We start from the raw sequence: 57671 nt of genomic DNA, 5'->3' as shown, positions 1-57671 counted from the left end.
TTCATTCTCAACCGCTCGGTCGGTGTCAGAAAGACGGATAGCTTCTGGTTAATTGCGATCGTCGAGACGCCGGATTGGATCGAGAGAAGTCCCTCTACCATCATGAGGCGAAGTTCCAGTTCCCGTTTGGAGAGACGTTTAAGCTTGTTGGAAATCGGATGCCACAACACGTAACCGGTAAAAATACCCAGCAATGTGGCGACGAAAGCCGCAGCGATGGCATGCGCCAGCTTCGCCATGTCACTCATATCCGCAAGCGCGGCGATTAGACCGATTACGGCCCCAAGGACCCCGAGCGTCGGCGCATACATACCGGCCTGGGAGAAAATCAGTGCGCCGGCACGATGGCGCTCTTCGGTGGCGGATATGTCCTCCAGCAGAACGTCCCGCACAAGATCCTGGTCGTTGCCATCTATAATCATTCGCATCCCGTTACGAAGAAACGGATCTTGAATTTCATCCACATGCGTTTCCAGCGCAAGAAGACCTTCGCGGCGCGTAATGGAAGCCCATTCCATGAATAAAGCGATTAGCTCCTCGCGCGGAAGCAGTTTTTGCGTTACGAAGATCATCTTGATCAGCTGCGGGAATTTCTTGAGCTCGGCCATCGGAAATCCGATAAACAGAGAGGCCGCCGTTCCGACAATGATGATGATAAACGCCGCCGGGTTGGCAAGATTGCTGATTGGCGCTCCCTTGAGCGCCATTCCCAGCAATACGGCCACGAGTCCGAGTGCAATTCCAATAATAGTTGATTTCTCCATGACACACCTCGTCCAATATAATAATAAGCAAAAGATGCACGAACCGTAACGCGAGGGGTTCCATGCTCACCACGAACAATTTACCTCCGTGGAACTATAGGGAAAGTCATCGCAACAAATATTCCTATAGTTTGAGAAAAGTAATTGGCTAAACCGGTATAGCCGGGAGCGGGTATTGCCAACAATGAACAGAAAGGCCGGTTAGACAAAATAATCAGTTTTAGCCAGTTGGTTTCTATATTATTATCGTCAAATTTGACTCGTAGATTAGAGCAAATTGGATGTTTTAGGGGTGCACGATTATTTTTAATCGGAATTCGTGTAGAATAATAATAAAGAGGCAACCGAAACCAGAAAGGTGGAATAATTGATGGGCGTTAAGCACGCTAGAGAATATACGGATATATTGAAAGAGCTGACCGAGGCTATTGGTTCTATTGAGGACGGCTATACTTTTTTTGAGATGGAAACAGCGGATTGGGCCGGACTTGACGAGGTTCAGCGCAGAGAAGTGATGGAGGCGCTTGCGGATGACGTTTTTTATGGTCTCGGGGAAGAACCGATGATCCAGGTCGGCGGCGGTGCAGTAACCTATCGTCCGAAGCATCATTGCATTGAAGTATCGGTTGACGGCAAGGAAAGCCGGATAATCAGGCTTATTTAAATATTACAAGGAGGGCGGGACGCATGGCCAAGGTGGAAAAGCTGAGTGCCCCCGATGCGGATAAGGCGATCGCCGGAATCGAAGGCTGGATTCGCGAGGATGAGAAATGGATGCAGGGCAGCTACCGGTTTGCTGCTTTCATGGATGCAGTCGCATTCGTCGGGGAGGTTGCCGCCATTGCAGAGGAGATGAACCATCATCCCTTCATCGCGATCGATTACAAGAAGGTGACACTGCGGCTAACCTCGTGGAACGCAGGCGGTTTGACCGAGCTGGATATGCAATCGGCGCAGCGTTATAACGAAGCTTATCATAGGTTTCGCGTGAAATAATGAAAAGCATGCCCTCTTTACAACGTTTCGGCACTATTTTACAATAGACGATATCGAAATTTGTCAGAAAAATTAACGCCGAACTAACATGAGGTGCATGGATGACGGAAGTATGCGGCTTATCTTGGTCAAATGAGGAGGAATCGATCGGAGCGCTAATCCCTTACTATCAGCCGGTGCTTGCGCTGGATACCCGGCGTATCATGGGTTATGAGGCGCTTGGTCGTATTCGGACAAGCCAGGGCGTGCGCAGCCTTGGACCGTTTTTTGAGGATAAGACCGTTTCAAAACTTGAGCAGTTACGAGTGGACCGGCTGCTTCGGGAGCAAGCGTTGGCCAAATTCGCCAAGGAAGGACCGGATTTCGGCCAGCCCCTTCTTTTTCTGAATTTAAAGCCCTCCTGGATTTTCCAGACTTACGAGGAGACGGGAGAGCTGCCGACGCTGCGCTTAATGGAGAAGTATGGTATCGACCCGCGGCGAATTGTCATTGAAATTACAGAGGAATCGTTTCTTCAGTCGATGGAACAGCTTCGTACAGTAGTGGATGTGTACCGCAAGCAGGGGTGCTTGATTGCGATTGACGATGTGGGAAGCGGGTTCAGCAATATGGACCGGATAGCCCATATTCAGCCGCAAATATTGAAAATCGACATACATATGCTGCAAAAAAGCGAGATGCACAGCGGTTATTACGGGGTGCTCCGGTCGTTCTCGACATTAGCGGATCAAATCGGCGCGTCCCTTCTTGTCGAAGGGGTCGAGACAGAGCAGGATTTGCAGAGAGCGATTGAAATCGGCGCCAGATATGTGCAGGGTTACTTGTTTGCGCCGGCCGAAGCGGAATTACGCCCTTCCTTCTGCTTCGCGGGAATTCTTGAAGCGGAACTTGAACGGCGGCGCAAGAGCATGATTGAATCCGAAAGATTTTGGTGCGCGAAGGCCGAGTGGCTGCGTGATATGGTAGAAAAGGCATGGCAGGGAGCTTGCGGCGGAGGTCTCCCGGAAATGACAGAGGATGCGTTTATCGAGGAGCTGCTGCCGGCACTTGAAGCCTCGTGCATTCGTGTCTACTTATGCCGGGAAGACGGGATACAGATGTCCTCCAACTACCACCGTGAAGGCGGCGGCGTCTGGTGCCGGGAATCGGAGTATCGCGGACTTAACTGGAGCTGGCGGCCGTATTTTATTCCGAATCTGGTCGAGCTCGAAGGAGGGCCCCGCGCGACGGTATCGCGAACCTACACCGATCTTGACTCCTTTGACCGCATTCGAACGGTTTCGGTACCGGTTGGTGGACAGTGCTTACTATTTGTCGATTTGATCGAACCGGACGGGGAGAGATGACGAGAGGCGTAAAAAAGCCCGACTGGCGCATGATTGCGGCCAAGGCGGGCTTTTTTATTGACTATTATTCTTCTGCGGTAACCTTGGGAAAGAACGATAATGCATAGAGCGCTGACAACCCCACGATAATGAACACAATCTTAGCGCCGACCGAATCCGAGCCGTCAAAAATTTCCGAAACCACATCATACTCGAAAAGACCGATCAGAAGCCAGTTCAAACCGCCGATGATGAGGATAATTAAGCTGACGATGTTCAAAATCTTCACTGGACCCGCCTCCTTAAGAGTTTTCGGAGTAAAACTTGCTTCGTAAGCATTACTGAGTTTTACGAAGTAAAACTTGCGCACCCACTAATACGGTTATGCGGTCCGGTGACAGTTTAGTACCGAATTGTGAAAGCGCTATTAAGACGCGTCCATGGGCTTAGGTGCATAAGTCATGCAGTGAACGTCAACGGGGCCGTTCGCCGTACGCCTGGTATAGGTATCGGTTATGACAAAGCCTGCCTTCTCATATGTGCGAATCGCACGCAGGTTCCAGACGTGAACCTCAAGATCGATCACGTCTTGAGGGGCGCGGCGGATCGCTTCCAGAACAATCGTTTGGACGAATCGCAGACCGAACCCTTGTCCGCACAAGTCGGGGCGCATCCCCAGACCGATCCGGGTAACGCCAAGCAGCGGGAAAAATTGGGCGAAACCGATGAAACTACCGTCTGAATCAACGACGGCCGCATACTGCCGGTTGCGGATTTCCGAATCGCCAAATTCGAGGCCAAGCTGCAGCATTACTTCCCAGGAGGACCAATTATAGAAGTCAAAGGGCGGTTCATAACGCCAGCTGCAAAGCTCTTCGGCCAACTTTGCCGATAGAGGCGTAATAAAATAGCGATTTGTATGAGGACTGCGCGGGACGTTCATGAAGGTTTAGGCCTCCTATATGGATTAGGGAAAGTAAGAGGGAAGATGGCCTTAATTATAGCAAATCCTTCAGAGCAACTGTTAATGAAATAGCATCTATTGTTTGGGGGGGTGTCTCTACCGGGTAAAAGAGAGTAAAGACGTTATTATATGCTTCAAAGTGGTTTCTTCATAAATCCGGGGAGGGATGACAATGCAGTTTGCCCATATACTCGTTGCCTACGACGGATCTTTATCCTCAGTGAAAGCGTTGGAAACCGCCGTCCGTTTAGTTGAAGACAAACAGGCCGAGAGGTTGACTGTCGTGCATGTTTACAGCATACCGTACATGGCCGTCGCCGATTCAATTGTAACCGTTCCTAATTCGATCCAAATGGATTGGCTCGAACGGGTGAAGATACTGCTTGCGGATGCGGGCAAACAAATCGCCCATTTACCTTATGCGCATACAGCGGTTTTGGAAGGCAGCCCGGCAGAAGCCATTCTGCAGTATACCGAAGAGAACGGCTGCGATTTAATCGTAATAGGAAGCCGCGGGCTGAGTTCGCTGCGCGAATTTATGATGGGAAGCGTCAGCCATAATGTGGCGCAGCATTCGAAGGTACCGGTAATGATTATAAAATAAGCGGCATACCCCTGACAGGCCTGCCATGATAAAATGGTAAAAGCATGAATGATGAGTCTGAAAGGGGACCGTATATGATGAACGTGATCGTTTCACCGGAATGGTTGGCAGAGCGGGTAAAAAGCCCTGCCGAGTCGCTTCGTATCGTCGATTGCCGGTTTTTGCTGCAGGATTCCGCAGCGGGAGAGAACGCATATAAGACGGCGCACATTGACGGCGCCGTCTATATGGATTTGGAGCGCGACTTGTCTGCGCCAAAGCGTGAAGACCGCTCCGGCGGGCGCCATCCGCTGCCGGAGCCGGCGGCGCTTGCCGCCGCTCTTGGGCGTGCCGGAATAACAAACGGCACGCATGTGGTCGCCTACGACGACCAAGGCGGCGCGATGGCCGCGCGCCTTGTCTGGCTGCTCCGCTGGCTCGGCCATGAAGGCGGCGCCTCAATCCTGAGCGGCGGATTCGCCGCATGGCAAGCGGCCGGCTACCCGGTCAGCGAGGCGAGGCCGGTAATCGCGCCGGCCGACTATGTGCCGCACGTACGGCCGGAACTAGTCGCAAGCGCCGGCGACGTGCGCGAACGGCTTGGCCGCGAAGGCGTCGTGCTGGTCGACTCGCGCGAAACGCCTCGCTACCTCGGCGATTCGGAGCCGATTGATCCGGTTGCCGGGCATATCCCCGGCGCGGTCAACCGCTTCTGGAAGGACGGCCTCGCGTCGGATGGGACCTGGCTGCCTGCGGAAGCGCAGCAGGAGCGCTTCAATGATTTATCCCGGGACGATGAAATCATCGTCTATTGCGGCTCCGGAGTGACAGCGTGCCCCAACGTGTTCGCACTGGAGGCGGCCGGCTTTCGTAATGTGAAGCTGTATGCCGGAAGCTGGAGCGACTGGATTTCGCGCGCGGAGAATCCGATCGCGACGGGGGAAGAGTAAGCTAAGAGGCCGCGTCCGACGCGGGTCTAAGGACTGTGACAGGTTGCCGGTTGGTTCCTGTCACAGTCCTTTTGCGTCTTCAGCGCAAACGGCTTACCAACACGAACTCGCTGACAATCTCAAAAACATGAAACATATTGACCTTATATTTCACCACTGTTATATTACATATATGAAATATTAATTGCGGGGGTCTCTCCATGAATCAACTTTCCAATGTTGAATTTATGCTGTTGCAAGTTATCACGGAATGCAATCAAGCGTCGGGTTACGATATCAATAAGTTAATCGATCAGCGTGGCTACCGGGAATGGGCGAATATCGGCACGACTTCGATTTACGCAGGACTGAAGAAATTGAACGATAAAGGATTGATCGAATCCGAGGATTCCGGCGAGAAATTCGGCAAGGGACCTATGCCGATCCGATTTACTATGACGGAAGTCGGTATGACAACGCTGAGAAATGAAATCATCGCCGGCCTGTCCTCTTCGCGAGAGCGGGATAACCGATTCGATCTCGGGCTTGCCGCTATACCTTTACTCGAGAAGGGCGAAGCCATTGGAGCTTTGCGAAAACGGTTAGATTTTCTTGGGGACGTTTTGATAAATATAAGGCAGAACTACGAATCGCAAGGCGGCGTTCGATTGCCGCTGTACATAAGGGCACTTTTCCTTCATCCGATGAGTCTTATCGAGAGTGAGCAAGCGTTCGTCGCCAATCTAATCAACGAATTGTTGGAGGAGATGAAGGAAGATGTCAATAATGATTGAAGGTTTCGTTCCTTTTCAAGGAGAACATTGCGAGTCGACAGCAATGGGCAACTTGCTTCAATTTGCTGGAGTCCGGCTATCGGAGCCGATGTTATTCGGACTCGGGCAAGGATTGGGATTCATTTATTGGGATTCTAAGGGGATGGACTTTCCTTTTATAGGGGGGAGGGTGAAGCCGGATGAGTTGGCTGTTTGCATAGCATCCCGGCTCAACTTAACCATCAGGACGCAAGAAACCTCGTCCGTTGAAAAAGCATGGCAGAACGTGCGGAGCTTCCTAGGACGCGGAGTTCCGGTTGGGCTTAAGTTAGACTCCTATTATTTGGATTACTTCACGAACAAAGTGCATTTTGCCGCCCACTATGCGGTGATATATGGCATGGATGACGAATACGCCTACATGGCGGATACAAGACAACAGGGTGGACTAGTGTCGACGCGTTTGACCCATTTGGCCATGGCTAGAAACGCAAGGGGGCCTATGAGCTCCAGGAATCGCTCCTTTACGATCGAGCCGATCGTCACCCTTCCACCTCTTGTGCCCGCAATACGATCATCCTTAACCAAGAATGCACATGACTACTTGAATCCGCCAATTCGAAATATAGGGAACAAAGGCATTATAAAAATGAGCAGTGAAATCCTGAAGTGGCCTTCTCGCAGTAAGAACTTTGAGCAAGATCTATGCTTGACTGCGTTATTAATGGAAAGGGCGGGAACCGGTGGCGCTTTGTTTCGAAATCTATATCGGGATTTTCTAAAAGAATGCGTGGATCTGTTTGGAGACTCGAAAGTAGTACAGGCATACTGGTTGTTTATGGAAATCGCTCCATTGTGGGTAAGCGTATCTTCTTTGATCGACCATGTAGGTAGAACGGGGAACCATCAGGTACTGAACCAGGTTTCCGAGCTTTTGCTCGAGATTGCGGATAAGGAACGTGCAGCCATGGAGTTATTATTGACAGTTTGACTTTTTAGTTGGATTTCACAACTCTAGCGCAATTCGTTTTGAGTCAACATTTGGGGTAGACGCAAACAACTGCCAACAGGCTGCAAACAACAGCATTGGAGCCTGCTTGCTGTCACTCACATCCTTCCGGGTGCTACCTTGCTTCACTTTTCCTTTTGTTAGCATTCCGTTCGGCTTGGGACTATTCAAGAGTAGGGGTTCGTGGGGGAGTAAGAAGCTGGAGCGACTGGATTTCGAATCGCGAGAATCCCATCGCGACAGGGCAGGAGTAAGCGCCGAGAGGCGGCACAAGACGCGGGTTTCGAGGGCTGTGACAGTTTACCATCGGGTACACTGCTGCAGCCTTCTTTGGTGTTAAGGCAATTGAACTTAAATCTTATTTTGTAAAATAGTTAAAAGGTCCTATTTGCAAACGTATTAAAAACTTATAGATTTGACAGTATACGACAATTTAAAATATCGTACGACAAAGGCAAACCCACTGAAAAGTGGCGACGCAAAGCTATAGGGGCTAAGGTGGACGATTCTTCCATGATGCCAGCCAGTTTACCGAATACGACGGGAACCTCCGTCTATTAATGAGTATGCAAGTAGATGTGGGGTTTTTTGTTGTCTAAATTTTCGTATACGACAAGTTTATTCCTGAGGGAGGTGAATGACGAACAAACACTCGTTAGCGATGAGAAAACTCCCGCTGATGCGGGCACAGCGGACAAAAGCGGGGAAAGAGAAGGGGATTATTAAATAAAATCGAGTTACATCTGGACTTTAATTGGAGGAATTACATTGAAGAAAATTATTGTCACCGGAGCACTCGGGCAAATCGGATCGGAATTGATTATGAAAATGAGGGATATTTACGGATACGATCGTGTAATTGCTACAGATATTCGAAGAACCGAATGTGATGTTGTTCAAACAGGGCCGTTTGAGATAGTGGATGTTACAGATTCAAAAGCTCTGTTCGATGTGACCAAAAAGCATCAGGCGGATTCCATTATTCATCTTGCGGCATTGCTGTCAGCTACGGCCGAGTCAAACCCGCTTCATGCGTGGCATTTAAACATGGACGGCCTTATCAATGCATTGGAAGTGGCGAAAGAGCTCGGCTGCCAGTTCTTTACCCCGAGTTCAATCGGTGCATTTGGGCCAACGACGCCAAAAGACAATACGGCGCAGGATACGATACAACGCCCGACAACGATGTACGGCGTAAATAAAGTCGCCGGTGAATTACTTTGTGATTATTACTATTACAAATATGGAGTTGATACGCGGGGGCTTCGTTTTCCCGGACTTATTTCTTATGTTGCTCCTCCTGGCGGGGGAACGACGGACTATGCCGTTGAGATTTATTACGAAGCGATTAAGCATGCGCGTTATACTTCCTATATTGCGCCAAAAACATATATGGATATGATGTATATGGCTGATGCATTAAATGCCATCATTACTTTAATGGAAGCCGATGCTGCAAAACTGAAACACCGAAATTCGTTCAATGTAAGCGCTATGAGTTTCGAACCGGAGGAAATTGCTTCGGAGATTCGAAAGCATATACCGATGTTTAAACTGAGCTATGATGTCGACCCGGTCAGGCAAAGGATTGCAGAGAGCTGGCCAAATTCGATCGATGCAACCGCAGCCAGACAAGAGTGGGGCTTTAAGGCAGAATACGACTTGAGGAAAATGACGGAAGAGATGCTTTTGATGGTAAGTGCGAAGTTCAATTTGATTGCTTAGATTAACCTTTGTATAAGTTAGGGAAGGGTGAAACACATGCAAAAGCACATATATGGGCCAATGATCAGCAAACACATAGATATCAAGCCTTTTGAGATTGTTGAGGGTGTCCATTTTCATGAACTGTTAACGAAGGAAATGGGTCCTAAAACAATTATTGCAGGATTAGCCACTTTCAAGCCGGGCTTGGGATTAGCCTGCCATATTCATAATGTAGAAGAATCCGTAACCATATTAAAAGGAAGCGCCTATTGCGATGTCGAAGGGGAGCGGACCCTTTTACAACCTTACGATACTTCTTTTATTCCGGCAGGTATTGCACACCGGCTCGAAAATGCAAGTACTTCGGATGAGTTGGTTATTATATGGGTTTATTCTCAAATTGATGAAACATTCAAGCCGGTAGATATTGAACGAATCTATGTAGATGCCGACCGCTGCATGCTTCCAAAAAAAGCAGTAAACAAGAGCGCAGCCGGCCATGAACTCAAAGAGTATGTTAAAACCGTATAGATTTGTTCTCAATCCAAAAATCACTGACTGATATTGTCAAGAAAGGGGGATATAATGAGAAAAACTGCTTATTGAGGAGTGTCAAATATGGACTTGAATTATTACGATACGTTTATTATGGTGGCGGCCGATTGTCCCGCAGAGAACGGCATCGTGCCTCCGGATAAGAAGAGCGGAAGAACGAAGCCCGGAATCGAGTTTGAGCTGATCGCCAATCATCCCTACAAATACACCTCAGAGGACCTTCTGTATGAAGTGCATATCCGTCACAAAAACATTCCCGAAGAGGAGCTGGCGGCGAAGGGGACCCAAATCAGGGACGAATTTTTCCAGAAACCGATGCCTTGCCTAAGAGCATCCATGCTTCCTAAGAAATACGGATGGGGGATTCATTTCAATGCTGAAGGGAAAATGGCGCTCGTTCCCGTTGGTTCCCCGGATTATCGGCGCTTCGTCGAACAGGGCAAGGAGGACGTGAAGCTGCTCGCGGCAATGAGAAACAGCAAGAAGTAGTCGACAAACGAATATTAACAAATGTTTGGTTTCGGCAAACCGATCCTCCTCTCCTTTCGTTAGCTGTAGTAAGTAGACAGCCCGTTTCTACTTCGATTATGACAGGAGGGGGTGAAAGATAATGAATTGGTTGAGGGAGAATAAGTACGCCGCGATACTGCTCACGATTGTTCGGCTTTATGTAGGCTGGCAGTGGCTCACCGCCGGCTGGGGCAAGATTACTGCAGCGAAACCATTCGACGCAAGCGGCTTTGTGAAAGGTGCGATTGCGAAGCCGATTATGGAGAGTGGGTCAAATGAGCTGGTTTATTCAAACTATGTATCGTTTTTGAAAAATTTTGCACTGCCGAATATCAAAATTTTCAACTTGATTGTGCCGTGGGGCGAATTTCTGGTTGGGCTGGGATTGATTATTGGCTGTTTGACGACAGCAGCGGCTTTGTTCGGTATCATGATGAATTTCAGTTACCTGTTTGCCGGCTCGATCAGCATAAACCCGTGGATGGCGCTTCTAGGCTTTATTATCCTCGCGGCAGGCGTAAACGCAGGCAAGCTCGGTGTCGATTACGTATTGGCTCCCAAATTGCGAAGCTTGTTCAGTCAGCGCTTGCAGAAGACGAGAGGAAGGATGAAAGAGTCCGCACGATGAGAGTTTGAGAACATAAACGAAGCGGCAAGGAGTTATAGCGAAGAGCGAGTAATGGGACATAGGCCGGACAGGGGCAAAGGGCTGAAGCAGGTTGTAAATCCGACCTGCTGCAGCCCTTTGTGCGCTTTTCTTTGGCGATGCTGCAGAATGATGCTATCAGTGATTGTCCTGAAGAGCTGCAGGGCGGTCAGTTTATTCCCACACTTTCCGGAGAGGCAGTCCTTTCTGTGTTCGGACAAGGTCGTCGACCTGTTGAATAAAGTCAGTTTTTGCGCGGGTGTAGCCATCGGGGTCCGAATGATACTGTTCGGCCAGCAAGCGTTTAAGCTCACCGTATTGTTTAACTAAGCCGGGATCGGCCCGCAGGTAATCGCGAAATAGAATTTCCTTTCGTTCATAAAGTCCATCGATGGGGAGGATATGCGAAGGCGGCGGCATGCGGGGCCATGATTTCAAGAAGCCGGGCTTTCTCGTGCTCGAACTCCAAAGCCCACTCGGGTCGGTAAGAAACAACTTTGATTTTCTGTCCGGACATCCTGTTCCTCCTCCTTTATTGCTTTTCGTGCAAATGGGAAATACGTGAGCAGTGCATACAACAATTGTTCAGCCGCTTCTTCCCGCTGTGCCGCCCCATTGTAATATAAGACCATAATAATATCCAGCCTCTAATCCTTGATGCAATAAGCCCCGGCGAAGCACCTGCTTAGTCCTCTCTTTGTGCCATTTACGATACTTCTGTAGGCTCTGGAAACTTCTTATTGATTTTTGAAGGACACAATGATACTGTAATATTGTAATTTAAATTACAAATTGGAGAGCTCAGCTTAATGGCAACTAAAAAGCAAAGCGTCGTTATCTCAATCAGGCTGGACGAGCTTTCATTGAAGGCTGTAGACCTGCTTGTTGAGGCAGGACTTGAATCGAACCGCTCAAGAGCAGTATCGCATTTTGTGAACCTTGGCATTCAATCATCGGAAAAATTACTGAGAGAAGCTGAGCTTCTGGCTGATAACGTGCAGCGGCTCAGGAATGAAATGATAGAAGCTGTAAAGGTAAACAACATTGAGAAGGTCACAGAGCTCCTGGGTAAAGACGCGGCTCTCGTGAACGCGAGCAACAATAAAGGCGAAACGGCAGTGCTTATGGCTGCCTATTACCGTGCAAACGATATCAGGGAAATGCTTATCAACAATGGGGCGCAGCTGAACATCTTTGAGGCGTCGGCAGTCGGCCATACAGAACGTGTAAAGGAGCTGCTGGAACAGTCGCCCGATCTGATAACAGGTTACAGTTCAGACGGCTTTACTCCGCTCGGGTTAGCTGCACATTTCGGGAACGAAGAGACGGCGGTCTTCCTTCTGGATCAAGGCGCGGACGTAAATGGGAGAAGCAAAGACGGTAACTTGAACAATATGGCGATACATGCGGCTATTGCCGGTAACTATGAGCATATCGTCAGGGTGCTTATTCAATATGGAGCGGATGTAAACGCCAAGTGTGAGGGGAAATGGCGGCAGGGCTTCAATACCCTGCATGTTGCCGGATACTTTGGCCGGGAGTCCATGATTAAGGTTCTGCTGCAGCATCATGCCGATAAAACGGCTATTACTTATAACGGCGAGACCCCATACGATCTGGCCATCTCCAAAGGACATCAAGAGTCAGCTGCTCTCTTGCTATAAATCTAATTCATCTACAAAGGAGAATGCCCAGTGGAAAGCAAACAATCAATCCTGCCGGAGTTAGTCAAGGAATTTGTCGGTAATGCGCACGGCGATCTGGACCGTGTTAAAACGCTGCTAAAGGAGGAGCCTGGACTCATCAATGCGGCGTGGGATTGGGGCGGCGGAGATTGGGAAACGGCTCTTGGAGCCGCGGCGCATATGGGGCGGAAAGACATCGCACAATTCCTTCTGGACCATGGAGCCCGCATTGATTTATTTGCGGCTGCGATGCTGGGGAAAACCGATATTGTCCGGGCGATGCTTGCCGATAACCCTGGACTTAAATACATACCGGGTCCCCATGGCATCCCGCTGCTTAATCACGCGGAAGCTGGCGGGGTTGATGCGGCCCAGGTTGTGGAGCTTTTAAAAGAATAGCAGGCGGTAGGGAGCTGGTCTTTAGGGGCGGCTCTATTTTTTTGCTTGTACCCGGTGACATAAAAGCAGCACTTATAAAATATAAATTTATTACTTGAAGTAATTATGTAAGGTCGCAATAAAGTATAAAGCAGGCCCTGACCGCCACTAACGGCAATCAGGGCCTGTTTTTATAAGCAGCTCGGCGCAGCCCGCTTACAGGGAAACATCGCCGGTGCTTTGGAACAGCTCGATAATTTCGCCGTCCGGACCCTTGAAGAAGGCGATACGCACGGGAATGCCGCCGAGCACCGCGTCCTTGGGCTCAACAGTTACTTCCATACCGGCAGCTCTGGCAAGCTCCACGGCGCCATCAACATCATCGGAACGCAGCGCCAGATGCAGAAAAGCGCCTTCAGGCTTAGCGCCTTCCGTCCCGCCGGCGAACACCTCGAGGTAGTTGCCGTCGCCTGTGTCCAGCATAATCGCCCGGCTGCTGCCTTCGCCCCAGCGCACTTTCTCCTGAAAACCGAGAACTTCGGAGTAAAAACGTACCGTCGCGTCGAAATCATACACTCGGATGGCGACATGATGAAAACCGCCGCCGCCTATTTTTGCATTACTGCCCATTAGGCCACCCGCTTTCCGGAAAGTTTGTCCTACACAAGTATATACCGTTGCAACGGAATTATGGAAGGCTATTCAGAACACGGGCCGCAGCCGAGGTCTAGTGATGTTTTACGTTCAGGATGGTTTATTTCCGGCGCCTATCGTATACTAAGCAGAAAAAAGGAGCAGATTTCCATGTCCCAAGAGTGGATTCAGCATTCAGTCATTTTCTGTTTGAAGCATGCGAAAGGGTCCGAAGAGGAACGACGGTTTCTTGAAGACGGCCGTTCGATTCTTGCATCCATACCCGTGGTGAAAAACTTCCGAGTATACCGGCAGGTCAGCCCGAAGAACGAGTATGATTACGGCTTCTCCATGGAATTTGCCAATAAGGAGGAGTACGATACGTACAACGCCCATCCGCTGCACGTCGCTTTCGTGAAGGAGCGGTGGGAAACCGAGGTGGAGCGGTTTCTGGAGATCGATTACCGGCTCTGATATGCGTAAAAACCGGTTTGGAAGGCTCTGCTGTCGCACTGACGGCGGAGCCTTCATTGTTATAGGGAAGACAGATTATACATTGAATTACATCGATTGACAGGGTAGCGCGAATTTGATATCTTATAGTCAATCTATTGACTAATATTGCAGAGGAGAGGGTGCATGGATACACGCGTAGCCATTATTCTTAACATATACCGTGCTTCCAATCTGCTGGAGCGGGTGGGCCGGGACCTTGTAAGTGAGGTCGGGTTATCGAGCGTGCAGCAATGGTTCATCCTGGGCGAGCTGTACAGAAAAGGAGAACGGTCGCTGAAGGATTTCACGTATAATCTGCTGGTTACGAAGCAGAACATCACCGGAATGATCAAGCGGTTGAAGGAAGGCGGCTACGTGACGACCCGGGAGGATGCCGATGACCGGCGAATCACCCGGGTGAAGCTGACGGATTTGGGGACGCAAACGGTCGAGCGCCTGATCGAAGCGGGAAATGCAAGCAACGAATCCACCTTCAAGCCTTTCACCGGCGAAGAGCTGGGCCGGTTTGCGGACATGCTGGAGCGATTGGTCGGTAATTTGCACCCTTGTAAAGAAGAAGGCCCATATTGGGCAAAATAGTAAAAAAGAGATAGAATTGCATGATGGAGAGAAGGGTTTTGCGAAATGGATAGAACGCGAACAAATACGAAATGGACGGTTGCCGGCCTGCTGCTCGGCTTATTTATGGCAGCGCTGGATCAAACGATCGTCTCTACCGCCATGCCGACGATTGTCGGCCAATTCGGCCACTTTGAACGGCTGGTCTGGGTGTTCTCAGCCTACATGATTGCCAGTGTCGTGGCCACGCCGATTTTCGGCAAGCTTTCCGATATGTACGGCCGCAAACGGTTTTTCATTCTGGGGCTTGGGGTGTTTCTGCTCGGTTCCATCTTGTGCGGCGCGGCTCAGAACATGACGGAGCTTATATTGTTCCGTGCGCTTCAAGGTATTGGCGGCGGGGCAATTATGCCGCTTTGCTTTGCCGTCATATTCGATATCTTTCCGCCGGAGCAGCGGGGCAAGATGAACGGCTTGTTCGGCGCTGTGTTCGGCCTCTCCAGCGTGTTCGGACCGCTCGCCGGAGCGTATTTCACCGATAATATCGATTGGCGCTGGGTATTTTATATCAATGTACCGATCGGCATCGTCGCATTTCTGCTGATAGCAGCCGGTTATAAGGAAACGGCGAACAAAGTGAAACAGGTTATAGACTGGGCGGGAGCCGCCTTACTTGCCGCAACTATCCTAAGTCTGATGTTTGCCCTTGAGCTTGGAGGCAGAACGTATGCTTGGGGTTCCTTGCAAATTATCGGCTTGTTCGCGGCCTGCGTTATTTTCCTAATTCTGTTCCTGACTGTGGAAAGGTATGCAAAGAACCCGATTATTGCCCTGCAATTGTTCAGAAATAAAGTGTTTACCGCAAGCCAGGTCTCCAGCTTCCTGTACGGCGCAATTATGATCTCCGGGGCGACATATATCCCGATTTTCGTGCAGGGCGTCTACGGCGGAACTGCAAGCTCCGCCGGTCAGACGCTTACGCCGATGATGCTCGGCGTGGTTGCCAGCTCCGTAATCGGCGGCCGGTTTGTCGGCAAATTTCTATTTCGCAATATAATGCTGGTGTCAATCGTAGTTCTGGTTGTCTCGCTCTTCCTGCTTGGTACGATCAATGCGGATACATCTCGCTGGATTGTAACCGTCTATATGATCTTCGTCGGTCTCGGAATCGGCGTATCGTTCGTTGTGTTCAACATTGCCACGCTGCATGGCGTAAGCCCGCAGTACAAAGGTGCGGCCACTTCGATGGTCGTGTTCTTCCGGACGATCGGCTCCGCCCTCGGCGTTACTGTGTTCGGCGTTATTCAGACGAACCGGCTGACGCGAGATATTTCACAGGTCATCCAGGATCCCGAGACAGCCAAAAAATTCGGCGATCCGCAGGCCTTGCTGCAGCCGGCTGTACGCAAAATGTTCCCGCCGGAGGTGCTTACGAAAATGATCGGCGGACTCGCCGAGTCCATCGCTTTTGTTTTCCAGTGGAGCGTGGTTCTCCCTATAATCGCTATGCTCTTCGTACTCCTGATGGGCCGCGCGAATGTGGAAAGAAGCTCCGCCGAGCCGGTTCGCAGCTTCGAATAAGACAGCTCAGCCTTTATATTGGCCTCGCCGCAGCGTTTACCGTGCGGACGAGGCCATTTTTTATTACCGCGATTATGTTCCTTGATTATTTCAAGTGGCTGGACCACAGGACGAGCGAGCGGTTGTCACGCTCGGCCCCCATCATTCGAAGCAGATCGTAGGCGCCGGATGCCGTTATCTCTTTGCCGTTCCAGAGATCGATCTTGATCTTGCTTAACCTCTGCCGGGTGAGAACGACACCGAATACCTTTCTGAGCAGATCAGCTTCGGCGGAACGGGACGCATGACTACCGGACGGCTCCGTTTCTTGCCCGAACGAATCGCCGCTCCCACTCCGGGAACCGGCAAGTTCGACCACCCTGCGTCCGTTATTCTCGAGCCAATAGCGCCATTCTCCCTGATGAATAATGAGATAGTTGCCGCTTTTGCGCGAGAAGCTTGCGCCCGGGTGGGCCGGCCAGTCGGCCGCGAGGCCGAATGGATTGGCCGGGTCCACGGCGGAGAGCACGGTGATTGCGTCATCGTTCTGCCCGGGAAATGGCTTGCGGACGGCCGCGATAAGCTCGCGCTTGGCGAATTGAAGCGTCGGCACGCCCTCGACGAGGAGGCCGCGCGTGACCACGCCCCAATGCTCAAGCTGGCGGAGCACCGGGAGCAGCTCGTCCCAGCCGAACGGGGACAGTTGTGCGACAAGATCCCTTGACACGATGCCGCAGCTGTCCAGCAGATGCTGCGTCCAATGCAGCACGGGCTCCGCTCCGTCAGAGGCCGGTCTTACCGGACTGTCGGCCGCATGTGATCGTGTGGGCCCGCTGCTGGGATTTGGGCTGTGGAGCGCCCGCCCGCTTTCATGTGCCCCGGTTTCTGCGAGCGAGCCGGTCCAGTACCAGCGCCCGAGACCGGACCCCGTCTTGGCGAGCTGCTTGCCCTTGGTAAGAAGCTGCAGACGAAGCGGAGCGAACTGATCATTGGAGACGCGGCCTTCCCAGACGAGCTCGAGCAGCTCGCCGAGCAGCTCGGAGGGCACTTTGCCGTAATCGCGGCTCAGCTTGGTAAGAAAGCTTGCGCCGCCCTCGCGCAGCAGCCGGAGCAGCTCGGGATGCTTGGAGTCCGGCTCCGCCGTTTGCGCGATATACGGTGCGTACAGCGGCTTCGATTCAGCAAGGAAGAAAGCGATTCTGCCCTCTTTCTCGGCTGCAACCTTACGCCCGAGCCAGATGACCTCACCTGAGGCGCACAGCAGGTCCAGGTCCTCTTTGCGGTAGCCAGTCAGACGTGTCTGGAAGATGATCGTTTCCCAGTGCGATGCGGGCAGGAAAAAGCCCTGCAGTCGGCCGATTATGACGCGAAGCCCGTCGATACCGGTTAGCTGTGTGCCTGAGAGTGCGTGCTGGAGCAGCGACATATGAGCACACCAGCGGATAGGATCCACCGGTTCGGCCTCCTTGCGGGCTTGCTCCAGAGTCAGCCTTATAAGCCTCTTGGCTACACTGCGGCTCGTCCATATCCGCTCATTTTCGCTGTCGGCGAAGGGGGCGCGCTCGATCAGATCCTGGGACAGCAGGACCTGGGCAATATGCTCGGCCCGGGCTGACGTGAGCTCCGGGTAGCGTTCGCGCAGCTCCTCCGCGGTGAACGAGAGGCGATGCTCGGCGAATCGCCCCGCCACAAAGGTGATGGCGCTCTCCGTAAGCGGAAACTCGTCGTACACTGCAAGCTCATCGGCACAGATCCAGCGGGCGGCTTGTCCGCTTTGACCTGGCATTAACACTGCGCGGCCGGACCGTCTTAGCGTTTCCAGCCACTCGCCTGCCTCTCCGCGGCCGGCAATCGCTGTAATTTCCTCTAAGCTGAGGTCGCCCCTGCGTTTAAGCAGCGCATACAGCTCATCGGAGCTTGAAGGAATGAGATTCCCTGCTTCCAGCCGCCGGGCTTCATTTTCCGCGATGACAGGATCAACGGACTGCCGCACGGCTTCCTCGCCGAACAGCTCGCTTGCAAGCGATTTGCTCACGCTCATGAGCTGCAGCCGGGTCGTATCGCTTAGGCCGTCTCCCTCGTATATTTGCATATTGATGTAGTCGGATAGGAACTGTACCGCAAACGGGGAGGGGGCGCTCGTTTCTTTGACGACGATATCGATCCTGCCCGCCGATATATCCTCAAGCAGCCGCTTCAAACCGCCGCTGTCCAAATATAGATGCAAGCACTCCCGCATCGCCTCCTGCAAATATGGAAAATGCTCCGCATACGGCAGCGACTGCTTAAGCAGCTCCTCGCTGCGGAGCCGCTTCTGCCACATCGGCGTTCTCGTGAAGCTGCGCGAGAGCAGAAGTGAAGTTTCGGCAATGCGCCGAAAAGCGATGGCAAGCAGCGGAGAGCCGGAGATCGCCTCCGACAAAAGGGACTCAATGCTGTCGGGTGTAATGTGCCACAGCGTCTGCAGCCACGATGCGTCCCACTCCGGAAGCACCAGCTCGATGCCGTTATCCTTGGCGTTGCCGTACATTTTATAAGGGAGCAGCCTCTCGAATTGATGCTCGATTGCAAGCAGCCACGTCCGGTTAATACGGCGGCCGAACGGGTTATGAATAATCACGCGCGTCTGGTTCATCAAATCGCGGTAATGCTCGATGACGATGCGCCGGCCCGTCGGCAGCCCGAGCGCACGGTGCTGGGACCGGACGAGCTGGGTCAACTCGGAAGCGGAGGCTCCGTCCAGGCCGTATTCGGCATCCAGCCAGCGGATAACGGCATTCTCCGTTTCGCGCTCATGGACGGACGGCTCGGCTTCGGCGGAAGAGCGCCCGGCAGCCGGCTCATGAGAGCTGGCGAGCGCCAGCCGCTGCTCCAGCTCACCGAGAAAATGACCGAGCTTGAGCCCAAGCTCGTAGCCCCGACCGCCCGGTTCGGCACGCCAGAACGGTATTTCGCTGAACCGGTTCGGCGCTTCCTTCACATATACCCGGTCATTCTCAATTCCGCTGATCATCCACGAGGCCGTGCCAAGCTGAAACACGTCACCGACGCGGCTCTCGTGAATATATTCCTCATCAAGCTCGCCAAGATGAATTCGGCTCTCCGCATGGTGAACCGGATAAGCCGAGCTTTGCGGAATCGTTCCGGCCCCTGTTACGGCTGCCATGGCGGTATTGGCCCGCTTGTGCAGCAGCCCGCTTGCGCGGTCCCAGTTGAGCAAAGGTTTGGCAAACGGATAGAAGCCCGCGAGCACCTTGAGCGCAGCCTCGAGACGTTCGCGCGGGAAGCTCCGATAGCATTCGCTCCGCGCGATGAGTCCGAGAAGTTCGCTGACAGAGATATCTGCTGCGGCGACAATTGCGGTCACCTGCTGGGACAGAACGTCCAGCGGCTCGAGCGGCAGGACGATCTCCTCGATCTCGCGCCGCGCAATGCTGCGGCAGAGCACGGCCGATTCCGGCAGATCGCCGCGGCTGCGCGCAAGAATGAAGCCGCGGCTTACATCGCCGACGGCATGTCCGGCTCGGCCGATGCGCTGAATGCCGGCGGCCGCCTCCTTGGGCGAATCGACCTGGATCACGAGGTCGACATGGCCGACGTCAATGCCGAGCTCAAGCGACGAGGTTGCGACCAGGCAGCGCAGCTCGCCTGCCTTGAGCATGCGTTCGACCTCGAGCCGCCGCTCGCGCGACAAGCTCCCGTGATGGGCGCGCGCCATCTCGAAGCCCGCGTGCTCGTTCAGCCTTAGTACGAGCCGCTCGCACAGCCGGCGGCTGTTGACGAAGAGCAGCGCCGATCGGCTTTCGTTCATGAGCTGGAAGAGGCGCTCCACGATCGGCAGCCAGACCGCGTCGCGGGTCTTGGCCGGTCTGCTGAGGTCCGGCATTGTAACGCGGACCTGCATCGACTTGACCATCGCGCTTTCGACAATGGCAACCGGGCGCGGTATGTAGCCGAAGGGATGCGGCTCGCTTGAGTTACCCTGCGGACCGCGAGCCGATTCCCAGCCCCCGAGAAAGCGGGCGACACGCTCCAGCGGCTTCTGCGTCGCGGAAACCCCTATGCGCTGCACCGGTTTTGGACATAGCCCGGACAACCGCTCAAGGGAGAGAGACAAGTGGGCGCCGCGTTTGTCACCGGCGAGCCCGTGTATTTCGTCGACGATGACCGTTCCGACCGTCCGAAGCATGCCGCGTCCCTTGTCCGAGGTGAGCAGCAAATAAAGCGATTCGGGTGTCGTGACGAGAACATCGGGCGGTCTGCGCACCATCTTTGCACGGTCACTCGAGGATGTGTCCCCCGTACGGACGGCGGAACGAACATGAGGCCATGTCGAGCATTCGACTGCTTCCTCTTCCGGGCGGTATTGATCTATGGCATCCATGAAGCCGACCAAATGGTGCTGGATATCGTTGTTGAGCGCTTTGAGCGGAGTAATGTAGAGCACACGCACGCCGGACGGCCAGCTGCGGCCTTCGCTTGCCGCGAGAATTTTATCTTGAGCGATCCGGTTCAGGCAGGGCAGCAGCGCAGCGAGCGTTTTGCCGGAGCCTGTCGGTGCGGCTATCAGGGTGTGCCTGCCGGCCATAATGGAGTCCCATGCTTCAAGCTGGACATCCGTCGGCCTGCCGAACGTCTGCGTAAACCAGCCGGCAAGCGTTGGGTGAAAGACGGATAGAGCCGGGGAAGACTTGGACATAAGTGCATCATCTCCTGGGTAAGAATCGAAAGCTCCCTTTAATATGGTTCAATGGAAGCAAGGTTTCAGCCTATCTTCCCGCTCTGCGGAAGAATGCTGCGCTGTTCACGGTCCAATGATGTTTATTCTTGCATTATACCCGTTTTTGGTCAGTTTGCGAGCAGCGGTTCATATGTATAAGATAACAGCTTGCAAATCGCAGCGGGGGGTAGTAAGTGTGGGAAGATGGCTGAACAGCCTGGAAGCAAGATGGAACGAATGGGCACAGGTGGAAGAAGCGATGAGCCGGACGTTGGCAGGAAGATCGATCCTTCGCGTTGCAGGACCGCGTACGCCCAGGCTCAACTCATCCGGAGTAAGAACGGTCCCCGCAGCCGATCTGACAAGAGTCGCCGGGACCTATGAAGCGGGACTTGCCTGCTTTTGCCTGGGTGAGCTTGCGGCGGAGGACCGGGCGGATTTCCTTACTAAACTGCATGGGCGGTTAAAGGAGGGAGCGACGGCGGTGTTTGCCGACCGGCGAAGTGAAGGGTGTGGGGCGGCGTTTGAGCTGCATGAACTGTTCGCTCCGGTCGGGACGAAACTCGATATTCAGGTCGGGCGCACATTTTGGTGGGTTCGCTATGAGCTGCGGTAAAACGGCCACTCGGCCACTGTGTTTCACTCATCCACCTATCGGTTACTAAAAAGTAGAAGTCCGAACGCAAAAGCAGGACCGCGGCTTTGATGTCCGAAAGGACAAAACAAAGCTGCGGTCCCGCATGCGCATCGCAATCGATGCCGAGCACGGTTTAGCCGGCGTCTCCGCCGCCGTCCGGCTCATCGGACGGTTCATCGGCATATTTTTCAAAAGTTTCAGGGCTCATAACGCGGCGAGCAGTAACATAGCGTTTACTGTAGTAAGAGTCGCTGAGGCCGCTGATGGTTACCCCTTTGCTGGAGGAAGAATGGGCGAATTTGCCGTCTCCAACATAAATGCCGACGTGCGAAATGCCTCTGCCGTTCGTATTGAAGAATACGAGGTCCCCCGGGAGCAAGTCGTCTTTCGCGACTTTCTTGCCCAGTCTGGCTTGCGACCCGGATTGGTGCGGGAGATCAACGCCGAGTTTGTTAAACACGTACATTGTAAAGCCCGAACAGTCAAATCCGTTTGTTGTCGTCCCGGCAGAGCGGTAAGGCGTGCCGATCACATCACTGATCACTCCGTCCATTCTGGAATTTGCGAAAACGCTTCCAGCCTGGAACATCAGCATCAATGCTAGACCGATGAGAACTGCAGAAACCTTTTTCAAAAAATGTTGCTCCTTCCGGTGCCTACGAGGTTAGCTGTGGGGTTCGGTTGAAGGTTCCCTATGACCGGCTCTGACATTCGAATGGACCGAATGCCCGGGTCAATTCACCCAAGATGGTTCCCCCGTTTCCCGATAAGGGAATTCGGCAATTTTTTCATGCTGGCATAATTATTCTGTTTTTTTATCGAATCTCCTTCTAATTTCACAATTTGTTCACAAATTAAAATTATTAGAGTGAAACTTTTTGACAAATTCATTCGTTGCGTATTGCGACAATGCAAATATGAAGCCCGGGAAGTATCCCGGGCCTCATATTTTATAGAATGAAGCAGGAAGCCAGGCATGTCCGGTTGCAATACCGGGGTATGTCTGGCTTCCTATGTCTAATTGAATGAACCGTACGCCAATCGACAAAAATCCGCTATCCGGACTAAATCTGCTTGGACTGCCACACATCGTACTGCGACGCTACGGTCCATACTTTCATGATCGTCCGTACAAGCTGGTAGCTTTGATGCAGAATCAGCGCCGCAAGCCCGGCCCACAGCATGGAGGCGGATGCGATCATTATGTTGAGTGCCAGCCCGAAGCCCCACATAATCAGCGAGATGCCGGCGAAAGGGAGGAAATGCCGCAGGCCGCTCCACAGCGAGCGGAACATTCCGCCCCCCGATACCGCGCCGAACTGCATCGCGAGAAACAGCAAGTGAAGCAGTACCGCCCATGCCAGCCAGCCGCCGGCCCAAGGACCGGCCGTTTGTGCGAGATCGGTCCAGCTGCCGCTGCCAAGCAGCGTTTCCAATCCGTGCGGGAGGAGCCAGAAACCGGGTGCAAGCGCAAGCGTGGTCTCTATGATATAGAGTAGTGCGACCGGCTTCCAGACGGTACGAATTCCTTGCAGAAACTTCGTGCCCCCGTCATCCCTCGTATAGTGAAGCGAATGGATAAGCCCTGCGTTCAGGAACGGCGTCAAGAGCATTCTGGCCGCAAGCAGCCCCGCAAACATCCAGACATACGGACGAATAAGATCGGTTTTCAGAAGCTGGAACTGCGCTTCGGTCAGAAACAGCTGTACTGCGCCGTCCGCCGTAGAGCTGTCGGGAAACCTTTTCAATAGCGGCACGACGATGCCTTCTATCATCCTGTAGAGAACGAAGCCCCATACCAGCTCATATACAAATAATAGAATGATAATATAAAAGTGTTTGGCGGTAAGCCGCCAGCCCTGCTTTATGTGATTGTTCATGCGATTGTCCACCTCCTTCAATTGTCATATTTACGTTCGGCGCGGCTACCACGCGAGCGATGCGAACAGTCCTTCGATCAGCTTTGTGAATCCAACGCTCCAGCGTGTGCGGGTTTTCTCCGGAAGCTCGGCTTTCATAAAGTTATTGATATGCTTGTTATCGAGCACATTGTTGTTTTGCGGATCGACGACCGCCCAGACCAGCGGGGAGGCGGATACCATTTTATATTGAATATGCGTTTCCTGGCCGTTCCACACCCTCGGCATCGTGGTTCCGTCTGCGAACTGAAAGATAATCGGCGCTGGTCCGAAGCTGCCGCCCTGCCTGCGGATCAACACGACGGATTCGTACTGCTTGACGCCGTTCTGAATGACAGGCCGCACATGAATCGATTCGACGGAATAGTCGGACATCTGATTGCCGTAGACGAATTGGCTGAAATAATCGTTCCATTTGGTCTTCGTCACCTGTTCGACGACACGTTGGAAATCGGCGGTGGAGGGATGCTTGAATTTATATTTCTGGAAATAAGTGCGCATGATTTTGCTCATCGTTTTTGCTCCAACCTGCTTTTCAATGCCGAATAAGACGAGTTTGGCCCGCATATATACATTTTCAGCATAGCTGTTGTTGCTGTGATAGGACCACGATACCTGCTTAAGCGGAGCCGGGTCGGTCATATAGCTCGCTTCCATCGGCAGGTTCGGTTCGACTCCATACTCGCTTTGCATCACTTTATCCTCCGAATAAGATGTGAAGCCTTCATCCAGCCAGGCTTCCTCGAATTCGTTGGAGGCCACCATACCGTACCAATATTGATGTCCGATTTCATGAATGACGGTTCGCTCCAGATCGTAGCCGGGATTCGCATTCTCTGCGGCGAACGCTGTAATCAGCGTCGGATACTCCATCCCGCCTGCGCCGTTCCCGCCTTTGGGCGGCACGACGATCGAAAGCGTGGAATACGGATACGCCCCGTACCACTGCGCATATTTGGCGAGCGCAGATTTCGCAGCGTGCATGTACCGGTCCTTGAATTTGGCATGAAGGGGGTCAAGGTAGAGCTTGATGCGCACTCCGGGCACTCCGTCGGTTGAGAACGGTTCTTCGGCATAGACGAAATCCGGAGAAGCGCTCCAGCCGAAATCGTGCACATCGTCCGCATAGAACTGGTACGTTTTACGCTTGTCGGCGATGACTGTCGGCTTCGTCTGGAATCCGGTCGCCGCTACCTTGTAGGTGCCCGGCACGTTGATCCTCACGCTGTAGATGCCGAAATTGCTGTAAAATTCCGAGTTGCCATGGTACTGATGGGCGTTCCAGCCTTCCGTGGTTCTGCCGCGCGTGCCGACGGTTTCATAAGCCGCGAGCTTGGGAAACCATTGACCCGCCATGACAAAATCGCCGGAATAGCCCATACGTGCGAATACTTCCGGGAGCTTGACGTCGAAGGCCATCTTGAGCGTTACGCTTTGCCCCGGCGCGACTGGCTTGGGAAGACGGAGCTTGGCCAGCGTCTTGTCCCTCATGTTGCCGTCGTCGGGTTGGACGTAATGAAACCGCGGAAGCAGACTGTAGCCCTCGGTCGTTTGCAGCGATTTGATTTGCATGTAGCCGATGCTGCCGAACGTCGCTTTGTCATTTCTCAGCTGACCGCCCGATTCTTTCATGAATGTTGACTCCTTGGATTCAAACGCATTGGGGTACAGGTGAAAATAAAGCTCGGACACCTGCTGTCTGCCAGGGTTTGTCCACGTGACCGATTGCTCGCCATGGAGTGTTTTGGCATCCTCCGTCAGCGTAACGTCGATGTGGTATTCCACAACGCGCTTGCTGAGCGATACCGGCTTCGGCTGCATGACGGAATCGGGCTCCGGCGTATTTTGGGGGACAGCCGGTTTTGGGGACGTGTCCGATTTGGCGGGGGCGAGGGCGTATGTGTATTGCGAAACCCAGGCATCCCGGAACCCCTGCTGGGCCGTCACGCCGAGCAGGACGGCAGCTATTGCAAAGAGCAGTAAACGTTTGCTGTGACGTGGCGTCATTAACGATTCCCTCCCGTTGACAAGCATCTACAGCATGTATATGTTTGCTTTTCGCGGATTATTAGCTAAAATGGAATTAATGTTTGGACAGGCGGAGAAGCCTTGCCGGATGCGGGTTTTTTGATCGCACGGAAGCGGCCGTCCGGAGGAAGCCCGGGCTGCTGCGCTTCATATAAATCAGGGAAGACGGGAGTGGGAATTTCAATGACGGAAGAGCAAGGTCAAGGACAAACGCCGGATAACGCGGCTTCGTCCGTACCGGAGAAGAAGGAAAAGAAACAGCTGTCGCTTAATGTGGTGAGCAATAAAGAGCACCGGGGATTCGGAGCGGGCACCATTGACCTCAGCGCCGTATCCTGCGTCATTATTGACAACGGAGAGGCTTATATAGATGTAGGGGCCATGCATGCGAAGAGCAAGGTGGAGAAGGGCATCAAGTTCAGCCCGAATAAGGAAGATGTGCCGAATGGCCGGCTTTGCTGGATCGTTTGGGTCGCCGTGGACCGTAATGAAGAAGGCTCCTATTACGCCGGAGCGACCGCTTGTCCGATGCTTGTCGATACGGAAGCGCGGAGGGGCTGGAAGATCCTCGCCCAGCATGTTAACAATCTCGACTACGCCATTAAACGGCGGTTTGTGCTCGGCGAACTCGGTTCCGAAGAGAAAGCCGCGCTGCGGGGACTGCTGATATCGAATAATCAGGAGTGGTGGGACCGCTCTCCGGAGGAGCTGAAGAAGGCGCTGGCGGAATGACATGCCGCGTCGCAGCCGCGCTTCATTAATGAAGTAAGCCTTATAGTGTGCCAAGCAGCAAAGGAGCCGAGAGGCTCCTTTTTTGGCGCCTTTGCCTAGTGATACCGGGCAGCAACTGCCGGTACAATCCTTTATAAATACTGGAACATTTGTTCTTGGCACTTCCAGGAAATGTGGTACAATTGGAAAATAGTTGATGTGCCTTATCGCAAATTCTAAAATTTACATGGGGAGGAACGGGAATGAAGCGGGATGAGAGAAAGAACTCGCTTAAACAATACAGCGACCTGCTGCGGCGCTACTTGCTCCCGCAGCGGGGCACCTTGATCGTCTTAGCCTTTCTACTGGCGGCCTCGATCGCAATGCAGCTCATCAATCCGCAAATCATTCGATACTTCATCGATACGGCCCAGTCCAAGGGCGAGATGAAGCCGCTATTGATCGCCGCCTGCTTGTTTATAGGGTTCTCGCTTGTGCAGCAAGCGGTTTCGGTCGTCGCCACATACTTCAGCGAGAATGTCGGCTGGAAGACGACGAACCGCCTTCGCGGCGATTTGGCCAGACACTGTCTATCGCTGGATATGTCCTTTCATAAATCCCACACGTCGGGGGCAATCATCGAGCGGGTCGATGGCGATGTCAATGCGCTTGCGAATTTCTTCTCCAGCATGATTATCAACTTGATCGGCAATCTTCTGCTTATGATCGGTATCATTATTCTTCTGTTCCGGGAAAACTGGCTGATCGGTGCGGGGATAGCTGTTTTTGTCCTATTTGCCGTATTCGCCATTCAATGGATCCGCAAGTTTGCGGTTCCCGTGTGGGCGCAGTGGCGTCAGGCGAACGCCGAGTTTTACGGGTTTATCGGCGAACAGCTCGAGGGAACGGAGGATATTCGCGCCAATGGTGCGGCTGGATATGTTATGGGGCGCTTCTACGCCATGCTGCGGCAGATGCTACCGCTGCGGATAAAGGCGTTTCTCGGGTTTTGCGCTATGTGGAACACATCCATTCTCGTGTTCGCGCTCGGCAATGCCATGGCTTTCGCAATCAGCGCTTATTTATGGAAAGCGGGAAGCGTGTCGCTCGGCACCGTATACTTGATTTTCTTCTATACGGAGCTCTTAGCCAAGCCGATTGAGAAAATCCGTACGCAAATGGAAGATTTACAGAAAGCCGATGCAAGTATATTCCGTATCCGGGAGCTGTTCGAAATAAGGTCGGCAATTCCCGACGGTCCCGGCGCCCCACTGCCGGAAGGCCCGCTTGGTGTCGAGTTCCGCAATGTCAGCTTCAGCTACGACGAAGACAGCCGCCCGACAATCAATGGTCTGGCGCTTGAGCTGAAGCCCGGTGAAGTGCTTGGGCTGCTTGGGCGTACAGGAAGCGGCAAGTCTACGCTGGCCCGGCTCCTGCTTCGCTTCTATGATCCGCAGCGAGGCACCGTAATGCTGTCCGGCACCGATATTCGCCGCTGCAAGCTAAGCGAGCTAAGGAAACGAGTCGCGTTGGTCACTCAGAACATCGAGATAATAGAGGGGACAGTTCGCGACAATTTGACGTTCTATGATGAAAGGATTCCCGATAGTCGGATTATTGAAGTACTGGAGGAGCTCGGTCTTGGCGGCTGGCACGATTCGCTGCCCCAAGGGCTTGATACGCAGCTGGCGTCCGGAGGAGGCAGCTTGTCTGCCGGCGAGGCGCAGCTGCTGGCATTCGCACGTGTTTTTCTTAGCAATCCGGGACTTGTCATCATGGATGAAGCTTCCTCCAGGCTGGACCCGCTCACGGAGCAGCGGATCGAGAATGCTATCGGGAAGCTCCTTGTCAGCCGTTCATGCATTATTATAGCGCATCGTCTTGCAACGGTTCAGCGGGCGGACCACATTCTGATATTGGAGAATGGAGAAGTTATTGAATCAGGAAGACGCGCCAAGCTGGCCGCTGACCCGGAATCCAGGTTCAGTCGGATGCTATCGGCGGGTCTTGAGGAGGTGCTGGCATGACGACATTTCAGTTTCTGTGGCGCCTCACGATGTACCGGCCGGTCCGGTATATCGTAAATGCCGTCGCTTGGACCCTGATTTATTTGGCGCCGATAGCCCCCGGGCTCATAACAAAGGAATTTTTCGACTCTCTCACGGGCAATTCGGCTTTAAATCTTACCACCTGGGGCATTGTCTCCCTGCTGCTTGGTGCGGCATTGGCCCGCATGATGCTGATCGTAGTCGGCTTTATTACAGATGTGCATTTCCGCTTCCGCATGGGCATGATGCTGCGGCGCAATTTGCTGGAGCATGTGCTTAAACAACCGGGAGCCCGCGCCATTCCTTGCTCGCCCGGCGAGGCGATCAGTCATTTCCGCGATGATGTCGATCAATCCGAAGAAGCGGCCAGCTGGTCCGTCGATGTATTCGGGATGACGTGCTTTGCCGCCGTGTCCAGTTATATACTCATCCGTATCGATGCGCAAATGACGCTGCTCGTCTTCCTCCCGCTTGTCGTTGTCGTCACGATCGCGCAGCTCGCGACCTCTAGGCTGCAGAAATACAGAGCGGCAAGCCGTGAATCGACGTCCCGTGTGACGGGCGCAATCAGTGAAATGTTCAGCAATGTGCAGGCCATTCAGGTTGCAGGCGCCGAAGAGCGTGTCATTAACCGGTTTGTTCGTTTCAATGACGACCGCCGGCGGACGATGCTTAAGGACCGGTTGATGGGGGAGGTGCTCGACTCGGTGTTCTCGAACTCGGTCAACATCGGGACCGGACTCATACTGCTCCTGGCAGGACAGAAGATGAAAGCGGGGACGTTTACGGTAGGCGATTTTGCCTTGTTCGTCTACTATTTGACGTTTGTTACACAGTTCATTACGAATGTCGGGAAATTTCTTACCTATTTCAAGCAGATGAGCGTAGCCCTCGACCGTTTGACGGCTTTGCTGCAGGGCGCCCCGGCCAAGGTGCTTACATTCGCCGGATCGCTCTTGCTCCGCAAGAACACGGATAAAGGACAAACCGCGGCTGCGGCTGCCGGCTCCGAGCCTTTGCACTGCTTGGAGGTGTCCGGATTATCCTATCGTTTTCCGGATACGGGTAGAGGGATATCGGACATAAAGCTCACTTTACGCAAAGGATCTTTTACCGTCATCACCGGGACGATCGGCTCCGGCAAAACCACCCTCGTGCGCACGCTGCTAGGGCTGCTTCCCAAAGATGAAGGGACGATCAATTGGAACGGCCGGCCCGTGGCCGACCCGGGCAGCTTCTTCGTGCCGCCAAGAAGCGCCTACACGGCGCAGGTTCCTCGCTTATACAGCGATACGCTGCGCAATAACATTCTGCTTGGGGAAGCGGAAGAAGGAGACAATTTGAATCAGGCGCTTCATGCGGCTGTCCTGGAATATGATGTTGCGCAGATGCCGGGCGGCCTCGATACCATTATCGGTCCCCGCGGCGTCAAGCTTTCCGGCGGTCAAGCGCAGAGAACGGCTGCTGCCCGGATGCTGGTACGGGATGCCGAGCTGTATGTGTTCGATGATCTATCAAGCGCGCTCGATGTCGAAACGGAGCAGAAGCTCTGGGAACGGTTGTACCGCAAACGCGGCGGCGCTACTTGCCTCGTCGTATCTCATCGCCGGGCCGCTTTGGCCCAGGCGGATCATATTATAGTGATAAAAGACGGCAGAATCGAAGCGGAAGGGACGTCTGAGCAGCTGCTGAGGTCATGTGCAACGTTCCAGGAGCTTTGGAACTAATGAGACGATTAAAGCATGACCTCTACTACGTCGTCGTTTCACAATAACATAATGATAGGTTGACGAGATTGTGGCCGGAAATTATTATGATACTAATAGATTAGCGTGAACATAGTGCTGTTGTCGCTTGGAGCTTTGACGCGTTATACGGTTACCGATTGAGTCCATTTTGAGAGGAGCTGACCCGAGTCTTGAGCAAATTTACTTGGCCCACGCTTGTGCTTACCGTCGTCCTGATCATTGCGGGCTGCGGCGGTAAAGTGAAGAACGAAAATGTCGATTCCGGCGGAAACACGGCTCAAAATTCCGGCGATACGAGTCAAAAGCAGTACAAGATTGCCATTTCCCAAATTGTCGAGCATGCTTCGCTTGACGCCACCCGGGAAGGCTTCCTTGCGGGATTGAAAGACAACGGCATTGAGGAAGGCAAAAATTTGACAGTAGATTACAACAACGCACAGGATGATCCGACCAACAACCTGTCCATCGCCCAGAAAATCGCCGGCGAGAAGAACGATCTTGTGCTGGCCATTGCAACTCCTTCTGCACAGGCGCTTGCAGACAAAGTGAAAGATACGCCGCTCCTGTTTTCCGCGGTAACGGACCCGGTAGGCTCGAACATCATAAGCAATATGGACAAGCCGGGCGGTAATATATCCGGCGCCTCGGACACAAACCCGGAAGCGACAACCAAGCTGGTGAACTTTATTGCGGAGAATTTCCCGAAAATCAAAACCGTCGGTCTTGTAATTAACGAAGGAGAGTCCAATGCGGTTGTCATGGCAGACAGGGCGGAAAAGGATTTTGCCGCGCACGGTATCAAGCTCATTAGAGCGGCAATCACCAACACGTCGGAGGTCAAACAGGCCGCCCAATCGTTGGTAGGGCGAGCGGACGCATTCTTCCTGACGCTCGATAATAAAGTTGTCAGCGGTGTCGATTCAATCCTCCAAATGTCGAAGGAAAATAAAATACCTCTTTTCTCCAGCGATCGTGATACTGTCGAGAAGGGCGCTCTCGCAACGGTTGGATTTAAATATTATGATCATGGTTATCAGGTCGGGCAGATGGCTGCAGAAATTCTGAAGAACGGCAAAAAGCCCGGCGACATGAAAGTGACGGTCCCTGATAAACTGGACCTGATAATCAATTTGAAGGCCGCTAAGGAGTTGGGCATCGAAGTTACGGATCAGATGAAAAATGCGGTTATGGATCAAGCGCAAAACCTGATCCAGTAACCGGTTTGCAGGAGTGGGCGTCCTTTCGTTCACTCCTTTTTCTTACAACTTGAGCTGGTTTACAAGAAGGAGGTGCAGCAGGAATGCTCAATTCATTATATGGGGCGGTTGAACTCGGCTTACTGTATGCTTTGATGTCGCTGGGCGTCTACATTACGTTTCGCATTCTGGACTTCCCGGATCTTACCGTGGACGGAAGCTTCGCTATAGGCGGAGCGGTAGCCGCTACTTTAATTACACAAGGCTGCTCTCCTTGGCTCGCAGGTCTGGCGGCATTCGGCGGAGGACTGGCGGCAGGCGCATGCACCGGTCTTCTGCATACGAAGGGAAAAATAAACGGACTGCTCTCAGGGATTCTCATGATGATTGCTCTTTATTCCATCAATATGCGAATAATGGGCAAGCCGAACGTTTCACTGCTGGGCATCGATATTCCGTTTTTCTCTATTTCTTCAACAGGTATTCGGATTCTGCTCATTGCAGTCGGTGTAATGTTGATCAAATTGCTGCTCGATGCGTTCCTCCACACCGATCTTGGTCTTGCGCTTCGGGCAACGGGGGATAACGCCCGAATGATCCGCAGCTTCGGCGCCCATACCGACAACACGATCGTATTTGGGATCAGTCTGTCGAATGGCCTTGTTGCATTATCCGGAGCGCTGATTAGCCAGCAGAACGGCTTTGCCGATATTTCCATGGGGCTTGGAATGATCGTAATCGGACTCGCCTCGGTCATTATCGGGGAAGCGATTTTTGGAGCGCGCAACGTCTTTTTTGCCACATTAGCCGCCGTGCTGGGTTCCATCGTGTACCGAATAATCGTCGCGCTTGCACTTCGCGCTGAATGGCTCAGCGCATCCGATTTAAAGATGATCACAGCGTTGATCGTTATAGTGGCGCTGGTTGTACCTTCCCTGCAGCGCTCCTGGAAGCAGCGAAATGTCGCGAAGAAACGTACGGCCCAGCTAGCCGTGGCGTCATCGGAGCAATCAGTGGGAGGTGAGCGCTGATGCTTCAAATATCTGAAGTTTCCAAGCTTTTTTTCCCCGGAACCGTCGATGAGAAGATTGCGTTGATGGGCATCAACCTGACGCTCAATGCCGGCGACTTCGTTACGGTGATAGGCAGCAACGGGGCCGGCAAGTCGACGCTCATGAACATTATTTCCGGGGTTATGACCCCGGATGCGGGTGAAGTGCGAATCGAAGGCACCGTCATTCATGGGCTGCCCGAATACCGCCGCAGCCGCTGGATCGGGCGGGTATTCCAGGACCCGATGGCAGGAACCGCTCCGCATATGACGATTGAGGAGAATCTCGCAATCGCTTATGCCCGAGGAAAGCCGCGCGGCCTCCGGCTAGGCGTAACGCCAAAGAAACGGGTGTTTTTTCACCGGCAGTTAAAGAGGCTGGGCATTGGGCTGGAAGATCGGCTGCGGGCGAAAGTCGGCCAGCTGTCCGGCGGCGAACGTCAGGCGCTCAGCTTGTTGATGGCGACTTTCACGGACCCGGAAATTCTGCTGCTGGACGAACATACGGCCGCGCTGGACCCGGCTAGGGCGGAACTTATTACGCGTCTTACCGAAAGCATAGTAAGCGAAATGAAGCTGACAACCCTGATGGTCACCCACAATATGGAACAAGCCATCCGTCTGGGTAACCGGCTTATCATGATGGATAAGGGGCGAATCGTTCTCGACGTAAACGAACAACGAAAGAAAGAACTCACCGTCGATCGGCTGCTTCGCGAATTCGAGCAAATCAGCGGCCGTAAATTGGCAGACGACAAGATCGTGTTCGGGGTATAAAGCGAAACATCCCGCCTTCCTAGTGAAATGGCGGGATGTTTCATCTTCGTTACCTTAATCCGTCCACCAGCGCTTCAACTGCTGCCACCATGATTTCTCGCCATGCGCCCTGCCGTCTCCTTCAGCCGAGGCCGCGTCGTCGCCATGCTCTCCGCATACTTCTGTCGGCTGGGTGCCGCTGACGAACGTCTCCAGCCGCTTGTCCGGACACGATTTGGCGGCAAGCTTGCCGCTTTTCGGGTCGACATACACGGTCACGACGCCGCCCGGCATCTCAAAGATCTTCGGCGGTACGGCGCTAAGGGCTTTCTCGGTATACGAGGCGAATATCGGCGCTGCCCGGTGCGCTTCTGCAGTTGTCAGCTTTCGCCCTTTGTCATAGCCGACCCATACGGCCGTGGATAGCTCCGGCGTATAACCGACGAGCCAGGCATCGGTTGCGGTGGTACCTGTCTTCCCCGCCACCGGCCGCTTAATCATCGCTGAGACGCGGCTGCCCGTGCCGCCGGTATCGAACACGCTCTCCATGAGGCTTGTCAGCACATACGCATGAGCGGCGTCTACGACCTGCCTGACTTCAGGATGCGCTTCATAAAGCGTTTGCCCTTTGCTGTCTTCGATGCGTAAAATCGCAGTCGGCTCCGCATGCACGCCTCCGCCTGCAAACGTGCCGAAAGCGGACGCCATCTCAAAGGGGCTTACCGGGAAAGTTCCAAGCGCGAGCGACGGTACCGGCTTCATCGGGCTGTCGATGCCAAGGCGGCGCGCCATGTCGATAACCTTCTGCGGTCCGATCGCCATGATCGTGTTCACTGCATATATATTGTCCGAGCTTGCAATCGCCTGCCGCATGTCGATAAAATCGCCCGCATATTTATTGTTGTAATTGCTGGGCGCATATGTCTTCCTTCCCTCGTCGTAGGTGAAGACGGTCGGTGCGCTTTTGAACCGGGATACGGGCGTCATTGCCCCCTCCTCAAGTGCGGATAAATACAAAATCGGCTTGAATGATGAGCCGGGCTGCCGGGTTTTCGCAAAAACGCGGTTGAACTGGTTGGCCTTATAGTCACGTCCGCCGACCATCGCCTTAATATAGCCGTTGCGGGGATCGATGGATACGAGGGCCGCCTGCTGCTCCGAACCGGCGGGAATGCCGCCTGCCACAGCTTCCTCAGCCGCCCGCTGTGCATTCTGATCCAGCGTAGTATAAATGCGTATGCCTCCCTCGCTTAGCAGCCGCTCAGCGATGCCGAGCTTATCTACGGCTATCAAACGGACATAGTCGCGAAAATACGGGGCGATACCATCCTTTTTATTCGTGCCGAGCGGCTGGAACTTCAGAACCTCGCTGGCGGCGCTATTCGCATCGGCCTTCGTAATTATGCCTTGATCAGCCATGGTTGCGAGAATCGTACGCTGCCGGTCCTTGGCGTTCTTCATATCCATGTACGGCGAATAATATTTAGGCCCCTTCGGAATTCCCGCCAGCATGGCGCTTTCGGCAAGCGTGAGCTCAGACGCGTGCTTGCCGTAATAGAGCTGTGCCGCGGCCTCCGCGCCGTATGCGCCGTGTCCGTAATAGATTTGGTTAAGATACAACGAGAGAATTTCATTCTTCGAATAATGCATTTCCAATTGAATCGTGTACATCGCTTCTTTTATTTTCCGCGTCCATGTCCGCTCTTGTGTCAAGTATAAATTGCGCGCAAGCTGCTGGGTCAGCGTGCTCGCTCCCTGCTTCGCCCGCAAATTCTGGATATTAATCAGGGCTGCCCGAGCCATTCCCTTCATATCGAAACCGATATGATCGTAGAACCGCTGGTCTTCGATCGCAAGCGTGGCTTCAACCAGGTAAGGCGAGATCGCCTTAAGCGGAACGGACTCCCGGTTCTCGCCGGTATGGAAGGTATCGATGATGTTTCCCTGCATATCAAGGATCTGCGATGTTTGATTAATTGAAGCAGCCGGAAGGGCCTGTGAGTGCAGGTAGTAGAGAAATCCGAAGGCGGCGATGAGCAGCAGACCGCAGCCGGCTCCGGTATATATAAGACTGCGCTTAATACGCCGCATCAGCGGAAGCCATATTTCCGCGCGAATGCGAAACGGCAGCCGGCGCTTACCGCCGTTCTGCCGCGAACCTGGTTTATTCATGTTGATGTCCCCTTACGAATACAAGTATTCTTTTCCTTAGTATGGAAAATAGAAGGTTCGTCTATTCACCTCTCCAGAGTGGGGAAGTGAATTTTTTGTGAGGAGCTTCGGCGCAAAGGTTGCTTTTTCCCTCCGTTCTACTATAATACAGGGTGAACCAATGACCCCGATGACCTCATTAAAGCCATACATAAACGAAAGAAGGGATAACCATCATGGAATTGTGGTATACCGAGAAACAAACCGACAGCTACGGCATCACAGCGAAGATCAAAGAAACTTATGTCAGCGAGCAAACGGACTTCCAGAAGCTTGACATGATCGAAACCGAAGAATTCGGCACGATGCTCGTCCTCGACGGCATGGTCATGACGACCGATAAAGACGAATTCGTTTACCATGAGATGGTCGCGCATCCGGCGCTCTTCACTCACCCGAATCCGAAGCATGTGCTTGTGGTAGGCGGCGGAGACGGCGGCGTTATCCGCGAAATCATGAAACACCCCAAGGTAGAGAAAGCGGTTCTTGTCGATATTGACGGAAAAGTAATTGAATATTCCAAAAAATATTTGCCGAACATTGCGGGCGAGCTGGACAACCCGCGCGTGGAAGTAATCGTAAACGACGGCTTCATGCACATTCACGACCACAAAAACAGCTACGACGTCATTATGGTAGACTCGACCGAGCCGGTCGGCCCTGCGGTAAATCTGTTCACGCGCGGCTTCTATCAAGGCATTTACGATGCGCTCAGGGAAGACGGAATCTTCATCGCGCAGACGGACAACCCGTGGTTCAAGGCGGATCTGATCGAGAGCGTGAACCGCGACGTGAAGGAAGTTTTCCCGATCGTGCGCGTATACTGGGCGAATGTACCGACGTATCCGAGCGGATTGTGGACGTTTACGATGGGAAGCAAGAAATACGATCCTCTAGAGGTCGATGAATCGTCGATTCCGGAGATCGATACCAAATACTACACACCTCGTCTGCACAAAGCGGCTTTCGTTCTGCCGAAATTTGTGGAAGACCTGGTCAAGTAAGGCAGAGAGGACAACACCGATGAAACTTGATCAGAAATATTCCGGTAACGTGTTCATTCTGAGCTCCGACGATTACACCGCATCCAAAGCGGTCATCTACGGGATGCCGATGGACTTTACCGTATCCTTCCGTCCGGGATCGCGCTTCGGTCCGCCGCGCATTCGCGAGGTATCGATCGGTCTGGAGGAATACAGTCCTTATCTTGACCGCAGCCTTGAAGATATCGAATATTTCGACGCAGGCGACCTGCTGCTGCCGTTCGGAAATGCAGCCCGTTCGCTTGACATAATCGGAGACTTCGTAAGGGGTGTCCTTGAAGACGGCAAAATGCCTGTCGGGCTCGGAGGCGAGCATCTCGTTTCATGGCCGGTTTTCCGCGAGGTATATGCCAAATATCCCGACCTGGCCATTATCCACTTCGATGCTCACGCAGATCTGCGCGAGCAGTACGAGGGAGAGCCGCTGTCCCACTCGACGCCGCTGCGTAAAGCAGCAGCGCTTATGGGCGGCAAGAACATTTACCAGTTCGGCATCCGTTCGGGCTCCCGTGAAGAATGGCAGTATGCGCGCGAGAATATCAATTTTCATCCGTTCGAGGTGCTTGAGCCGCTCAAAAAGGCGCTCCCTGAGCTGGCAGGCCGTCCGGTCTACCTGACCATCGATATCGACGTGCTTGATCCTTCCTGCGCGCCGGGAACCGGAACCGCAGAAGCGGGCGGAATCACATCGAAGGAATTGATCGATGCGGTACATGCCATCGCCCGCGCAGGCATCAACATCGTCGGCTGCGATCTCGTCGAGGTAGCGCCGGCTTACGATCCAACCGAGCAAACGCAGATCGTTGCGGCGAAGGTTATCCGCGAAATGCTGCTTGGATTTATCAAGTAAATCGGACAAGGGCATAATAGACGCACGCAATTAAAGCGATACGCGCTTAGGGAAGGAAATCCTCCCGGGCGGCGGTCGCTTTTTCTCTGTATCCCTTTTGCTCGAAGGAGGTTTGCCGTATGAAGGTACATTCATTCCCGCCAGTGATCGACGCGCGTTCGACTGTTCTTGTGCTTGGCAGCATGCCCGGCACGGCATCGCTGGAAAAACATCAATATTACGGTCATCCGCGCAATCATTTTTGGCCGGTCCTTTACGGGCTGTTCGGCAGAGAGCCGGACCCCGATTACGCAAGTCGGCTCGCTTTCGCCAGCCAGCGAGGCATAGCGTTGTGGGATGTAATCGCCGCCTGTTTGCGCGAAGGAAGTCTGGATTCGAACATCCGCGAGGCGGTGCCGAACGATCTTCCGGGACTGCTAGAGAATTACCCGGGCATCCGGGCGCTGGCCTTCAATGGGAGCAAGTCGTACGCTACCTATATGAAACATTTTGCCGATCATCCCGCTACGGCCCGGACTGAGCATCTTAGGTTGCCTTCCACTAGTCCCATACCTACGCCCCGGATGCGGACTACAGAGGACCGGATCGAGGCCTGGAGGCCGATTTTAACCTACGTGCAGGATACCTCGACGGATGAATCCCGCCAACAAAAGGAGTAGTATCTCAAGCGATCTACAAGGTGGTCAATTCGTTTTACGATAACCGGAATAATATCCCCCTTCTCTCCTTCTCTCCCGATAGGAAAATTTTGTCTGACTTTTGGCCATAATGGCTAATAAGCCGTTGCTCCTGACATCCCGCCCGAGGAAGGCTGGAGTAATGAAGGCCAAATTGTTTTGCTAATGGAACATAATTTGCATTCGCAAAGCGTCTCAGGAGGGTTGTTATGGGGATATTTCCAATTCACGAACGACTCGCGGAGCTGTGGGTCATTAAAGGACGGCGCGGCTTGAGCGGGGAAGAGGAAGCCGATTTCGAGCACTGCCTGGCTGTTAATGCCGCATACTGCCGCCAGTTGGCGAACCTGTACAACATGTCCCTGCTGGCTTCCATGACCGCCGATACGGAGTGGCAGTACGATATATGCCGCAAAATCGAGAAGCTGGACGGCCCGCCGCCGGCATCGCCAAGGCTGTGAAATACCCCTTGCTTTTTTCCGGGGGTTGCATATAATAGGGGAAATAACAGCTACAAGCGATGAACGGGACAGTACCTTGCAGATCGATGCGTGCAGCGAGCCGGGTTGGTGGAAGCCGGTGCAGCGAAGCAGGGGAAGCGGGCCCGGGAGTTGATCGCCCGATAGCGGCAAATTAGCCGCCTTAGGCCGATCCGGTCACACCGTTAACGTGTTCAAGAGGCTTCTTGCGGCCGTCTGCATTTATGGCAGCGGTCATCATGTTCAGCAAGCAAGATGCCAGAAGAGTGGTACCACGGACAACACCTCCGTCTCTTTATTGAGACGGGGGTTTATTTTTTTCTCAAGACCTGGGGAATTACAAAAAAGGAGGATCGGATAATGAATATTTTGCTGCGATGGGCAGCTGAGAGACTGCTGCCGCTTGTGCCGCTTTCGCAGGAGGAGATTGGCGCCATATTGGAACTGCCCCCGAATCCCGAGCTTGGAGATGTCGCGTTCCCCTGCTATACCTTGTCGCGCCAGTGGAAGCGTCCTCCCGCCGCCATCTCGGAGGAGTTGGCTATCCGTATTAACGAACAGCCAACAGGTATCCGTGCTGAAGCGAAGGGGCCTTACCTGAATTTGTTTTTCGAGCCGCTTCAGTGGGTGCCCCGGCTGCTCGAAACCATTCTGCATCCGGATTTTGCCTGTTCGGACGAAGGCGACGGAAGACGGGTCGTAATCGATCTGTCATCGCCAAACATCGCCAAGCCTTTCGGCGTTGGTCACCTGCGCTCCACAATGATTGGAAATGCGCTCGCAAATCTATACCGGGCATCCGGCTACGATGTCGTTACCGTGAACCATATCGGCGATTGGGGCACGCAGTTCGGCAAGCTGATGGAGGCCTATACGAGGTGGGGCGACGAAGAGAAGCTGAGGCAAGAGCCGATACGCGAGAGCTTGCGCCTGTACGTTCAGTTTCACGATGAAGCGGAGAAGGATAAGACACTTGAGGACGACGCCCGCCGCTGGTTCTGGAAGCTTGAGAACGGCGATCCCGAGGCGCAGCGTCTCTGGCAGTATTTCGTAGCATTTAGCATGGAGGAGTTCGATCGTGTGTACGCGCGGCTCGGCGTGACGTTCGACCATACTCTCGGCGAAAGCTTTTATAACGATAAAATGGGCCATGTAGTCCGTCAGCTGACGGACTTGCAGCTGCTCGAAGAAAGCGACGGCGCGCAGGTAGTCCGGCTGGACGAAGAAGGAATGCCGCCTTGTCTCATATTGAAGTCGGACGGGACGACCATTTATCCGACTCGTGATTTGGCCACTGCGATCTACCGCAAGAACGAAATGGGGGCCGATAAGCTGCTTTATGTGGTCGGCGGCGAACAGAAGCTTCATTTTGCCCAGGTGTTTGCCGTCTTGAAGCGGATGGGAATGGACTGGTCGGACCGGTGCGAGCATATCGCGTTCGGGCTGATGAAATTCGGCGGCCGCAAAATGTCGACGCGCAGAGGTCAGGTCGTTTTTCTCGATGAAGTGCTGGACGAAGCGGTGAGTAAAGCGGAAGCCATCATTGCCGGTAAAAACCCGGATCTTACCGATCGGCATGAGGTTGCGCAGGCCGTCGGAATCGGTGCGGTCATATTCGGCGATTTGAAGCACAACCGGATGCTGGAGGTCGATTTCTCGCTTGACGAAGCGCTCCGATTCGAAGGGGAAACGGGACCCTATTTGCAGTACACCGCTGCAAGAGCGCATAAGCTGCTGGACAAGTGCGGCCTGATTGGTGCTGAAGCAAACCAAGGCAGTCTGGAACAATCGGCGGACTACTTATCAGATTCTGCTGCGTGGGAGTGTCTCAAAACTCTGGCCGCATACCCGGATGCGATCCGTGACGCGGTTCGACTGGGAGAACCCTCTATAGTGGCTCGATATCTGCTCGACGCCGCCAAACAGTTCAACCGCTTCTACCACCAGGAGCGTATTATAACCGACTCGGAACAAGCGACACGGGGCAAGCTCGTACTTGTGGCAGCCGTCTTACGGGTGCTCCGTTCGGGATTGTCTATGCTTGGGCTCAAGTCGCCCAACCAAATCTGATTCTGCACGCACGAACCGTTAACGCGGGTTGCGCCGCGTTCGGTTCTGTGCACGGACGAACCGTTAACGCGGGTTGCGCCGCGTTCGGTTCTGTGCACGCACGAACCGATAACGCGAGTTGCGCCGCGTTCGGTTCTGTGCACGCAGCGTTGAAATCGGCGATCCTCCTGTATATAGTAGACTCATATAGTAAATGGACTGGAGAACAAAACGATGAAGGACCGGGCGCAAGTGCGAATTACGCTGGAGAGCGAGCTCGATGGCGAGAAACAGACGCAAGTCTTCACCGGCGAGTGGTTCCGTAAGGACCGTACGGTATATGTCCGTTACGATGAGTCGGGAGACCACGGCGCGGTGCGGACAGTAGTGCGATGGCGCGAAGGCGAGCTAAGCGTAAAAAGACATGGCGATGTAGAATCCGAGCAAACGTTTGTTGCCGGGGAACGCCGGGCGGGGCAGTACGAATCCGCGCATGCCCGGTTTCAGCTTGAGACCGAAACGAAGCTCATGTGGATGCAGTATGGGGACATGTCGGAGGTTGGACCGGTGGAAAACAGGCCTAAGCCGACGCTGCCGATGCTGCTTGAGTGGCATTATACGTTATGGGTGGAAGGGCAGCCCTCAGGAGCGTTTGTAATCCGGCTGCAGGCAGAAGAACAATAGAGAAAACTGATGATCATATGCTTTCGAAGTATGTATCTTGTGCGAAAAATTTCAGGAGGTCACAAAAACGATGAAAACAAATGTCATTGAGCGGCTGAACCAACAGATTAAAGAAGCGATCGCGGATGCGGTTGTTGCGGCAGGTCTTGCGGCTCGGGAAGAGCTTCCGGTCTTCGTGCTTGAAGTCCCTAAGGAGAAGGCGCACGGCGATTTGGCCACAAACGCGGCGATGCAGCTGACGAAGCTGGCCAAGAAGAATCCGCGTCAGATCGCGGAGGCGATCGTGGCGCATCTCGATACGCGCAAGGCCTTGATCGAATCAGCGGAAATCGCAGGGCCGGGCTTTATCAACTTCCGCATCGACAAGGGCTATCTCTATCCGGTAATCGGCGAAGTGCTGGAAAAAGGCGAGGACTATGGCCGGATTGATGCCGGCCAGGGGCAGCGGGTTCAGGTGGAGTTCGTCAGCGCGAATCCAACGGGAAGCCTGCATTTGGGACATGCACGCGGCGCGGCGGTCGGCGATGCGCTCTGCAATGTACTCGATTATGCCGGCTACAAAGTCACGCGTGAATATTACATCAACGATGCAGGCAACCAGGTAGCCAATTTGGCGAGATCGATCGAAGCTCGTTATAAGCAGGCGCTCGGCCAGGAAGCCGCCATGCCCGTAGACGGCTACCACGGCGAAGATATCGTCGGCTTTGCCAAAGCGCTCGTCGAGACGGAAGGAGCCCGGTTGCTGTCGCTGCCGGAAGAGGAGCGCTTTACCTTCTTCCGCGAATACGGCCTTGAACGTGAACTCAACAAAATCAAACGCGACCTTGGCCGGTTCCGGGTCACATTCGACGAGTGGTACAGTGAGACGAAGCTGTACGAGAGCGGCCAGGTCGAGAAGGCCCTCGACGCGCTTCGCGAACGGGGTCAGGTGTTTGAAGAGGAAGGCGCAACGTGGCTGTCGACAATGCCCTACGGGGATGACAAAAACCGCGTACTCGTGAAAAATGACGGCTCATACACCTATTTGACGCCGGACATCGCCTATCACCGCGACAAATTCGGACGCGGCTTCGACAGGATGATCAATATCTGGGGAGCCGACCATCACGGTTATATTCCCCGTGTGAAAGCGGCAATGGCCGCGCTCGGCAACGACCCGCAGAAGCTGGTCGTGCTTATCGCGCAGATGGTAAGCCTGTACCAGAACGGCGAGAAGGTCAAAATGTCCAAACGGACCGGCAAAGCGGTCACGATGGAAGATTTGATGGATGAAGTCGGAGTTGATGCCATCCGTTATTTCTTTACGATGCGCAGCATGGACTCGCATTTGGACTTCGACATGGATCTTGCCATCTCGACTTCTAACGAAAACCCGGTGTTCTACGTTCAATATGCCCATGCACGCATCTGCAGCATTTTTCGCCAGGCGGAGGAACAGGGGTTGCAAATGCTGCCGCTTGATTCGGTAGATTTCAGCAAGCTCGCCGCAGAGCACGAGTACGACCTGCTGCGCAAAATGGGCGAGCTGCCGCAGGAAATAGCGGAGGCGGCGGAGCAGTACGCCCCTCACCGGCTCGTTCGCTATGTGTACGAGCTGGCTTCGCTGTTCCATAGCTACTATAAAGCGGAGCGCGTCATTACAGAGGATGCCGCCCAGACCCAGGCGCGGCTCGCGCTTCTTGCCGCCGTCCGCAATGTAATCGCGGGCGTGCTGAGGTTGGTCGGCGTTTCCGCACCTGACCGTATGTAGCGCCGGCGGCCGCAAACCTATCGGTCCGCGGCCGTCAGCATACGCATTACATCCAGCTCCCCGGTGAACCGGGGAGCTTTTGAGCCTCTAAGCGGCAGCATCGACCGCTTAAGAATCGATTTTATCTCGGCCGGCGACAGCCCCGGCCGATAGGCCAGGAGCAGCGCAATGGCGCCGCTGACATGGGACGTGGCCATCGAGGTTCCGCTCATTTCATTGTACTTACCGCGCAGCCACGATGAGAGTATCTTGTCTCCGGGTGCGTAAATATCAATATAGATGCCCCGGTTGCTGAAAGGCGCAATCCGCCTCAGACGGTTAGTGGCGCCTACGGATATCGTCTGCGGATATTTCGCGGGGTAGTCGACCGACTTTCGTTTGCCGTCGTTTCCGGAGGAGGCGACGACGATTACACCCGAGTTGAAAGCGTTGGTCACGGCATTCAGCAGCGATTTACTGCGGGTCTTCATCCCGAAGCTCATGTTGATGATATCCATCCCGTTACGTACGCACCAATCGATTCCGAGAATAATATCCGAGACAAAAGCGCTGCCGTTCTGGTCGAACGCTTTTACCGGATAAACGATTGATCTGGGCGCGACGCCGATCATGCCCTGCATCTGGTTGGCTGCGGCAATTGTGCCCGCAATATGTGTGCCATGCCCATTATCGTCATGGGGAGGAGCGGCGCGATTCAACAAATTAATGCCTCTTGCGAGAGATTGCCTCAAATCCGGGTGGCTGAAGTCGACACCGGTATCGATGACGCCGATTTTAATCCGGTGGCCGGTTGTCGTGCTCCAGGCCTGTGGTGCTTTGATTTCCTGAACGCCCCAGGGAATGCCTTTCTCGCGTGCGGCGGGCTTATAAACCGTACCATGCACCGACAGAAGCGGGTCGTCTTCGACCCACGCGCTCCTGCGCAGCTGGGCTGCGGACCGCCCGTCCGTTAGGGGGAGAGAGAAAGCTTCAATTAAGGGCAGGTGTATGACGGCATTCCCCGGAGAGTGCGGCGCCTTCAACTCCGACCATTCTTGGAGGAAGCGCCGATAATCGCTGTGCTGCGGAAAGCGGACAATACAGCGCTTTGCGCCGTTCGGGGGTTTGGATAGCGCATTCTGCAGCAGGCGGACAATTGCGGATCTGTCCAATTTGGCGGCACCTCCAAGGCGGACCATGCTGCAGTATTGTATGAAGGGGAGTAACAAGCCGTATGAGCGAGTGACCTTTTTTCACATAATTAGGCTTCAAAACCGTGTCATTCGCCGCTGAGGGACATAGTATAAACCAAGAGTCGTTCATCGCCTCTTGCCCGGATAGGATGCAGCCGCACGATCCGGAAGGATACAGTCAAAGCGAAGGGATGCCCTTCGCTTTTTCTTTTTTGACCGGAAGCGCCCGGTCACTTGCTTTTTTGAAAGAAATAGGTTTTACTATAGGTTGATAATGGATTGCATGCACGTTTGCAGCAGTTGACATGAGAGGAAGTGTCCAAAATGAGCAGCGAGATCACCTTGAAGCTCGATCCGGAGCGTATCAAGGAAATGCCCATGGTTGATTTGGCTTTTGAACTGCTTAAAGCAGCCAATACGCCGTTTTACTATCGGGATATCATGATAGAAATCGCCAAGATCAGGGGCTTGTCCCAAGATGAAATCAACCAAGTGATTGCGCAAGTATATACGGAAATAAACATCGACGGACGTTTTGCGTGCGTCGGCAGCAATATGTGGGGGCTTAAACGCTGGTATCCGGTGGAACGTTCCGAGGATCCGGTAGGCAACGCCAAGCGCCCTCGTATCATTAACGATGATGACGACGACGATGACGATTTGTATCCGGACGAGGAAGAAGAAACCTATACTGCCGATGATGAGGACTTCGATACCTACGACGAAGATCAAGAGATTTTCGACGAACCGGAGGAAGAAGAAGCCGAAGTCGACGAAGAAGTGTTGATCGACGACGAAGAGCTCGAAGATGAGCAGATCGAGGAAGATGTCGATGCAGCGGGCGAAGAAGCGGAAGAAGAGGATGCCGACTTCGATGATGACGAAGACGACGAAGAAGAGGAGAAGTAAACGGACTGTAAAAAGCCGCCTTATTCTCCTTGACATGGAGCAGCCCCGAAGAGTAAACTATTGCATGGGCTTCAAGTTCGGACAAGAAGAAATAAGCCAATCCAGAAAGTGCCCCCGTTTATACGGGTGTCACTTTTTTCTTTTTTTGCTCCATTTTTGTATCGAAAATGGGCAATCCTATACTTTAATATACTAGCGTGGAGGGTATCATCAGTGACCAAATACATTTTTGTAACCGGCGGTGTCGTTTCGTCCCTGGGCAAGGGCATAACAGCGGCTTCACTCGGTCGATTGCTAAAGAACCGTGGTCTTAAAGTGACCATTCAGAAATTTGATCCGTATATCAACGTTGACCCGGGAACGATGAGTCCTTATCAGCACGGAGAAGTATTCGTAACGGACGACGGAGCGGAAACCGATCTCGATTTGGGCCATTATGAGCGCTTCATCGACATTAATCTTTCCAAAAACAGCAACGTAACAACAGGGAAGATTTATTCCACCGTTATCACCAAGGAGCGCCGCGGCGAGTATCTTGGAGGTACCGTACAGGTCATACCCCACATTACGAACGAGATCAAGGACCGTGTATTCCGCGCGGGCAAAGAGACTGGATCGGACGTTGTCATAACTGAAATTGGAGGCACGGTGGGCGACATCGAGAGCTTGCCGTTTCTCGAAGCGATCCGCCAAATCAAGAGCGATATCGGACGCGATAATGTCATGTACATTCACGTCACGCTGATACCGTACATTAAAGCGGCGGGCGAAGTGAAGACGAAGCCCACGCAGCACAGCGTCAAGGAACTCAGAAGCATCGGGATTCAACCGAATGTTATCGTTTGCCGTACAGAGCACGCGCTGGCGGATGATTTGAAGCGGAAAATAGCGTTGTTCTGCGATATTGACGCGAATGCAGTTGTGGAGTGCCGGGATGCTTCTACCTTATATGAGGTTCCGCTTAACTTGCGTGAGCAGGGACTCGACGAAATCGTAGTCAATCATCTGAAGCTGACGACGACGCCGCCGGATATGACGGAGTGGGAAGATCTCGTACGGCGCGTGAAGCGGCTGAGCCGAACGACTGAAATCGCCATCGTCGGCAAATACGTAGCGCTGCACGATGCTTATTTGAGCATTGTCGAATCGCTTAGTCATGCCGGCTTTGACGCCGATGCGGATGTAAAGCTTCGTTGGGTGAATGCGGAGGAAATTACCGAGCAGAACGTAGCGAACGAGCTGCAGGGCGTCGATGGCATTCTGGTGCCGGGCGGCTTCGGAGACCGGGGAATTGAAGGGAAAATCACGGCGATTCGGTATGCGCGGGAGCATCAAGTGCCTTTCTTCGGCATATGCCTCGGCATGCAGGTTGCGGTTATTGAATATGCGCGCAATGTTGTGGGGTTTGAAGACGCGAACAGCTCCGAGATCAATCCTTCCACTCCATATCCGGTTATTGATTTGCTGCCGGAGCAGAAGGACATTGAAGATCTTGGCGGTACAATGCGCCTTGGCTTATATCCATGTAAGCTTGCGCCGGGCTCGCTGGCCGAGCGCGAATACGAGGGTGGGCTCGTTTATGAACGTCATCGTCATAGATACGAATTCAACAATGAATATCGAGAAAGAATCGAATCCGCCGGCCTGCGTATTTCCGGGACGTCTCCTGACGGACGTCTTGTCGAGATGATCGAGCTGCCTGGTCATCCATGGTTTCTCGCGGTTCAATTCCATCCGGAATTTACTTCAAGGCCGAACCGTCCGCAATCACTTTTCCGCGGTTTCGTAAGAGCTGCGCTGAAGAAATCGGAATGCTGATTTTTTAGATCAGGTTTTTTTCCAATACGAAGCAGGATAATGGATGCATTAAAGCGAATAAATTAACGATTATGGAAGAGTTGACCATATCGTGCAAATTTTCGCGCATTCGTAGGAGGTTTTAAGTTGGATAAGAAGAAAGTGTTGATCGTGGACGATCAAAACGGTATTCGCGTCTTGCTGATGGAAGTGTTCAGTAGTGAGGGCTATGAAACTTTTCAAGCCTCTAACGGAAAATTGGCGCTTGAAATCGTAAAGAACGAAACTCCTAACCTAGTGCTGCTAGATATGAAAATTCCAGGGATGGACGGGCTTGAGATATTGAAGCACATCAAAGCGATCAACAAAGAAATCAAGGTGATCATGATGACCGCTTACGGTGAGCTCGATATGATCAAGGAGGCGACCGACCACGGCGCTTTGATGCATTTCACGAAACCGTTCGACATCGACGAAATGCGGATGGCCGTTAACCTGCAGCTTCATGGCGGAGAATCGAATAGCTGGTACGCAATCGGGTCCTGATAATCAGGGCTCTTTTTTTCCGGAAATTACCACGCATATTACTGCCCTTCAGCGTTCCAAAGACCTGTACCAAACAAACCCGGGTTGTGGTATAATAACGCAGAATGCATGCGGAAGAGATTGCTTCCGGTGCCAGTTTTCTGCGATTTCGTAGACGTCTGACCGATGAAGCAAAAAACGATTAGGAGGAAAGAGAAATTATGCCACTTGTATCTATGAATGAGTTTTTACCTATGGCAAAAGCAAACAAGTTCGCGGTCGGTCAGTTCAATATGAACAACCTGGAGTTCGCGCAAGCGATCGTCGAGGCCGCAATGGAAGAAAAATCGCCCTTTATTTTTGGTGTTTCCGAAGGCGCTTTGAAGTACATGGGCATGGAATTCACCGTCGCCATCGCTGAAGCGGCAGCGAAACAATCGGGTCTGCCGATCGCGCTTCACCTTGACCACGGCAGCAGCTTTGAAGTAGCGATGAAATGTATCCGTGCGGGCTTCTCATCCGTTATGTTCGACGGATCCCACTATGGACTCGAAGAAAATATCGAGCTCACGAAACAAGTCGTTAAGGCGGCGCGCGCAATGGGCGTCTCCGTTGAAGGCGAGCTTGGCACAATCGGCGGCGTCGAGGACGATATCAGCGTCGATGAAGAGCATGCATCCCTGGCCAAACCGGAAGAAGCAATCCGCTTCTACGAAGAAACCGGCGTAGATTGCCTCGCAATTGCAGTTGGTACAGCTCACGGCATGTACAAAGGCGAGCCGAAAATTCATTATGATATCATTCAAAAAGTAGCCGATGCCATTCCGGTACCGGTTGTTCTGCATGGCGGTTCCGGCGTACCGGACGAAGCGATTCGTCTGTCCATCCAAGCCGGCGTCGGCAAAATCAACGTAAACACCGAAAATCAGGTAGCTTGCACGAACGCGATCCGCGAAGTGCTAGGCGGCAATGCAACCGTTTATGATCCGCGCAAATATTTAACGCCTGCACGCAACGCAATGAAAGCTGTAGTTCAAGAGAAAATCCGGCTGTTCGGCAGCAGCAATCAAGCGTAACTACCGGAGCAAGGTATAAACCGCCATGTAAGGCTCTCTTTGAAGCCGGCGTCGTCGTCTCACCGTTACTTATTTATACCGGTGAAGAGTTTGGGCGCCGAAACTTCGAAGCGGGTGCGGCGGTTTTTCCTTTGTTCCCTTCCGAATGGGAGGATAATGAGACTGATGGAAAAATTAATGATACGCGGCGGACTACCGCTGCGCGGCACCGTTCAAATAAGCGGGGCGAAGAACAGCGCGGTCGCTCTTCTGCCCGCGGCAATTCTGGCGGAGTCGACGGTTATACTGGATAATTTACCTCTCATCAGCGATGTTGCGGTATACAGCGACATCCTGCGCGAGCTTGGCGGTACCGTAACTAGAAGTGGGGATTCGATTACAATCGATCCTTCGGGGATGGGCTCGATCCCTATGCCTAATGGAAAAGTAAAGCTGCTTCGTGCCTCTTATTACTTAATGGGTGCGATGCTCGGTCGTTTCGGCGAAGCGACAATTGGTCTGCCAGGAGGATGCAACTTCGAACCAAGGCCGATTGAACAGCATATCAAAGGCTTCGAAGCCCTTGGTGCCGTGGTGACGAATGATCACGGATCGGTGCGAATTACAGCTAAAGAACTGCGTGGCGCAAAAATATATCTCGATGTTGTCAGTGTCGGTGCGACAATTAATATTATGCTGGCGGCCTCCCGGGCCAAAGGCTTTACAGTTATCGAAAACGCGGCAAAAGAGCCTGAAATTATAGATGTAGCTACTCTTCTGAGCGCGATGGGCGCCAAAATCAAAGGAGCCGGAACGGAGACGATCCGAATTGAAGGGGTCGACCGCTTGCACGGCTGCCGACACTCCATTATTCCCGATAGAATTCAGGCAGGCACATACATGATTGCCGCTGCAGCAACGCGCGGCGACGTTCTTATTGATAATGTCATACCGAAGCATATGGAAGCCGTCACCGCCAAGCTGCAGGAGATGGGCGTTCATGTTTACGAGATGGATGAATCGATTCGTATTGTCGGTCAGCCCAGCTACGAGGCGATTGATGTCAAAGCGCTTGTGTACCCCGGTTTTGCCACCGATTTGCAATCCCCGATGACCAGCCTGCTGACCCAGGCGAAAGGTGTCAGCATATTGAGCGACTTTATTTACAGCAACCGGTTTAAGCATGTACCCGAATTGACGCGTATGGGCGCAAATATCCGTGTTGAAGGCCGTTCTGCCATTGTCGAGGGGGGACCGCTCAATGCCGCCAAAGTACGAGCCGCCGACTTGCGCGCAGGCGCAGCGCTTGTAGTCGCAGCGCTCACCGTACCGGAAGGAATAACGGAGATTACCGGGGTTGAATACATAGACCGGGGCTATGACAACTTGGTGGATAACCTGCGAATGCTTGGCGCTGACGTTTGGCGGGACCACGATCAGGATTAATAGAATGATATACTGTCATGAATCGGCCTGGAATAGATTGGGTCGATTCCGGCAATGATGGATGAAGCAGACGAAGTATGATCATTGAAAAAAGTTGGTGATAACATGTCCGATCTTCAGATCGCGGATCTCGAAGAGATGAAGCTGACAGAGCTTTACAAACTGGCCAAACAGTTTCAGATTCCTTATTACGGCCAGTTGAAGAAGAAAGAATTGATTTTTGCAATACTCCGTGCGCAGGCCGAACAAGGCGGCCTTATGTTTATGCAGGGCGTTCTCGAGATTTTATCCGAAGGATACGGTTTCTTGAGGCCAATCAATTATTTGCCAAGTACCGAGGATATTTATATTTCGGCATCACAAATTCGCAAGTTCGACCTAAGAACGGGAGACCTCGTCTCAGGCAAATGCAGACCACCGAAGGAAAACGAACGTTATTTCGGTCTGCTGCAGGTAAATGCCGTCAATGGAGAAAGCCCCGAACACGCTGCCGAACGTCTACATTTTCCAGCCCTTACTCCTCTATATCCAGAAAAGAAGCTTGCTCTCGAAATTTCCCAATCCAAATTATCAACGCGTATTATGGATTTGCTTGCTCCTGTCGGGCTCGGCCAACGCGGTCTTATTGTAGCGCCGCCGAAAGCCGGCAAAACATTGCTGCTGAAAGAGATTGCCAACAGCATTTCCACCAACAATCCCGAAATTGAATTGTTTGTACTTCTTATTGACGAGCGGCCGGAGGAAGTAACCGATATGTCGCGCTCCGTTAAAGGTGAGGTTGTTGCATCAACGTTTGACGAGCTTCCGGAGAATCATATCAAGGTTGCTGAACTCGTCCTAGAACGTGCGCTGCGATTGGTGGAACATAAGAAGGACGTCGTGATTTTACTGGACAGCATAACCCGTCTTGCCCGCGCTTACAACCTGGTAGTGCCGGCATCGGGAAGAACACTGAGCGGGGGTATCGATCCGGCGGCGTTTCACCGTCCGAAACGGTTTTTCGGGTCTGCCCGTAACGTGGAAGAAGGCGGAAGCCTGACGATATTGGCTACGGCGCTTATTGAGACGGGTTCCCGGATGGACGATATCATCTATGAGGAATTTAAAGGAACCGGCAATATGGAGCTGCATCTCGACCGCAAGCTTGCGGAACGGCGCATATTCCCTGCACTCGATATCCGCCGCTCGGGCACTCGCCGTGAAGAGATGCTGCTGACGAAGGAAGAGCTGGACAAAGTGTGGGCGATTCGTAAGAACATGAACGATTCACTGGAATTTGTAGACGGATTTTTGAAGAAGCTGGCTGATACCAAGAATAACGAAGAATTTCTTGCATCGCTGGACACCTCGGCAGTGTCACAGCCTCAGAAAACCAGACCGCAAAGCTCTTCAAATGGCGGCGGAAACCCGGGCTCAAGCTCAAACTTAAACGCAGGCAGGCGTCCGACGCGCTCGACCCCTGTCTCCTAAAATGCGGAATAATCGTATGCTTTCGAATTTCAGGAGGACAACATGAATCTCGTATATGCCGACCAACATGGTAATTTGTTCGATCATCCCGATTGGATTGGACTTGGACGCAGCGGCGACATGGTTATTGAACTGATGGAAGACGAGCTTATTCCGCTGCCGGAGGGTGCAACCCTTGTGGGACTGCCTTATACGCGGCCGATCGGAATACATGCGGCTTCAGGCGAGATCCGGCCGCTTCCGGGTGAGGTTCAAGCAGTGGGTGCACTTCTTCCGCAAAGCTTCACGCGGCTTTGCATTCCAAGCTATGTTAAGACGGATAAAACCCAAAAGCTGCCTCTTTTCGGATATTCGGCCGTTGTGTGGAAGGATGACGGGTTCTACGTAGCCGCCCAGAAATGTGACGATCCCGAGCGGTGGAATCCGCTTAATTGCGACCGCAATGAGCTCAACCTCCAGGTAGAGCGTCTTCTCGCCAAATACCCGGAGAACAGGCTGTACAAGCATCTGTCCAATTGCGCACTCGGTTACGAGTGTTTAACGGCATCGAATACGTTCCTGCAAAGGTGGGAGGGAGCCGTACCGGTTTCTTTCTCCTGTAACGCGGGATGCTACGGTTGTATTTCCGAGCAGCCTGACGACAGCGGCTTCCCTGCCCCGCAAACGCGAATGGATTTCAAGCCGACTGTTGATGAAGTTGTCGATATCATGCTCGAACATTTAAAACATCCGGACTCCATTATTAGCTTCGGTCAAGGCTGCGAAGGCGAGCCGTCGACGCAGGCGAAGATCATTGTGGATGCGATGCGCCGCGTGCGAAGCGAGACATCGCTCGGATATATCAATATCAACACGAACGCAGGGCTAACGGACCATATCCGCGCTATTGTGGATGCCGGTCTTAACCTTATGCGGGTAAGCACCATAAGCGCCCTGGACGACCACTACAATGCCTACTACAAACCTAGAGGCTACAACCTTGCGAATGTCGAGAGGTCGCTGCGTTACGCGGCTGATAAAGGGGTTTACACCTCAATCAATTATCTGATTTTTCCGGGTGTCACGGACCGCGAGGAAGAGATCGAGGCTATGATCGGATTCATCAAGCGTACAGGTCTTCGTCTCATTCAGATGCGCAATTTAAACATCGATCCCGAGAGCTACCTGGAGCTTATTCCAAAGCCTCAGGGTGAAATTTACGGCATGAAGCAGATGCTGGAAATTTTCGCCGATGAGCTTCCTGACGTGCAGATCGGTTCATATACCCATGTCCCTGCCTCACCGGTCAAGTAGGATTCTTGTGGTCCGATACGGCTTCGGAACCCGGAAACCAATACGTAATCCAAGGCGAGTTGCGCATATTTCAAAAGCGCGGCTCGCCTTTTACCGTTCTCATCTCTAGCCATTTGGCAATCTGTCTCAATGTATATCCGCCGAGTAAAGGTGAAAATCTAAGAAGCCGACGCAAAACTGCGCTCTTCAAAGTAACAATATATTGAGAAAGGTACTTGACAAAAGTAAGTATGTTAAAATAATATATTAATGAATAATAACAAATTTAATTTAATAAGGAGAGATTCTAAAGTGGCAACTGTATTGTACGTAACCGCTCACCCTCTCGACAGCAGCAATTCCTACAGCCTGGCTGTCGGCTCGGAGTTTGTTGAGGCTTACCGTTCGGCGAATCCGTCCGATGAAGTTATTCATTTGGACCTGTACAATTTGCATATCCCCCAAATCGACAACGAAGTTTTTTCCGGCTGGGGTAAACTCAGAAGCGGCTCTTCTTTTGATCAACTGAGCGCAGGCGAACAGTCTAAAGTCACTCGTCTTGGTGAAATCGTTGATCAATTCGTTGCTGCGGACAAATACATTTTCGTAAATCCGATGTGGAACTTCTCATTCCCTCCGGTTTTGAAAGCTTACATCGATGCCGTATCCATCGCAGGTAAAACATTCAAGTATTCGGAACAGGGTCCGGTAGGCTTGTTGACAGACAAAAAAGCGCTTCACATCCAAGCGTCAGGCGGCGTATATTCGCAAGGTCCGGCGCAGGATTTCGAACAGGGACATCGGTACCTCAAAGCAATCATGCAATTTTTCGGCGTACCTTCCTTCGAAGGTATCTTCATCGAAGGCGTTGCTGCAACACCTGATCAAGCACCGGCCATTAAAGAAAAAGCAATCCAACAAGCACGCGAATTGGCGAAGAGCTTCTAAAAAGCTTGTACAAGAATCCCCTCACACGAGGGGATTCTTTTCTTAATGATTGCGCCACTCTAGCGTGACATGCTATAATGTTGAAAGTGTGTATTTTAACTCTGGGTCCGCCTGTTGACTCAGGGCAGAAAGAGGTGAACGCGATGAAACAAGGAATTCATCCGACATACCATACAGCTACGGTAACTTGCGCTTGCGGAAACAGCTTCGAATCCGGTTCGATTAAACAGAACCTGCGTGTAGAGGTTTGCTCAGCATGCCACCCGTTCTTTACGGGTAAGCAAAAGTTCCTAGATGCCGGTGGCCGCGTCGACAAATTCAAAAAGAAATACGGTATCTAATTTTAACAAGCCTTTTCTGCCGAAAATTAGCAGAATACAAGAACCTCCCTCAGCCATCCTATGGTTAAAGGGAGGTTTTTTTATGGATCAACTGCTTCAGCGTTTAGCCCGTCCGCTTGCTGCACTCATACTCCTTGTACCCCTTGCGCTTTCAGCATGCGGCGTCACCAGGGACAGCAGCAACAACATGAATGCCAAATCGTACGGCCAGGACGGCTATATGGGGATCTCGAACAGCAACCCCCGTATTCCTAACCGTAACGGATCTTTCCTTAACTACGGCCTTGACGGGGAGTTTGTGGAAAGGAAGCTTAAAGAGGTTGGGGGATTCGAGAAATACAATTTAAAATTTCGGGGGCCGAACCTATACGTGACGTTGACGCCGGCACCGGGTGTGGATGAGGTGCAACTGAGGGAGACGGTGTTTACAGTTCTCAGTTCAAACATGCCGCGCTACACTGTCCATGTGAAGACGGCGCGGTAATTATTGCAGGCTGGAATGTGCTTGCGTATCATCCGCAATGCTTCAGCGGCATAACTTGTCCTTGGCGGTTGCACTTTGAGGCAGAACGCGTTATACTTAGTTCTGCCGTGCTAGACGGGGAGGTAGCGGTGCCCTGTAACTCGCAATCCGCTGTAGCGAGGTTGAATTCCTGTCTGAGGTCATGCCGATGCGGGGCTGGTTTTTATGAACAGTGTTGACGGTTTGGTCCTCCGCAATGGACGCCTGTGAACCCGGTCAGGTCCGGAAGGAAGCAGCCGTAAGCGGGTACGTTCATGTGCCGGAGGAGTGCCGGGCCCGAGCTTGGATTAAAATGGCCGCCCGGGTCGTATGTATCGAAGACAGGTGCGCGGTATACTTTTGATGATAAACGAATCATCGGCTAACCAACAACATCCAAAACAAGACTCTTAGTGGGCTTGCGAGGGTGTTTTTTTATTGTTAAATTTGAGACGAGTGAAATCATAACAGAGCACAAAAAGGGGGATAAACATGTACGAAATCCCACCTGCGCCATTTATATGTCTCACCTTGGAGGCGCTGGGTGAATATACCAATCGGTTACCGCGAACAATGGCTGTTGCAGTTGATGAACAGGGAACTATGATTCATTGCAATTCCCAGTTTTTAAAAGAAACCGGTTATGCTGCCTCTGCGGTTTTTCAGCGAAAACTCAATACGATAATGGACATCGAGTTCTTAAATTTGCAGCCTGACACTAATATTCCCGGCATCTTTAATCAACGGATGACCATACCCGCAACAGTCCATTTGAAAAAGGCCGATGGAACGGCCGCTTTCGTTCATGTGATACAGCTCTTTGCAGAAACCGATCAAGGTGCGCTCTATCTGCTGCTCCTATACGATCAAGAACCGATACAGGAGGGAAACCTGATTACGCGGTTCGGGGAAACGATGCTCGCGGATGATCACATCGGCGTTATTTTGCTACATCCGGAGAATATGAGAATACTCGAGATAAGTCCGCTTGCCTGTCAACTGCTGGGTGTCACCAAATCAGACGTTGTAAATGAACCGCTTTCCGGTTTTTTTGCCAGTGCCCCGAGTGAGTTTGCGCTTATTCGAAATGCGCTGGAAGGAGGGCCGCCTGTGAGAAATCATCCGCTTACGTGGCTCCAGCAAGATAAACTGACTGAACTGCTTATGGATGTCGGCCTCTTTCGTAATCCGCTGGGGCGGATGGAAGGCGCTTATATTCTTTTTAAAGACGTCACGAATCTTCGTTCGCTCGAGGTCCAGCTGCAGCGAAGCGACCGGCTTGCCATGATCGGTCAGGTTGCGGCGGGAGCAGCGCATGAAATTCGCAACCCCCTTACCGCGATTCGCGGTTTTTTACAAATGTTCCGTAAGACGTTAACCGAAAGCGGCATGCACAAAGAAGTTGAATATACGAATATTATGCTGACGGAGCTTGATAGGATAAACGATCTTGTCAGTGAGTTTCTCATGCTAAGCAAGCCAAGGCATGTCGTAAATGAAAGAATTGATATGGAAGCCGTACTGCGCGAAATTATGCCTATGATTTCCAGCGAAGCCCTGCTGCATGGCGTATCGGTGCACTTGGACGCGGAGGGGCAATGGCCGCGCGTGATGGCTGACCGCGAGATGCTGAAGCAGGTGTTTTTGAATATTTGTAAAAATGGAATTGAGGCCATGACGAATGGAGGGACTTTAACGGTAAGTGGCCGTATGGAAGTGGATGCCGGGGCAAAGCGGCTTGTGATTGACATTCAAGATACTGGTCCGGGTATCCCGGTACATATGCTGGACAACATTTTTGACCCCTTCGTAACGACGAAGCAGAACGGGACGGGGCTTGGGCTTTCGGTTTGTCAACGGATTCTTCACGATTTCGGGGGGTTCGTCAGAGCAGCATCAAATGAAAAGGGCGCGCTGTTTACCATTGTGCTGCCTTTCTGAGGCGGGTCTGATAAAAGCGTAAAAAAGACCGCGTAATGCCGTTTTAACTTGCCCGCGCCTTCGTGTATAATAAGATAATCGGGCAGTATGCCCGTAAATAGAGCCGAAAGGAACGGTTCGCGTGACACATATCGCTTTATACCGCGCCTGGCGTCCGCAGACGTTCCGGGACATGGTCGGCCAACAGCATATAATCCAGACGCTGCAAAATGCAATTCGCGAGCAGCGTGTTTCTCATGCCTATTTGTTCAACGGTCCGCGCGGAACAGGTAAGACGACTGCGGCCAAAGTGTTGGCGAAGGCGATCAACTGCGAGCGAGGTCCGGCTCCGGAGCCATGCAACGAATGCAACGCCTGCCGCGGAATAACCGCCGGAACAGTAATGGATGTTGTTGAGATTGATGCGGCATCCAATCGCGGCATCGACGAGATTCGTGACATCCGGGACAAGGTTCGTTATGCCCCTTCCGAAGTCCGCAATAAAGTGTATATCATTGACGAAGTACACATGCTAACCTCAGAAGCGTTTAATGCGTTATTAAAGACACTCGAGGAACCGCCTGGCCACGTCATATTCATATTGGCGACAACAGAACCGCACAAACTGCCGGCAACAATCATTTCACGCTGCCAGCGTTTTGATTTCCGCCAGGTGTCTCTTCCTGAGCAGACCGAGCGGCTGCGTCAAATCTGCGAGCAAGAAGGTATCCAAGCGGAGGATGATGCACTTGCGTATATCGCGCGTCTCTCCGACGGCGGGATGCGGGATGCGATTAGTTTGCTTGAGCAGGTTTCAGCCTACGGAGGCGGACGAATTACGCTCGCGGATGCTGTAGACGTCACCGGCGGGCTTGCTGTAGAACAGTTCGCGCAGTTGGCAGAGGCTGTTCGGAGCCGTGATGCAGGCGCTATCTTGCCGCTCGTGGAAGGGCTTATGCAGGCGGGCAAAAGCGCGGACAAGTGTCTCGAAAATTTAGTATACTATTTTCGGGACCTGCTCGTGATCAAGCTGGCGCCCAATGGCCGCACCTCGACCGAACGTATCGTGGATCAGGAACAGTACCGTTCGGTGGCGGAATCATTCAGCGCGGAGCGTCTGTTTCGCATGATTGACGTATTGAACCAGTACCAAGCGGAAATACGACATGCCTCTTTGCCTCAAACGATTTTCGAAGTCGCTCTTATGAAAATTTGCACATTACCGGAGTCCGGCTCGGGCCTGGCGGCAGCCGAACGGAGTACGGCCGAGACCGGCGCTGCATCGTCTTCAAGCGGTGCTTCTCCGGCGGAAGTGGCGAGGCTGCAGCAGCGTGTAGAATCGCTTGAGCGGAAGCTGGAGCAGATGCTTCGTTCTGGCGTTCAGCCTTCCAGCGGGGAAACGGCCGCTGCCGCCTCCGAAGGAGCAGCGTCGCGGAGCAGCCGAAGCGCAGGCTTTGGCAACCGCAGCGCCGCTGCTTCCTCTGCAGGGGGAATCGCCCGGGCTTCCGTGAAGCTGGAGCCGTTCCTTGCAGCCGCAGAGAGTCAAGCAACCGGGCAGGTGCGAATGAAATGGAGCGAAATTTTGCAGCGTGTCAAGGAAGCGCGTATTACCGTTCATGCCTGGCTCGTTGACGGCGAGCCGGTATCGGCGGTTGACAATACTGTT

At 52.8% G+C, this 57671-nt stretch carries 54 protein-coding genes, 1 other RNA gene, 2 riboswitches and 1 other annotated feature (2 of these 58 running past the window's edge); of the genes, 43 read left to right on the top strand and 12 right to left on the bottom strand.

Annotated features, from left to right (window positions below):
• Window positions 1–764, bottom strand: the 5' portion of a protein-coding gene (motA, locus tag KZ483_RS00675; protein ID WP_220350904.1) for a flagellar motor stator protein MotA. It extends 25 nt beyond the left edge of the window; the window shows 764 of its 789 coding nt (coding positions 1–764); the start codon lies at window positions 762–764; its stop codon lies off the left edge, out of view.
• Window positions 765–1134: 370 nt separating this feature from the next.
• Between motA and KZ483_RS00670 the strand changes: the two genes are divergently transcribed.
• From KZ483_RS00670 to KZ483_RS00660, 3 genes are all read left to right on the top strand, one after another.
• On the top strand, window positions 1135–1428 hold the full coding sequence (locus KZ483_RS00670) for a hypothetical protein (RefSeq protein WP_220350903.1): 294 nt from the start codon (window positions 1135–1137) through the stop codon (window positions 1426–1428).
• A 23-nt stretch (window positions 1429–1451) separates the two neighbouring features.
• On the top strand, window positions 1452–1760 hold the full coding sequence (locus KZ483_RS00665; protein WP_220350902.1) for a 4a-hydroxytetrahydrobiopterin dehydratase: 309 nt from the start codon (window positions 1452–1454) through the stop codon (window positions 1758–1760).
• Between the two features lie 101 nt (window positions 1761–1861).
• Window positions 1862–3106: an EAL domain-containing protein gene (locus KZ483_RS00660; protein WP_220350901.1), complete on the top strand. Its 1245-nt coding sequence runs from the start codon at window positions 1862–1864 to the stop codon at window positions 3104–3106.
• 64 nt (window positions 3107–3170) lie between these two features.
• On the opposite strand, the gene KZ483_RS00655 is transcribed toward KZ483_RS00660, so the two are convergent.
• Both KZ483_RS00655 and KZ483_RS00650 read right to left on the bottom strand, forming a co-directional pair.
• Window positions 3171–3374: a DUF378 domain-containing protein gene (locus tag KZ483_RS00655; RefSeq protein ID WP_220350900.1), complete on the bottom strand. Its 204-nt coding sequence runs from the start codon at window positions 3372–3374 to the stop codon at window positions 3171–3173.
• A gap of 138 nt (window positions 3375–3512) precedes the next feature.
• A complete protein-coding gene (locus KZ483_RS00650; RefSeq protein ID WP_220350899.1) occupies window positions 3513–4028 on the bottom strand; it encodes a GNAT family N-acetyltransferase in 516 nt (171 codons plus the stop codon).
• Between the two features lie 193 nt (window positions 4029–4221).
• Between KZ483_RS00650 and KZ483_RS00645 the strand changes: the two genes are divergently transcribed.
• From KZ483_RS00645 to KZ483_RS00610, 8 genes are all read left to right on the top strand, one after another.
• Complete coding sequence (locus KZ483_RS00645; protein WP_220350898.1) at window positions 4222–4653, top strand: universal stress protein; 432 nt, start codon at window positions 4222–4224, stop codon at window positions 4651–4653.
• A 77-nt stretch (window positions 4654–4730) separates the two neighbouring features.
• Window positions 4731–5582 carry a sulfurtransferase gene (locus tag KZ483_RS00640; RefSeq protein ID WP_220353181.1) on the top strand — a complete coding sequence of 284 codons (852 nt, stop codon included), beginning with the start codon at window positions 4731–4733 and terminating at the stop codon, window positions 5580–5582.
• Window positions 5583–5782: 200 nt separating this feature from the next.
• Window positions 5783–6355 carry a PadR family transcriptional regulator gene (locus tag KZ483_RS00635; protein ID WP_220350897.1) on the top strand — a complete coding sequence of 191 codons (573 nt, stop codon included), beginning with the start codon at window positions 5783–5785 and terminating at the stop codon, window positions 6353–6355.
• Window positions 6339–7325, top strand: coding sequence for a BtrH N-terminal domain-containing protein (locus KZ483_RS00630; RefSeq protein WP_220350896.1), 987 nt, complete (start codon window positions 6339–6341; stop codon window positions 7323–7325). Before KZ483_RS00635 ends, KZ483_RS00630 begins: the two co-directional genes overlap by 17 nt.
• 461 nt (window positions 7326–7786) lie before the next feature.
• Window positions 7787–7879: riboswitch (cyclic di-GMP riboswitch) on the top strand.
• A 232-nt stretch (window positions 7880–8111) separates the two neighbouring features.
• A complete protein-coding gene (locus KZ483_RS00625; RefSeq protein WP_220350895.1) occupies window positions 8112–9068 on the top strand; it encodes an L-threonine 3-dehydrogenase in 957 nt (318 codons plus the stop codon).
• Between the two features lie 60 nt (window positions 9069–9128).
• Complete coding sequence (locus KZ483_RS00620; RefSeq protein WP_220350894.1) at window positions 9129–9581, top strand: cupin domain-containing protein; 453 nt, start codon at window positions 9129–9131, stop codon at window positions 9579–9581.
• An 87-nt stretch (window positions 9582–9668) separates the two neighbouring features.
• Window positions 9669–10094 (top strand): DUF6157 family protein, encoded by a 426-nt coding sequence (locus KZ483_RS00615; protein ID WP_220350893.1) that lies wholly within the window; start codon window positions 9669–9671, stop codon window positions 10092–10094.
• Between the two features lie 121 nt (window positions 10095–10215).
• Window positions 10216–10743 (top strand): DoxX family protein, encoded by a 528-nt coding sequence (locus tag KZ483_RS00610; protein WP_220350892.1) that lies wholly within the window; start codon window positions 10216–10218, stop codon window positions 10741–10743.
• A gap of 192 nt (window positions 10744–10935) precedes the next feature.
• Here the strand turns inward: KZ483_RS00610 and KZ483_RS28980 are convergent, their stop codons facing one another.
• Window positions 10936–11181 carry a GrpB family protein gene (locus KZ483_RS28980; RefSeq protein WP_397376174.1) on the bottom strand — a complete coding sequence of 82 codons (246 nt, stop codon included), beginning with the start codon at window positions 11179–11181 and terminating at the stop codon, window positions 10936–10938.
• Window positions 11138–11278 (bottom strand): hypothetical protein, encoded by a 141-nt coding sequence (locus KZ483_RS28255; RefSeq protein WP_258881485.1) that lies wholly within the window; start codon window positions 11276–11278, stop codon window positions 11138–11140. Before KZ483_RS28255 ends, KZ483_RS28980 begins: the two co-directional genes overlap by 44 nt.
• 292 nt (window positions 11279–11570) lie before the next feature.
• Between KZ483_RS28255 and KZ483_RS00600 the strand changes: the two genes are divergently transcribed.
• Together KZ483_RS00600 and KZ483_RS00595 are read left to right on the top strand one after the other, a co-directional pair.
• Window positions 11571–12425: an ankyrin repeat domain-containing protein gene (locus KZ483_RS00600; RefSeq protein WP_220350890.1), complete on the top strand. Its 855-nt coding sequence runs from the start codon at window positions 11571–11573 to the stop codon at window positions 12423–12425.
• Window positions 12426–12455: 30 nt separating this feature from the next.
• Entirely contained in the window at window positions 12456–12845 is a 390-nt protein-coding gene (locus KZ483_RS00595) for an ankyrin repeat domain-containing protein (protein WP_220350889.1), read from the top strand.
• 195 nt (window positions 12846–13040) lie between these two features.
• On the opposite strand, the gene KZ483_RS00590 is transcribed toward KZ483_RS00595, so the two are convergent.
• Window positions 13041–13454 (bottom strand): VOC family protein, encoded by a 414-nt coding sequence (locus KZ483_RS00590; protein ID WP_220350888.1) that lies wholly within the window; start codon window positions 13452–13454, stop codon window positions 13041–13043.
• Between the two features lie 174 nt (window positions 13455–13628).
• On the opposite strand from KZ483_RS00590, the gene KZ483_RS00585 reads away from it, so the two are divergent.
• From KZ483_RS00585 to KZ483_RS00575, 3 genes are all read left to right on the top strand, one after another.
• The gene (locus tag KZ483_RS00585; protein ID WP_220350887.1) at window positions 13629–13931 is read left to right on the top strand and encodes a Dabb family protein; all 303 of its coding nucleotides are present in this window, start codon (window positions 13629–13631) and stop codon (window positions 13929–13931) included.
• A 165-nt stretch (window positions 13932–14096) separates the two neighbouring features.
• A complete protein-coding gene (locus KZ483_RS00580) occupies window positions 14097–14552 on the top strand; it encodes a MarR family winged helix-turn-helix transcriptional regulator (RefSeq protein ID WP_220350886.1) in 456 nt (151 codons plus the stop codon).
• Window positions 14553–14597: 45 nt separating this feature from the next.
• A complete protein-coding gene (locus KZ483_RS00575) occupies window positions 14598–16112 on the top strand; it encodes an MDR family MFS transporter (RefSeq protein WP_220350885.1) in 1515 nt (504 codons plus the stop codon).
• Between the two features lie 85 nt (window positions 16113–16197).
• Here KZ483_RS00575 and KZ483_RS00570 read toward each other — a convergent pair whose 3' ends face one another.
• Complete coding sequence (locus tag KZ483_RS00570; RefSeq protein WP_220350884.1) at window positions 16198–20790, bottom strand: DEAD/DEAH box helicase; 4593 nt, start codon at window positions 20788–20790, stop codon at window positions 16198–16200.
• A 172-nt stretch (window positions 20791–20962) separates the two neighbouring features.
• Here KZ483_RS00570 and KZ483_RS00565 point away from each other — a divergent pair, with 172 nt between their 5' ends.
• The gene (locus KZ483_RS00565) at window positions 20963–21427 is read left to right on the top strand and encodes a hypothetical protein (protein ID WP_220350883.1); all 465 of its coding nucleotides are present in this window, start codon (window positions 20963–20965) and stop codon (window positions 21425–21427) included.
• Window positions 21428–21581: 154 nt separating this feature from the next.
• Here KZ483_RS00565 and KZ483_RS00560 read toward each other — a convergent pair whose 3' ends face one another.
• The 3 genes from KZ483_RS00560 to KZ483_RS00550 form a co-directional block, all read right to left on the bottom strand.
• Window positions 21582–22043, bottom strand: coding sequence for a C40 family peptidase (locus KZ483_RS00560; RefSeq protein ID WP_220353180.1), 462 nt, complete (start codon window positions 22041–22043; stop codon window positions 21582–21584).
• A gap of 43 nt (window positions 22044–22086) precedes the next feature.
• A riboswitch (cyclic di-AMP (ydaO/yuaA leader) is annotated at window positions 22087–22240 on the bottom strand.
• A 272-nt stretch (window positions 22241–22512) separates the two neighbouring features.
• Window positions 22513–23328, bottom strand: a complete 816-nt coding sequence (locus KZ483_RS00555) for a hypothetical protein (protein ID WP_220350882.1) — start codon at window positions 23326–23328, stop codon at window positions 22513–22515.
• A gap of 45 nt (window positions 23329–23373) precedes the next feature.
• Window positions 23374–25374, bottom strand: coding sequence for a M1 family metallopeptidase (locus KZ483_RS00550; protein WP_220350881.1), 2001 nt, complete (start codon window positions 25372–25374; stop codon window positions 23374–23376).
• Between the two features lie 204 nt (window positions 25375–25578).
• On the opposite strand from KZ483_RS00550, the gene KZ483_RS00545 reads away from it, so the two are divergent.
• From KZ483_RS00545 to KZ483_RS00520, 6 genes are all read left to right on the top strand, one after another.
• Window positions 25579–26127 (top strand): YwhD family protein, encoded by a 549-nt coding sequence (locus KZ483_RS00545; RefSeq protein ID WP_220350880.1) that lies wholly within the window; start codon window positions 25579–25581, stop codon window positions 26125–26127.
• A gap of 242 nt (window positions 26128–26369) precedes the next feature.
• On the top strand, window positions 26370–28133 hold the full coding sequence (locus KZ483_RS00540) for an ABC transporter ATP-binding protein (protein ID WP_220350879.1): 1764 nt from the start codon (window positions 26370–26372) through the stop codon (window positions 28131–28133).
• Complete coding sequence (locus KZ483_RS00535; RefSeq protein WP_220350878.1) at window positions 28130–29881, top strand: ABC transporter ATP-binding protein; 1752 nt, start codon at window positions 28130–28132, stop codon at window positions 29879–29881. Before KZ483_RS00540 ends, KZ483_RS00535 begins: the two co-directional genes overlap by 4 nt.
• 191 nt (window positions 29882–30072) lie before the next feature.
• Entirely contained in the window at window positions 30073–31119 is a 1047-nt protein-coding gene (locus KZ483_RS00530; RefSeq protein WP_220350877.1) for an ABC transporter substrate-binding protein, read from the top strand.
• A gap of 83 nt (window positions 31120–31202) precedes the next feature.
• Window positions 31203–32129 carry an ABC transporter permease gene (locus KZ483_RS00525; RefSeq protein ID WP_220350876.1) on the top strand — a complete coding sequence of 309 codons (927 nt, stop codon included), beginning with the start codon at window positions 31203–31205 and terminating at the stop codon, window positions 32127–32129.
• Window positions 32129–32926, top strand: coding sequence for an ABC transporter ATP-binding protein (locus KZ483_RS00520; RefSeq protein WP_220350875.1), 798 nt, complete (start codon window positions 32129–32131; stop codon window positions 32924–32926). The genes KZ483_RS00525 and KZ483_RS00520 overlap by 1 nt, the downstream gene beginning before the upstream one ends.
• 54 nt (window positions 32927–32980) lie before the next feature.
• Here the strand turns inward: KZ483_RS00520 and KZ483_RS00515 are convergent, their stop codons facing one another.
• Window positions 32981–35077 carry a transglycosylase domain-containing protein gene (locus KZ483_RS00515; protein ID WP_220350874.1) on the bottom strand — a complete coding sequence of 699 codons (2097 nt, stop codon included), beginning with the start codon at window positions 35075–35077 and terminating at the stop codon, window positions 32981–32983.
• A 215-nt stretch (window positions 35078–35292) separates the two neighbouring features.
• On the opposite strand from KZ483_RS00515, the gene speE reads away from it, so the two are divergent.
• The 7 genes from speE (at window position 35293) to argS (KZ483_RS00480) (ending at window position 42648) form a co-directional block, all read left to right on the top strand.
• Window positions 35293–36120, top strand: coding sequence for a polyamine aminopropyltransferase (speE, locus tag KZ483_RS00510; protein WP_220350873.1), 828 nt, complete (start codon window positions 35293–35295; stop codon window positions 36118–36120).
• Between the two features lie 19 nt (window positions 36121–36139).
• On the top strand, window positions 36140–37009 hold the full coding sequence (gene speB, locus KZ483_RS00505; RefSeq protein WP_220350872.1) for an agmatinase: 870 nt from the start codon (window positions 36140–36142) through the stop codon (window positions 37007–37009).
• A gap of 119 nt (window positions 37010–37128) precedes the next feature.
• Complete coding sequence (locus KZ483_RS00500) at window positions 37129–37668, top strand: DNA-deoxyinosine glycosylase (RefSeq protein WP_220350871.1); 540 nt, start codon at window positions 37129–37131, stop codon at window positions 37666–37668.
• 227 nt (window positions 37669–37895) lie between these two features.
• Complete coding sequence (locus KZ483_RS00495) at window positions 37896–38147, top strand: DUF7667 family protein (RefSeq protein ID WP_220350870.1); 252 nt, start codon at window positions 37896–37898, stop codon at window positions 38145–38147.
• Between the two features lie 50 nt (window positions 38148–38197).
• Window positions 38198–38463, top strand: a binding site (T-box leader).
• A 68-nt stretch (window positions 38464–38531) separates the two neighbouring features.
• Window positions 38532–40235 carry an arginine--tRNA ligase gene (gene argS / locus KZ483_RS00490; RefSeq protein ID WP_220353179.1) on the top strand — a complete coding sequence of 568 codons (1704 nt, stop codon included), beginning with the start codon at window positions 38532–38534 and terminating at the stop codon, window positions 40233–40235.
• Between the two features lie 213 nt (window positions 40236–40448).
• Entirely contained in the window at window positions 40449–40898 is a 450-nt protein-coding gene (locus KZ483_RS00485; RefSeq protein ID WP_220350869.1) for a YwiB family protein, read from the top strand.
• A 70-nt stretch (window positions 40899–40968) separates the two neighbouring features.
• Window positions 40969–42648, top strand: coding sequence for an arginine--tRNA ligase (gene argS / locus KZ483_RS00480; RefSeq protein WP_220350868.1), 1680 nt, complete (start codon window positions 40969–40971; stop codon window positions 42646–42648).
• Between the two features lie 17 nt (window positions 42649–42665).
• Here the strand turns inward: argS (KZ483_RS00480) and KZ483_RS00475 are convergent, their stop codons facing one another.
• Window positions 42666–43799: a S8 family peptidase gene (locus KZ483_RS00475; protein ID WP_258881483.1), complete on the bottom strand. Its 1134-nt coding sequence runs from the start codon at window positions 43797–43799 to the stop codon at window positions 42666–42668.
• 345 nt (window positions 43800–44144) lie between these two features.
• Between KZ483_RS00475 and rpoE the strand changes: the two genes are divergently transcribed.
• The 13 genes from rpoE to dnaX form a co-directional block, all read left to right on the top strand.
• Window positions 44145–44729 (top strand): DNA-directed RNA polymerase subunit delta, encoded by a 585-nt coding sequence (gene rpoE / locus KZ483_RS00470; RefSeq protein ID WP_220350866.1) that lies wholly within the window; start codon window positions 44145–44147, stop codon window positions 44727–44729.
• A 213-nt stretch (window positions 44730–44942) separates the two neighbouring features.
• Entirely contained in the window at window positions 44943–46547 is a 1605-nt protein-coding gene (locus KZ483_RS00465; protein WP_220350865.1) for a CTP synthase, read from the top strand.
• Window positions 46548–46673: 126 nt separating this feature from the next.
• Entirely contained in the window at window positions 46674–47072 is a 399-nt protein-coding gene (locus tag KZ483_RS00460; RefSeq protein ID WP_220350864.1) for a response regulator, read from the top strand.
• A gap of 200 nt (window positions 47073–47272) precedes the next feature.
• Window positions 47273–48127, top strand: coding sequence for a class II fructose-1,6-bisphosphate aldolase (fba, locus tag KZ483_RS00455; RefSeq protein WP_220350863.1), 855 nt, complete (start codon window positions 47273–47275; stop codon window positions 48125–48127).
• A gap of 165 nt (window positions 48128–48292) precedes the next feature.
• On the top strand, window positions 48293–49552 hold the full coding sequence (locus KZ483_RS00450; RefSeq protein WP_220350862.1) for a UDP-N-acetylglucosamine 1-carboxyvinyltransferase: 1260 nt from the start codon (window positions 48293–48295) through the stop codon (window positions 49550–49552).
• Between the two features lie 105 nt (window positions 49553–49657).
• The gene (gene rho, locus KZ483_RS00445) at window positions 49658–51022 is read left to right on the top strand and encodes a transcription termination factor Rho (protein WP_220353178.1); all 1365 of its coding nucleotides are present in this window, start codon (window positions 49658–49660) and stop codon (window positions 51020–51022) included.
• Between the two features lie 42 nt (window positions 51023–51064).
• Window positions 51065–52315 carry a radical SAM family protein gene (locus KZ483_RS00440; protein ID WP_220350861.1) on the top strand — a complete coding sequence of 417 codons (1251 nt, stop codon included), beginning with the start codon at window positions 51065–51067 and terminating at the stop codon, window positions 52313–52315.
• A gap of 291 nt (window positions 52316–52606) precedes the next feature.
• Window positions 52607–53242, top strand: a complete 636-nt coding sequence (locus KZ483_RS00435; protein WP_220350860.1) for an FMN-dependent NADH-azoreductase — start codon at window positions 52607–52609, stop codon at window positions 53240–53242.
• Between the two features lie 143 nt (window positions 53243–53385).
• A complete protein-coding gene (gene rpmE, locus KZ483_RS00430; protein WP_220350859.1) occupies window positions 53386–53583 on the top strand; it encodes a 50S ribosomal protein L31 in 198 nt (65 codons plus the stop codon).
• A gap of 82 nt (window positions 53584–53665) precedes the next feature.
• Entirely contained in the window at window positions 53666–54067 is a 402-nt protein-coding gene (locus tag KZ483_RS00425; RefSeq protein ID WP_220350858.1) for a hypothetical protein, read from the top strand.
• 105 nt (window positions 54068–54172) lie between these two features.
• An RNA gene (ffs, locus tag KZ483_RS00420) (signal recognition particle sRNA large type) lies at window positions 54173–54438 on the top strand.
• A 139-nt stretch (window positions 54439–54577) separates the two neighbouring features.
• Complete coding sequence (locus tag KZ483_RS00415) at window positions 54578–56026, top strand: ATP-binding protein (protein ID WP_220350857.1); 1449 nt, start codon at window positions 54578–54580, stop codon at window positions 56024–56026.
• Between the two features lie 121 nt (window positions 56027–56147).
• Window positions 56148–57671, top strand: partial view of a DNA polymerase III subunit gamma/tau gene (gene dnaX / locus KZ483_RS00410; RefSeq protein ID WP_220350856.1) — the 5' portion only. 282 nt of this gene lie beyond the right edge of the window; 1524 of the gene's 1806 nt are visible here — the first part of the coding sequence; the start codon lies at window positions 56148–56150; its stop codon lies beyond the right edge, outside the window.

It is taken from the genome of Paenibacillus sp. sptzw28 (assembly GCF_019550795.1).
GTDB lineage: Bacteria > Bacillota > Bacilli > Paenibacillales > Paenibacillaceae > Paenibacillus_Z.
This window is presented reverse-complemented; position numbering and strand designations above follow the sequence as displayed.

What these genes read in the sequence shown, in the direction of transcription:
- KZ483_RS00495 (WP_220350870.1), top strand. Translation starts at nt 37,896, where the DNA reads ATGGGGATATTTCCAATTCACGAACGACTCGCGGAGCTGTGGGTCATT.
- KZ483_RS00525 (WP_220350876.1), top strand. Translation starts at nt 31,203, where the DNA reads ATGCTCAATTCATTATATGGGGCGGTTGAACTCGGCTTACTGTATGCT.
- KZ483_RS00450 (WP_220350862.1), top strand. Translation starts at nt 48,293, where the DNA reads ATGGAAAAATTAATGATACGCGGCGGACTACCGCTGCGCGGCACCGTT.
- KZ483_RS00585 (WP_220350887.1), top strand. Translation starts at nt 13,629, where the DNA reads ATGTCCCAAGAGTGGATTCAGCATTCAGTCATTTTCTGTTTGAAGCAT.
- argS (WP_220350868.1), top strand. Translation starts at nt 40,969, where the DNA reads ATGAAAACAAATGTCATTGAGCGGCTGAACCAACAGATTAAAGAAGCG.
- speB (WP_220350872.1), top strand. Translation starts at nt 36,140, where the DNA reads ATGAAACTTGATCAGAAATATTCCGGTAACGTGTTCATTCTGAGCTCC.
- KZ483_RS00545 (WP_220350880.1), top strand. Translation starts at nt 25,579, where the DNA reads ATGACGGAAGAGCAAGGTCAAGGACAAACGCCGGATAACGCGGCTTCG.
- fba (WP_220350863.1), top strand. Translation starts at nt 47,273, where the DNA reads ATGCCACTTGTATCTATGAATGAGTTTTTACCTATGGCAAAAGCAAAC.
- KZ483_RS00635 (WP_220350897.1), top strand. Translation starts at nt 5,783, where the DNA reads ATGAATCAACTTTCCAATGTTGAATTTATGCTGTTGCAAGTTATCACG.
- KZ483_RS00575 (WP_220350885.1), top strand. Translation starts at nt 14,598, where the DNA reads ATGGATAGAACGCGAACAAATACGAAATGGACGGTTGCCGGCCTGCTG.
- KZ483_RS00515 (WP_220350874.1), bottom strand. Translation starts at nt 35,077, where the DNA reads ATGAATAAACCAGGTTCGCGGCAGAACGGCGGTAAGCGCCGGCTGCCG.
- KZ483_RS00570 (WP_220350884.1), bottom strand. Translation starts at nt 20,790, where the DNA reads ATGTCCAAGTCTTCCCCGGCTCTATCCGTCTTTCACCCAACGCTTGCC.
- KZ483_RS00520 (WP_220350875.1), top strand. Translation starts at nt 32,129, where the DNA reads ATGCTTCAAATATCTGAAGTTTCCAAGCTTTTTTTCCCCGGAACCGTC.
- KZ483_RS28255 (WP_258881485.1), bottom strand. Translation starts at nt 11,278, where the DNA reads ATGTCCGGACAGAAAATCAAAGTTGTTTCTTACCGACCCGAGTGGGCT.
- rho (WP_220353178.1), top strand. Translation starts at nt 49,658, where the DNA reads ATGTCCGATCTTCAGATCGCGGATCTCGAAGAGATGAAGCTGACAGAG.
- KZ483_RS00425 (WP_220350858.1), top strand. Translation starts at nt 53,666, where the DNA reads ATGGATCAACTGCTTCAGCGTTTAGCCCGTCCGCTTGCTGCACTCATA.
- KZ483_RS00665 (WP_220350902.1), top strand. Translation starts at nt 1,452, where the DNA reads ATGGCCAAGGTGGAAAAGCTGAGTGCCCCCGATGCGGATAAGGCGATC.
- KZ483_RS00610 (WP_220350892.1), top strand. Translation starts at nt 10,216, where the DNA reads ATGAATTGGTTGAGGGAGAATAAGTACGCCGCGATACTGCTCACGATT.
- KZ483_RS00560 (WP_220353180.1), bottom strand. Translation starts at nt 22,043, where the DNA reads ATGCTGATGTTCCAGGCTGGAAGCGTTTTCGCAAATTCCAGAATGGAC.
- KZ483_RS00645 (WP_220350898.1), top strand. Translation starts at nt 4,222, where the DNA reads ATGCAGTTTGCCCATATACTCGTTGCCTACGACGGATCTTTATCCTCA.
- KZ483_RS00620 (WP_220350894.1), top strand. Translation starts at nt 9,129, where the DNA reads ATGATCAGCAAACACATAGATATCAAGCCTTTTGAGATTGTTGAGGGT.
- KZ483_RS00500 (WP_220350871.1), top strand. Translation starts at nt 37,129, where the DNA reads ATGAAGGTACATTCATTCCCGCCAGTGATCGACGCGCGTTCGACTGTT.
- rpmE (WP_220350859.1), top strand. Translation starts at nt 53,386, where the DNA reads ATGAAACAAGGAATTCATCCGACATACCATACAGCTACGGTAACTTGC.
- KZ483_RS00615 (WP_220350893.1), top strand. Translation starts at nt 9,669, where the DNA reads ATGGACTTGAATTATTACGATACGTTTATTATGGTGGCGGCCGATTGT.
- rpoE (WP_220350866.1), top strand. Translation starts at nt 44,145, where the DNA reads ATGAGCAGCGAGATCACCTTGAAGCTCGATCCGGAGCGTATCAAGGAA.
- KZ483_RS00565 (WP_220350883.1), top strand. Translation starts at nt 20,963, where the DNA reads ATGTATAAGATAACAGCTTGCAAATCGCAGCGGGGGGTAGTAAGTGTG.
- KZ483_RS00650 (WP_220350899.1), bottom strand. Translation starts at nt 4,028, where the DNA reads ATGAACGTCCCGCGCAGTCCTCATACAAATCGCTATTTTATTACGCCT.
- KZ483_RS00600 (WP_220350890.1), top strand. Translation starts at nt 11,571, where the DNA reads ATGGCAACTAAAAAGCAAAGCGTCGTTATCTCAATCAGGCTGGACGAG.
- KZ483_RS00440 (WP_220350861.1), top strand. Translation starts at nt 51,065, where the DNA reads ATGAATCTCGTATATGCCGACCAACATGGTAATTTGTTCGATCATCCC.
- KZ483_RS00630 (WP_220350896.1), top strand. Translation starts at nt 6,339, where the DNA reads ATGTCAATAATGATTGAAGGTTTCGTTCCTTTTCAAGGAGAACATTGC.
- KZ483_RS00580 (WP_220350886.1), top strand. Translation starts at nt 14,097, where the DNA reads ATGGATACACGCGTAGCCATTATTCTTAACATATACCGTGCTTCCAAT.
- KZ483_RS00415 (WP_220350857.1), top strand. Translation starts at nt 54,578, where the DNA reads ATGTACGAAATCCCACCTGCGCCATTTATATGTCTCACCTTGGAGGCG.
- KZ483_RS00640 (WP_220353181.1), top strand. Translation starts at nt 4,731, where the DNA reads ATGAACGTGATCGTTTCACCGGAATGGTTGGCAGAGCGGGTAAAAAGC.
- KZ483_RS00670 (WP_220350903.1), top strand. Translation starts at nt 1,135, where the DNA reads ATGGGCGTTAAGCACGCTAGAGAATATACGGATATATTGAAAGAGCTG.
- KZ483_RS00535 (WP_220350878.1), top strand. Translation starts at nt 28,130, where the DNA reads ATGACGACATTTCAGTTTCTGTGGCGCCTCACGATGTACCGGCCGGTC.
- speE (WP_220350873.1), top strand. Translation starts at nt 35,293, where the DNA reads ATGGAATTGTGGTATACCGAGAAACAAACCGACAGCTACGGCATCACA.
- KZ483_RS28980 (WP_397376174.1), bottom strand. Translation starts at nt 11,181, where the DNA reads ATGCCGCCGCCTTCGCATATCCTCCCCATCGATGGACTTTATGAACGA.
- KZ483_RS00660 (WP_220350901.1), top strand. Translation starts at nt 1,862, where the DNA reads ATGACGGAAGTATGCGGCTTATCTTGGTCAAATGAGGAGGAATCGATC.
- KZ483_RS00590 (WP_220350888.1), bottom strand. Translation starts at nt 13,454, where the DNA reads ATGGGCAGTAATGCAAAAATAGGCGGCGGCGGTTTTCATCATGTCGCC.
- KZ483_RS00540 (WP_220350879.1), top strand. Translation starts at nt 26,370, where the DNA reads ATGAAGCGGGATGAGAGAAAGAACTCGCTTAAACAATACAGCGACCTG.
- KZ483_RS00485 (WP_220350869.1), top strand. Translation starts at nt 40,449, where the DNA reads ATGAAGGACCGGGCGCAAGTGCGAATTACGCTGGAGAGCGAGCTCGAT.
- KZ483_RS00550 (WP_220350881.1), bottom strand. Translation starts at nt 25,374, where the DNA reads ATGACGCCACGTCACAGCAAACGTTTACTGCTCTTTGCAATAGCTGCC.
- KZ483_RS00555 (WP_220350882.1), bottom strand. Translation starts at nt 23,328, where the DNA reads ATGAACAATCACATAAAGCAGGGCTGGCGGCTTACCGCCAAACACTTT.